The sequence below is a fragment of the Sphingobacterium hungaricum genome (assembly GCF_015210005.1).
GTDB lineage: Bacteria > Bacteroidota > Bacteroidia > Sphingobacteriales > Sphingobacteriaceae > Sphingobacterium > Sphingobacterium hungaricum.
The window spans coordinates 1-57,671 of the sequence record NZ_MU158697.1 but is presented as its reverse complement, the minus strand read 5'-3'; the positions used below and the strand labels follow the sequence as shown (position 1 = coordinate 57,671).

Annotated in this window: 44 protein-coding genes, 1 tRNA gene and 1 rRNA gene (1 of these 46 running past the window's edge); 25 read left to right on the top strand and 21 right to left on the bottom strand. The window is 39.8% G+C overall.

What is annotated here, in order from left to right; genetic code table 11:
* From pth to C4F49_RS00190, 9 genes are all read right to left on the bottom strand, one after another.
* Positions 1 to 380, bottom strand: the 5' portion of a protein-coding gene (pth, locus tag C4F49_RS00230; RefSeq protein ID WP_196933821.1) for an aminoacyl-tRNA hydrolase. The gene continues 181 nt to the left of window position 1, outside the view; only the first 380 of its 561 coding nucleotides appear in the window; the start codon lies at positions 378 to 380; its stop codon lies beyond the left edge, outside the window.
* 236 nt (positions 381 to 616) lie between these two features.
* Positions 617 to 1,363, bottom strand: coding sequence for a phosphate ABC transporter ATP-binding protein PstB (gene pstB / locus C4F49_RS00225; protein ID WP_196933820.1), 747 nt, complete (start codon positions 1,361 to 1,363; stop codon positions 617 to 619).
* Positions 1,353 to 2,210: a phosphate ABC transporter permease PstA gene (pstA, locus tag C4F49_RS00220; RefSeq protein WP_196933819.1), complete on the bottom strand. Its 858-nt coding sequence runs from the start codon at positions 2,208 to 2,210 to the stop codon at positions 1,353 to 1,355. The genes pstB and pstA overlap by 11 nt, the downstream gene beginning before the upstream one ends.
* On the bottom strand, positions 2,200 to 3,090 hold the full coding sequence (pstC, locus tag C4F49_RS00215) for a phosphate ABC transporter permease subunit PstC (protein WP_196933818.1): 891 nt from the start codon (positions 3,088 to 3,090) through the stop codon (positions 2,200 to 2,202). Before pstC ends, pstA begins: the two co-directional genes overlap by 11 nt.
* Before the next feature lie 4 nt (positions 3,091 to 3,094).
* The gene (locus tag C4F49_RS00210; RefSeq protein WP_196933817.1) at positions 3,095 to 3,955 is read right to left on the bottom strand and encodes a PstS family phosphate ABC transporter substrate-binding protein; all 861 of its coding nucleotides are present in this window, start codon (positions 3,953 to 3,955) and stop codon (positions 3,095 to 3,097) included.
* Between the two features lie 193 nt (positions 3,956 to 4,148).
* A complete protein-coding gene (locus tag C4F49_RS00205; RefSeq protein WP_196933816.1) occupies positions 4,149 to 4,745 on the bottom strand; it encodes a 50S ribosomal protein L25/general stress protein Ctc in 597 nt (198 codons plus the stop codon).
* A gap of 126 nt (positions 4,746 to 4,871) precedes the next feature.
* Positions 4,872 to 5,492, bottom strand: coding sequence for an outer membrane beta-barrel protein (locus C4F49_RS00200; protein ID WP_196933815.1), 621 nt, complete (start codon positions 5,490 to 5,492; stop codon positions 4,872 to 4,874).
* Between the two features lie 85 nt (positions 5,493 to 5,577).
* On the bottom strand, positions 5,578 to 6,534 hold the full coding sequence (locus tag C4F49_RS00195; RefSeq protein WP_196933814.1) for a ribose-phosphate pyrophosphokinase: 957 nt from the start codon (positions 6,532 to 6,534) through the stop codon (positions 5,578 to 5,580).
* A 245-nt stretch (positions 6,535 to 6,779) separates the two neighbouring features.
* A tRNA-Gln gene (locus C4F49_RS00190) sits at positions 6,780 to 6,850 on the bottom strand.
* 272 nt (positions 6,851 to 7,122) lie between these two features.
* Between C4F49_RS00190 and C4F49_RS00185 the strand changes: the two genes are divergently transcribed.
* The 13 genes from C4F49_RS00185 to C4F49_RS00125 all read left to right on the top strand — a co-directional run bounded on the left by C4F49_RS00185 (position 7,123) and on the right by C4F49_RS00125 (position 31,536).
* Positions 7,123 to 10,149: a glycosyltransferase family 117 protein gene (locus C4F49_RS00185; RefSeq protein ID WP_196933813.1), complete on the top strand. Its 3,027-nt coding sequence runs from the start codon at positions 7,123 to 7,125 to the stop codon at positions 10,147 to 10,149.
* Between the two features lie 287 nt (positions 10,150 to 10,436).
* Positions 10,437 to 10,988: a bifunctional pyr operon transcriptional regulator/uracil phosphoribosyltransferase PyrR gene (gene pyrR / locus C4F49_RS00180; RefSeq protein WP_196933812.1), complete on the top strand. Its 552-nt coding sequence runs from the start codon at positions 10,437 to 10,439 to the stop codon at positions 10,986 to 10,988.
* 24 nt (positions 10,989 to 11,012) lie between these two features.
* Positions 11,013 to 11,945, top strand: coding sequence for an aspartate carbamoyltransferase catalytic subunit (locus tag C4F49_RS00175; protein WP_196933811.1), 933 nt, complete (start codon positions 11,013 to 11,015; stop codon positions 11,943 to 11,945).
* A gap of 238 nt (positions 11,946 to 12,183) precedes the next feature.
* On the top strand, positions 12,184 to 15,213 hold the full coding sequence (locus C4F49_RS00170) for a tetratricopeptide repeat protein (RefSeq protein WP_196933810.1): 3,030 nt from the start codon (positions 12,184 to 12,186) through the stop codon (positions 15,211 to 15,213).
* A gap of 14 nt (positions 15,214 to 15,227) precedes the next feature.
* Positions 15,228 to 16,964, top strand: a complete 1,737-nt coding sequence (locus C4F49_RS00165; protein WP_196933809.1) for a TonB-dependent receptor — start codon at positions 15,228 to 15,230, stop codon at positions 16,962 to 16,964.
* 43 nt (positions 16,965 to 17,007) lie between these two features.
* Positions 17,008 to 18,057, top strand: a complete 1,050-nt coding sequence (locus C4F49_RS00160; protein ID WP_196933808.1) for a hypothetical protein — start codon at positions 17,008 to 17,010, stop codon at positions 18,055 to 18,057.
* Positions 18,058 to 18,087: 30 nt separating this feature from the next.
* Complete coding sequence (locus C4F49_RS00155) at positions 18,088 to 18,783, top strand: MotA/TolQ/ExbB proton channel family protein (protein ID WP_196933807.1); 696 nt, start codon at positions 18,088 to 18,090, stop codon at positions 18,781 to 18,783.
* A gap of 34 nt (positions 18,784 to 18,817) precedes the next feature.
* A complete protein-coding gene (locus C4F49_RS00150; RefSeq protein WP_196933806.1) occupies positions 18,818 to 19,225 on the top strand; it encodes an ExbD/TolR family protein in 408 nt (135 codons plus the stop codon).
* Between the two features lie 52 nt (positions 19,226 to 19,277).
* Complete coding sequence (locus C4F49_RS00145) at positions 19,278 to 20,099, top strand: energy transducer TonB (protein ID WP_196933805.1); 822 nt, start codon at positions 19,278 to 19,280, stop codon at positions 20,097 to 20,099.
* A gap of 10 nt (positions 20,100 to 20,109) precedes the next feature.
* A complete protein-coding gene (locus C4F49_RS00140; RefSeq protein ID WP_196933804.1) occupies positions 20,110 to 21,408 on the top strand; it encodes a bifunctional folylpolyglutamate synthase/dihydrofolate synthase in 1,299 nt (432 codons plus the stop codon).
* A gap of 143 nt (positions 21,409 to 21,551) precedes the next feature.
* The gene (locus tag C4F49_RS00135) at positions 21,552 to 22,712 is read left to right on the top strand and encodes a Gfo/Idh/MocA family protein (protein ID WP_196933803.1); all 1,161 of its coding nucleotides are present in this window, start codon (positions 21,552 to 21,554) and stop codon (positions 22,710 to 22,712) included.
* A gap of 872 nt (positions 22,713 to 23,584) precedes the next feature.
* Positions 23,585 to 27,454, top strand: a complete 3,870-nt coding sequence (locus C4F49_RS00130) for a TIM-barrel domain-containing protein (RefSeq protein ID WP_196933802.1) — start codon at positions 23,585 to 23,587, stop codon at positions 27,452 to 27,454.
* A gap of 32 nt (positions 27,455 to 27,486) precedes the next feature.
* On the top strand, positions 27,487 to 31,536 hold the full coding sequence (locus C4F49_RS00125) for a glycoside hydrolase family 2 TIM barrel-domain containing protein (protein ID WP_196933801.1): 4,050 nt from the start codon (positions 27,487 to 27,489) through the stop codon (positions 31,534 to 31,536).
* Between the two features lie 524 nt (positions 31,537 to 32,060).
* On the opposite strand, the gene C4F49_RS00120 is transcribed toward C4F49_RS00125, so the two are convergent.
* The 6 genes from C4F49_RS00120 to C4F49_RS00095 form a co-directional block, all read right to left on the bottom strand.
* Positions 32,061 to 32,627 (bottom strand): GNAT family N-acetyltransferase, encoded by a 567-nt coding sequence (locus C4F49_RS00120; RefSeq protein ID WP_196933800.1) that lies wholly within the window; start codon positions 32,625 to 32,627, stop codon positions 32,061 to 32,063.
* A 61-nt stretch (positions 32,628 to 32,688) separates the two neighbouring features.
* The gene (locus C4F49_RS00115; RefSeq protein ID WP_196933799.1) at positions 32,689 to 33,711 is read right to left on the bottom strand and encodes an asparaginase; all 1,023 of its coding nucleotides are present in this window, start codon (positions 33,709 to 33,711) and stop codon (positions 32,689 to 32,691) included.
* 1 nt (position 33,712) lies between these two features.
* Positions 33,713 to 34,504 (bottom strand): TatD family hydrolase, encoded by a 792-nt coding sequence (locus tag C4F49_RS00110; RefSeq protein WP_196933798.1) that lies wholly within the window; start codon positions 34,502 to 34,504, stop codon positions 33,713 to 33,715.
* Between the two features lie 102 nt (positions 34,505 to 34,606).
* A complete protein-coding gene (locus tag C4F49_RS00105) occupies positions 34,607 to 35,614 on the bottom strand; it encodes an FKBP-type peptidyl-prolyl cis-trans isomerase (RefSeq protein ID WP_196933797.1) in 1,008 nt (335 codons plus the stop codon).
* A gap of 20 nt (positions 35,615 to 35,634) precedes the next feature.
* The gene (locus tag C4F49_RS00100; RefSeq protein WP_196933796.1) at positions 35,635 to 36,645 is read right to left on the bottom strand and encodes a DHH family phosphoesterase; all 1,011 of its coding nucleotides are present in this window, start codon (positions 36,643 to 36,645) and stop codon (positions 35,635 to 35,637) included.
* 105 nt (positions 36,646 to 36,750) lie between these two features.
* Positions 36,751 to 39,366, bottom strand: coding sequence for an outer membrane protein assembly factor BamB family protein (locus C4F49_RS00095; protein WP_196933795.1), 2,616 nt, complete (start codon positions 39,364 to 39,366; stop codon positions 36,751 to 36,753).
* A gap of 221 nt (positions 39,367 to 39,587) precedes the next feature.
* Between C4F49_RS00095 and C4F49_RS00090 the strand changes: the two genes are divergently transcribed.
* Positions 39,588 to 39,977, top strand: coding sequence for a DUF423 domain-containing protein (locus tag C4F49_RS00090; protein WP_196933794.1), 390 nt, complete (start codon positions 39,588 to 39,590; stop codon positions 39,975 to 39,977).
* Positions 39,978 to 40,156: 179 nt separating this feature from the next.
* Positions 40,157 to 42,637 carry a replication restart helicase PriA gene (priA, locus tag C4F49_RS00085; RefSeq protein ID WP_196933793.1) on the top strand — a complete coding sequence of 827 codons (2,481 nt, stop codon included), beginning with the start codon at positions 40,157 to 40,159 and terminating at the stop codon, positions 42,635 to 42,637.
* Here priA and C4F49_RS00080 read toward each other — a convergent pair.
* Both C4F49_RS00080 and C4F49_RS00075 read right to left on the bottom strand, forming a co-directional pair.
* The gene (locus C4F49_RS00080) at positions 42,634 to 43,527 is read right to left on the bottom strand and encodes a carboxymuconolactone decarboxylase family protein (RefSeq protein WP_231388153.1); all 894 of its coding nucleotides are present in this window, start codon (positions 43,525 to 43,527) and stop codon (positions 42,634 to 42,636) included. The two genes, priA and C4F49_RS00080, sit on opposite strands and share 4 nt — an antisense overlap.
* A gap of 47 nt (positions 43,528 to 43,574) precedes the next feature.
* Positions 43,575 to 44,417: a DUF4886 domain-containing protein gene (locus tag C4F49_RS00075; protein ID WP_196933792.1), complete on the bottom strand. Its 843-nt coding sequence runs from the start codon at positions 44,415 to 44,417 to the stop codon at positions 43,575 to 43,577.
* Positions 44,418 to 44,535: 118 nt separating this feature from the next.
* Here C4F49_RS00075 and C4F49_RS00070 point away from each other — a divergent pair, with 118 nt between their 5' ends.
* The 3 genes from C4F49_RS00070 to C4F49_RS00060 all read left to right on the top strand — a co-directional run bounded on the left by C4F49_RS00070 (position 44,536) and on the right by C4F49_RS00060 (position 47,510).
* Positions 44,536 to 45,192: a protein-L-isoaspartate(D-aspartate) O-methyltransferase gene (locus C4F49_RS00070; RefSeq protein ID WP_196933791.1), complete on the top strand. Its 657-nt coding sequence runs from the start codon at positions 44,536 to 44,538 to the stop codon at positions 45,190 to 45,192.
* An 82-nt stretch (positions 45,193 to 45,274) separates the two neighbouring features.
* Positions 45,275 to 47,074 (top strand): MutS-related protein, encoded by a 1,800-nt coding sequence (locus C4F49_RS00065; RefSeq protein WP_196933790.1) that lies wholly within the window; start codon positions 45,275 to 45,277, stop codon positions 47,072 to 47,074.
* Between the two features lie 25 nt (positions 47,075 to 47,099).
* Entirely contained in the window at positions 47,100 to 47,510 is a 411-nt protein-coding gene (locus C4F49_RS00060; RefSeq protein ID WP_196933789.1) for an acyl-CoA thioesterase, read from the top strand.
* Between the two features lie 206 nt (positions 47,511 to 47,716).
* Here C4F49_RS00060 and C4F49_RS00055 read toward each other — a convergent pair whose 3' ends face one another.
* The 3 genes from C4F49_RS00055 to C4F49_RS00045 form a co-directional block, all read right to left on the bottom strand.
* Positions 47,717 to 48,781, bottom strand: a complete 1,065-nt coding sequence (locus C4F49_RS00055) for an NADH:flavin oxidoreductase/NADH oxidase (RefSeq protein WP_196933788.1) — start codon at positions 48,779 to 48,781, stop codon at positions 47,717 to 47,719.
* 5 nt (positions 48,782 to 48,786) lie between these two features.
* Complete coding sequence (locus C4F49_RS00050) at positions 48,787 to 49,161, bottom strand: DUF779 domain-containing protein (RefSeq protein ID WP_196933787.1); 375 nt, start codon at positions 49,159 to 49,161, stop codon at positions 48,787 to 48,789.
* Between the two features lie 98 nt (positions 49,162 to 49,259).
* Positions 49,260 to 50,762: an aldehyde dehydrogenase family protein gene (locus C4F49_RS00045; RefSeq protein ID WP_196933786.1), complete on the bottom strand. Its 1,503-nt coding sequence runs from the start codon at positions 50,760 to 50,762 to the stop codon at positions 49,260 to 49,262.
* 172 nt (positions 50,763 to 50,934) lie between these two features.
* On the opposite strand from C4F49_RS00045, the gene C4F49_RS00040 reads away from it, so the two are divergent.
* The gene (locus tag C4F49_RS00040; protein WP_196933785.1) at positions 50,935 to 51,846 is read left to right on the top strand and encodes a helix-turn-helix domain-containing protein; all 912 of its coding nucleotides are present in this window, start codon (positions 50,935 to 50,937) and stop codon (positions 51,844 to 51,846) included.
* Here the strand turns inward: C4F49_RS00040 and smpB are convergent.
* Complete coding sequence (gene smpB, locus C4F49_RS00035) at positions 51,843 to 52,298, bottom strand: SsrA-binding protein SmpB (protein WP_196933784.1); 456 nt, start codon at positions 52,296 to 52,298, stop codon at positions 51,843 to 51,845. The two genes, C4F49_RS00040 and smpB, sit on opposite strands and share 4 nt — an antisense overlap.
* 302 nt (positions 52,299 to 52,600) lie before the next feature.
* Here smpB and spt point away from each other — a divergent pair, with 302 nt between their 5' ends.
* The 6 genes from spt to C4F49_RS00005 form a co-directional block, all read left to right on the top strand.
* Positions 52,601 to 53,806 carry a serine palmitoyltransferase gene (gene spt / locus C4F49_RS00030; RefSeq protein ID WP_196933783.1) on the top strand — a complete coding sequence of 402 codons (1,206 nt, stop codon included), beginning with the start codon at positions 52,601 to 52,603 and terminating at the stop codon, positions 53,804 to 53,806.
* On the top strand, positions 53,807 to 54,928 hold the full coding sequence (locus tag C4F49_RS00025) for a hypothetical protein (protein ID WP_196933782.1): 1,122 nt from the start codon (positions 53,807 to 53,809) through the stop codon (positions 54,926 to 54,928).
* Positions 54,925 to 55,926 carry an NAD-dependent epimerase/dehydratase family protein gene (locus tag C4F49_RS00020; RefSeq protein ID WP_196933781.1) on the top strand — a complete coding sequence of 334 codons (1,002 nt, stop codon included), beginning with the start codon at positions 54,925 to 54,927 and terminating at the stop codon, positions 55,924 to 55,926. The genes C4F49_RS00025 and C4F49_RS00020 overlap by 4 nt, the downstream gene beginning before the upstream one ends.
* Positions 55,927 to 56,604 (top strand): CDP-alcohol phosphatidyltransferase family protein, encoded by a 678-nt coding sequence (locus C4F49_RS00015; protein ID WP_196933780.1) that lies wholly within the window; start codon positions 55,927 to 55,929, stop codon positions 56,602 to 56,604.
* A 3-nt stretch (positions 56,605 to 56,607) separates the two neighbouring features.
* Positions 56,608 to 57,003, top strand: coding sequence for a GtrA family protein (locus tag C4F49_RS00010; RefSeq protein ID WP_196933779.1), 396 nt, complete (start codon positions 56,608 to 56,610; stop codon positions 57,001 to 57,003).
* A 556-nt stretch (positions 57,004 to 57,559) separates the two neighbouring features.
* Positions 57,560 to 57,671: ribosomal RNA gene (locus C4F49_RS00005) — 16S ribosomal RNA — on the top strand; the annotation flags it as partial.

Below are 57,671 nucleotides of genomic sequence, written 5' to 3'. Positions count from 1 at the left end.
GGATAATTTTGTCCGCCACAAAGTGCTTCGATAGAGCGCAAGCCATTATGCCCAGCAGCGCTTCCTTTTGGTTTTATCCGCAATGAGCCAAATGGAATAGCCAAATCATCAACAATAACCAAAACATTTTCAATCGGAACTTTCAATTGTTGCATCCAATAATTGACAGCTTTTCCGCTCAAATTCATATACGTAGTTGGTTTGATCACGAATACATTTTTTCCCCTGAATTTAAACTCAGTATAGAAAGCAAGTTTCAATGTTGACCAGGATGAACCCGCCTGATTCGCCAATTCATCAGCGACCATAAAACCGATGTTATGGCGCGTATCTGCATATTCTTTACCTATATTTCCTAAGCCTACGATTAAATAATTCATTATTGCAAAAGTAGTATTTAGATTTTAGTATTTAGTATCTAGATATTAGTATTTAGAATCTAGGGTTTAGTATCGTTTTGCAGAATAGGGAACTAGACACATCTATTCCTTAACGATCAGCTATTCAATATTTTTATTTGTATGCAACTGCATGCTAAATATTTCGAAATCTAATCCGACAAGATTTGATAGCTAGCCATTTCTAAATACTATATACTAACTACTATATACTAACCCTACCCAAAATGACCGCTAATGTAGTTTTTGGTGATTTCATTTACTGGATTGTTAAAGATATCGTAGGTTTTTCCTTCTTCTTTTACCTCTCCTAAATACATGAAAATGGTTTTATCGGCAACGCGTTGAGCCTGTTGCATGTTGTGCGTGACGATGACAATCGTATATTTTTCTTTTAACTTATGAATAAGTTCTTCGATTTTTAATGTGCTAACTGGATCCAAAGCAGAACAAGGTTCGTCCATTAAGATTACTTCCGGACGTAAAGCAACCGCGCGAGCAATACATAAGCGTTGCTGTTGTCCTCCTGAAAGCCGTGTCGCAGGCATTTTAAGGTCGTTTTTTACCTCATCCCAAAGAAAGGCTTCTTCTAATGCTTTTTGGATATAGGATTGGTTGTAGCTTAAATTGTTAATGCGCAAACCATAAGCAATATTTTCTTGAATACTTTTTGGAAAAGGATTGGCTTTCTGAAAAACCATTCCAATACGCTTGCGGATATCCGTGACCGGAATATCTTTTTGGTACAGATTAAGATCGTCGATTGTCAACGTTCCTTCTATTTTGGCATCTGGCGAAAGGTCGTGCATGCGGTTAAATGAACGCAATAAAGTACTTTTTCCGCAACCCGATGGGCCGATTAATGCAGTGACTTGATTTTTTGGAAATTCTACATCAACGTTTTTCAATACGTGCTTTTCTCCAAACCACACATTTAGATTTTTTGCCGAAAGATTATTGATCATTTTTTCTGTATTTATAACGTATGTAAAAAGCAGTTAAATTCATTAAGAACACAACGATAATCAATACCAAAGCTGTTCCGTAGGCAATCGGCCTTACTTCTTCGATGGATTGGTGCTGTGTTGATAACATGTATAAGTGGTATGGCAAAGCCATAAATTCTTGGTTCATTGCGCCGGAGGCGCTGTTGATATAAAATGCAGCTCCAGTAAATAGGATGGGAGCGGTTTCTCCAGCAGCTCTCGATAAAGTCAATACAACGCCCGTCAATATTCCCGGCAAAGCCGATGGCAACACGACGTCTTTAATCGATTCGAATTTCGTCGCGCCTACAGCCAAAGCGGCTTCGCGCGTACTTGCTGGGATTCTCAATAGCGCTTCTTCTGTAGTCGTAATAATGTAAGGCAGCGAAAGCAAACCCAATGTCAGACCCGCAGATAAAATGGAAGTTCCTAAGCTCATGGCTTGAACAAACAATGCTAAACCAAACAAACCATAAATAATCGACGGAACGCCCGAAAGATTACGAATGGATGCACGGATTGTCCGTGTCAGCCAGTTATTTTGTGCGTACTCATTTAAGTAAATTGCACAGCATATTCCAAAGGGAATTGAAAAAACAGCAGTTAATAACGTAAGAAGGACAGTTCCGATAATCGGAGATAAAACGCCTCCTTTGGTCATTCCCTGAGTCGGTAATTTGCTAATAAATTCCCATGATAAAACCGACCAGCCTTTGGTAATAATATCATAAAGAATAACGAATAAGAAAAAGCAAACCAAGCCTGTGGTTAACAGCAGCGTTCCCCATTCAACAATCGGTGTTAATTTTTTAAACTTAAGCTGCATGGTATTTTCTAAAACGGTTTATAAAATATTCTCCAATCAGATTGGCAATCAAGGTCATGAAGAACAAGACAATGGCAATCGCAAACAGCGCAAAATAATGTGTTGTTTGATATGGAACTTCGCCCATTTCAATGGCGATGGTCGCTGTAATTGTTTTGACTGAATCAAAGAAATCCGATGGAAACAGCGATGCATTGCCAGTTGCCATCAAGACAGTCATGGTTTCACCGATTGCTCTTCCCAATCCAAGCATGACAGCAGCGATAATTCCAGGCGCTGCGGCAGGAATGGTTACTTTTAATAAGGTCTGCCATTTGGATGCGCCTAATGCGTAACTGGCCTCGCGGTAAGTTTTCGGAATCGAATGAATCGCATCTTCCGAAATTGTGATGATTGTTGGCAAAGCCATAATGGCCAATAAAATCGAACCATTCAGGGCATTTAATCCATTCGGTAAATTCGCAAATTCAGCAATTTGAGGACCGACTAATACAATTCCCAAAAATCCAATAACAACAGAAGGAATTGCGGCTAGCATTTCGACTAAAGGCTTCAATATGTTTTTTAATCGTGGACTGGCATATTCAGAAATAAATGCTGCGGTTCCGATTCCTAACGGAATCGCAATCAGCATGGCTCCAAATGAAACCAGCGATGTGCTGATAATCAAAGGTAGGATTCCGTATATCGGCTCGTTTGCGGTCGGGTTCCATTCGCGGTCTGTCAAAAAATCGATAGGGCGTACTTCAGCAAAGAAGGATATTGCATTGTAAAGCAACATGCCAAAAATACCGCCTAACAAAGCCAAGACTAAATAGCCGGTTAGTTTGAACGTATGCTTAGCAACTGTATCGATGAAAATTCGTTTTTTGTACTGCATTTTTTTATTTATCAAGTACGTAATAGCCTGAAGCTTCAATTAATTTTCTGCCTTCAGAAGCCATTTCAAAGTTAATGAAAGGTTCAACTTTTGCCCAGGATTTTTCCGGGACAAATTGAAATAGTGGACGTTGAAAAAAATATTTATTATCGCGGATAGCTTGTTGGTCTAAAGGAGAAATGGATTCAGAGGTGTTATTCTCTTTGATTTTTAAAACTTTGATGCCTTGATTTGCTCCCGCATTTGCAGCAATGTAGCCAGCACCGACGTAACCAATTCCTGATTTATCGATTTTTATACCTTCCAATATCTGTGCATTTCCAGTCATTTCTTTGGCGGATTGGCTGAATGCAATGCCTAGTTTTTTGCGTACAAACGAATAGGTTCCCGAACTGCTTTGACGTCCGTAAATATTAATTGGCAAATTCAGTTCTGTAATTTCATTCCAGGTTTTTTGGTTTCCGTCTAACACTTTAGCCAAAGTCTTTAAATCAATTTCATCTAGTGGATTATCTTTATGAACGACAAAAGCTGTTGCATCTTCCGCAAAAACGATGGTTTTCAATTTGATGTTTTTTCCTTCGAATAAATGAATTTCTTCTTCTGTCAAGGGGCGGGAAGAGTTTGCTATATCGGCTTGACCATTCAGTAAGGACGTAATTCCTAAACCCGAACCGCCGCCCGAAATTGCAATGCTGAAATCGCTGTTTTCTTTTGAGAATTCTTCAGCTAGATTAACAGCTAGATTGACCTCTGTGTCAGAGCCTTTCATCTTTATGGTGTGTGCTTGGTCACTGCACGATAAAAACAATAAACTTAAAGTTAATGAGAAGAATAAAACAGATGTTATAAGCCTTTGATTCATTGTTACAAAAGTAAAGAACGAATGTTAAGGCAATAAGTACCTAATATTAAGTTGTTGTTAATAAACTTAAAATCCAGTTAATGGAGCCGATTTGGAATGTATTTGAAGGGATATTGTTAAATGAATGTTAGGTTAACTTTAACAAAAAAGGCATCGAAAAATCGATGCCTTTGAAAGTTTAACTAAATTAAACTTATTTTTTACCGCCTTTAGAAGCTTTTGCTGCTTCTTGCTCAGCTTGACGTAAAGCACGTGACATAATAACTGAAACGATTGTGTCATCAGCATTATTCAATACTTTAGCATCTTTTAATTCTACTTTACCAACACGGAAAGATTTACCAACCTCCAATGATTCTAAAGGTACTTCAATTTCTTGAGGCAAGTTGTTAGGCAACGCTTTAACACGTAAGCTGCGTAATTTTTGAACTAATTTACCACCTAATTTAACACCTGGAGAAGTTCCAGTTAATTTGATAGGAATGTTGATTGATACTTCTTTTGAATCAGATAGTTCTAAGAAGTCAATGTGTGTAACTAAATCAGTTAATGGGTGGAATTGCGCTTCTTGAACAATAGCTCTTGATTTTTTACCGTCGATAGTTAAATCTAAAAAGATAACTTCTGGAGTGTAAAGAACTGTTTTCAAATCAGCTGCGGATACAGAAAAGTGAGTTTGTTTTTCCCCACCATAAAGAACTGCAGGAACTAATCCTTGGTAACGCAATCCTTTCGCATCTCTTTTCCCTACGTTCTCTCTTAGAGAACCGCTAATAGCAATTGATTTCATTTTTTTATTTTATTAATTTGAGGTGCAAAGATAGTGATTCAATTTCGAAAGTAAAAATAAAATCATGCTTCTGTTTTTAAAGCATTTACCTCTGCCAAATCTGCATCAAGAATTAGTGCAAAACGCTTAAAATTTATAGGCAAAACTTACATTACCGCCTGCATTTTTCAACGTGTAATTTGTATCGTCAGAGCCGAATGGAATTAAAGATTGGGCGTGGTAATACGGGTAAACACGTAGTTCATAATTTTTTATCCCAAATTTAGCCCCGAACGCACCCCAAATTCCAACTCCAGATTGGTTCATCTCCATAACTTCATTATTTGATTCGTTCCGAATGTCATTATTTAACTGAATCGAAACGGTTGGGCCTAATTGCGCAAATAAGTATGTTAGAAATTCATACTCCACCAAGATAGGAACATGAATAAAAGACGATTTGCCGTTGTACTCAAAGCGATTTCCTTCTTCATTAATTCCGCTCACATCCATCGAATTCTGAGAATATCGAACGCCAGTTTCAAATGATAGACCCATGCTGAAATAGCGATTGTAATGTAATCCAAAATTATGCGCGTAGCCCTCAACTCCCGGAACTCCGATAGACTGATTGGTGTAAATCGAAGAGCTTATCCCATAATTTAAAGAAACGCCATTCTTTTTTCCGACAACTTGGGCTTGTGTGTAAAAGAATCCAATTGTCAGTAAAAACGTAAAAATCGATATTTTGCTGTGTGACTTCATCATGTTGCAAAATATTAAAAAAGATGAGCATTTTAAAATAAAAAAGCACCTCTTTTCGGAGGTGCTTTCGCTTGAATTTTGATATATCTTACTCAATTTCAAATAAGTGGGAAATAGACCCGTGCTCATTGACATTTTTTATCGCTCCAGCAAACAGACTTGCCGTTGATAATACTTTGATTTTTGTTGAAGACTTTGCTTTTTCTGGATTCAATTGAATCGTGTCTGTAACAATCATTTCGCTCAGTACGGAGTTTTCGATTGTTTCGTATGCTTTTCCAGAAAGCACAGCATGTGTACAGACCGCGCGAACGGAATTCGCACCATTTTCCATAATCAAAGCCGCAGCTTTAGATAATGTACCCGCTGTATCACAAATGTCATCGATTAATACCACATCTTGTCCGGTAACATCTCCGATAATCGACATCGATTCGATTTCGTTCGCACGTTTACGTCTTTTATCACAGATAATGACTTCTGCATTGAAAAATTTAGCAAACGTTCTTGCTCGATAAGAACCACCCATATCTGGAGAAGCTATCGTTAAGTTCGGAAGATTTAATGATTTGATGTACGGAACGAAAATAATCGAGCCATCTAAATGGTCTACAGGAATGTCAAAAAATCCCTGAATTTGCGCAGCGTGCAAATCCATTGTCATAATGCGTGAAGCTCCAGCGGCAGTAATCAAATTGGCAATCATTTTTGCGCCAATTGCTACACGTGGTTTGTCTTTACGGTCTTGTCTCGCATATCCAAAATAAGGAACAACTGCTGTAATGTAGTGAGCAGATGCTCTTTTCGCTGCGTCAATCATCAACAACAATTCCAACAGATTGTCGGTAGGCTGATTGGTAGATTGAATCAGGAAAATATCGCTTCCACGAACAGATTCGTTGTAAAAGGGCTGGATTTCTCCATCACTAAAAACGGATAATGTTTTGTCGCCAAGTGGCTTTCCATAAGAATCAGCAATTTGTTCTGCTAAATGAACTGTTCCTGAACCGGCAAATAACTTAACCGTATTAAATTGCAAGGGCATGTGTTTGGATTTTGAGTAATATTAGAAATGAACTATTTGTATTGAATGATTATTTAAAATGCTAAACGAATTCTCTTACTTTAAAAACAAATTGTATCGTAATAAATCGAAACGATAGTTGCTTGTTCGATACAAAGTTATATAAATGTTTCAGTTATTTTAAATCTTATTCGAAAAGAGTGAAGGCTTGGCTAAAAGTCTGAAAATGAAAAAAGAGAACTACCGAAGTAATTCTCTTTTTAATGTTGCCCGACCTGGATTCGAACCAAGACAAACAGTACCAAAAACTGTCGTACTACCCTTATACTATCGGGCAAACATGCCTCACGAAAACAAGATGTTTTTCGTTTTGGTGTCGCAAATATAAGGCGGTTTTTTTATTCCTGCAAAAATATTTTTACAATTATCCTTTACTATCGCTGATTTTCAATCAAATATTTTTTATTTCACGGCTTCGCCGAATGCTTTAACTGTTCGGATATGCCAATTATTTTTGTTCTACGCTGTTAAAAATTGATAATAAAATTCGTTTCTAAGCTTCTAATCGTTAATTTCGAAGCGTAATTTTAATTTGAATATCCAAAAAACATGAATTATACGAAAATAAACAATCTTTTAGGTTGGTTATGTGCTATAATAGCCACATTGACTTATGTCTTAACTGCTGAAAAAACAACAAGCTGGTGGGACACAGGAGAATTTATCGCTTCTGCTTACAAGATGCAGATTGTCCATCAGCCTGGAGCTCCATTGTTCTTAATGATACAAAATGTTTTTTCTAACCTAGCTTTCGGAGATACAGCCCGAATTGCGTATTGGATGAATATTGGTTCTGCAGTTTGTAGTGGTTTGACCATTATGTTTTTATTCTGGACAATTACTGCGTTAGCAAAAAAATATTTCAAACACATCAATAAAGGTGCTGATTTTTCTCAAGCGAACTTGATTCAAATTATGGGTGCCGGATTAGTCGGCGCATTAGCTTATGCGTTTACAGATACATTTTGGTTTTCAGCCGTCGAATCGGAAGTTTATGCGATGTCTTCTTTGTGTACAGCAATCGTTTTTTGGGGGATATTAAAATGGGAAGAACGCGCGGATGAGCCTGGTGCCGACCGCTGGTTGATTTTTATCGCTTATGTGATGGGATTGTCGATTGGAGTCCACTTATTGAATTTATTGGTGATTCCTGCAATCGCATTATTGATTTATTTCAAACGTTCGAAACAAGTAACGACAGGCGGTGCATTTAAAGCGCTGTTAATCGGAGTCGTAGTTTTAGGTCTGATTCTTTGGGGCGTTATCCAGTTCTTAATCAAATTTGCAGCTTACTTCGACTTGTTCTTCGTGAATTCGTTGGGCATGGGATTTGGTTCTGGCGCAGCATTTTTCGCGATTTTGGTTATTGGCGGAATTGCTTATGGAATATTTTATTCCATCAAAAAAGCAAAGCCGATTTTGAACATCGCTTTATTAAGTTTGAGTTTTATTATTCTAGGGTATAGTTCATTTTCAATGATTTTGATTCGTGCAAAAGCAGACCCAACATTGAATAACAGTGACCCCGATAATGCATTTACATTTTTAAGTTATTTAAACCGCGAGCAATATGGTGATGAGCCATTGTTCAAAGGACGCTTTTTTGATGCACAGCCGATTGACGTTGAAGATGCTGGCAATGTGTATCGCAAAGACGGCGAAAAATATGTTGTCGCTAAAAAGAAATCTCAATACAAATACGATAAAGAAACTTTATTTCCTCGGATTTACAGTGAAAAGCATGTCGATTATTACCGTGACTTCTTGAACTTAGGGCCAAACGAAAGTCCAACTATGACGGATAACTTGAAGTTTTTCTTTGGGTATCAAATCGGCCAGATGTATGGGCGGTATTTGTTCTGGAATTTTGTTGGACGCCAAAATGACCAACAAGGCCATGGCTCGTTCACCGAAGGAAATTGGATTTCAGGAATAAAATTCATCGACAATATTCGCTTAGGCGGACAGAATGATTTACCTGAATCAGAAAAAACAGACCCTTCGCGCAACACCTATTTCTTCCTTCCATTGATTTTGGGAATATTAGGTGCAGTATGGCATTTTGGAAAAGACCAAAAAGATGCCACAGTCGTAGGATTGCTGTTTTTCTTTACAGGATTAGCAATTGTGCTTTACCTGAATCAGACACCTTTGCAACCTAGGGAACGGGATTACGCCTATGCGGGTTCATTCTATGCGTTCTCAATTTGGGTAGGCTTGGGCGTATTGGCAATCGCTGATTTCTTGAGTAAAAAATTAAACGCCAAAAATGCCGGTATTGCCGCTACGGTTGTCGGATTATTGGCTGGTCCAGTTTTATTAGCGAAAGAAAACTGGAACGACCATGACCGTTCTGAAAAATATTTAGCACGCGACATGGCCATCAATTATTTAGAGTCTTGTGCGCCGAATGCTATTTTATTCACCTATGGTGATAATGATACCTATCCGCTTTGGTATGCGCAGGAAGTTGAAGGAATCCGTACGGACGTTCGTGTAGTCAATTTGAGTTTATTGAGCTCGGATTGGTACATGCGCCAAGCAATGGAAAAAGTCAACAATGCCGATGCATTGCCAATCAATATTGATAAAGATAAAATCAAGGACGGTGTCCGCGATGTAATTTATTACCGCGAGCACGACATCCCAGGCTATGTCGATATTCAAGATTTACTGACCTTGATGCTGTCGGACAATCCTCAAAACAAAGCACAATTGCAAAATGGAGAATTGGTCAATTTATTGCCAACTAAAAAAATGCAATTGAAGATTGATAAGTCGGCTGTGTTAGCGAACAATGTCGTTCCTTCAAAATGGCAAGGTGAAATTGTTGACACCATGCAATGGAATTACAGCCTGAACTACGTTAGCCGTGCTGAATTGTCAATGTTATCAATTTTAGCAAACAACAATTGGAAAAGACCGATTTATTTCACGACAACAACTCCAGAAGAAAACTACATGGGCTTAGACCGTTATTTGGTTTCTGAAGGTTTCGCTTTGCGATTGATGCCAATCAATGTTGGTTTAGCTGACGGAGATGCAAGTGCATTATCGAATGTGGACCAAACATACGATAATATCGTTAACAAATATAAATGGGGAAATATTGGACATGCAAAATACATCGACCCAGATTCGTACCGTTACATCAGCATGTATGTAGGTAATATTTTTGGAGAGACTGCACAAATTCTTTTAGCACAGAACAAGAAAGAAGAAGCGCATAAAGTAGTGAATCACGCTTATGACAATATGCCGAAAAGAGCGTATTTGATGTCCGAAGTAATGAGCTACACAACGCTGATAGATGCGATGTACAAAGTAGGAGAGACGAAAAAGGCGAATGAAATTGTAGAACGCAATTTGAAGTTCTTAAAGGAGAACATGGCGTATTACATGGCAATTGCCGAGACGCAGCCAAATTTAGAATACCGCAACATGCGTTTTGGTTTGGCGTCAATTCAACGATACCAACAGGTGTTGAGTTCAACAAATGAAACGAAATTAAAAGAGGAAGTCAATTCGATTTTTGAAACGTATCGATATTTGTTCGAGCAAGCAGCTCAAGAATAAATACACAAAAAAGCAGCTTAGAAATAAGCTGCTTTTTTGTTGAAAATGGATTTTCATCAGGTTGAATTGCTAAACTATTATTTACGGCGAAAGGACAAAAACCTGTTGAAAATTATTCGTGCTGCCATTAATAGTGTTATATTTGTGTCGAATTGTAAGGATGATATTTTGTGTTAGAAAATAGCGGTTTTAAATTCTCTTCATCGAATTTAGAATACCTAATCCACTCAATCAAATCCTACTTTCAGTATAAAATGTCCATACATATCTGAAAATCTTAATACAGAATGAAGCAGTCGATTTTGTTAGACGGTCCAAAATTTCAAATAACCATTCGAAGGTTGTGTCAGCAATTAATCGAAAACCACGGTGATTTTAGCAATGCAGTGATTATCGGAATTCAGCCTCGCGGCACTTACCTCGCTAACCGTTTGGTCAAAGAAATCAAATCCTTAATCAATGTGGATGTGCAGTCTGGAATTTTAGATATCACTTTTTTCCGAGACGACTTCCGAACCAAAGGTGCTTCGCCCTTATTGGCAAACAGTACCGTTATCGATTTTATTATCGACGGGAAAGATGTCATTTTCGTGGATGATGTGCTTTGGACTGGCCGGACAATCCGCTCGGCGATGGATGCTGTTCAAGCTTTTGGCCGTGCGCAAACCATCGAATTGTTGGTGTTGGTCGACCGAAGGTTCTCACGTCAGATTCCTATTCAGCCAGATTACATCGGCATACAAGTCGATTCCATTGATTCTCAAAAAGTGATTGTCAGCTGGAACGAGATTGATAATAAGGATAGCATCGTTTTGATTAATGAAACTCAGCAAAAATAATTAAATAAATACCTAGCACACCCTATGTCCACTGAACAACTAAGCGCACGCCATTTATTAGGAATTAAGGACTTAAATGAGAATGATATTCAGCTCATTTTGGATACTGCAGCTAATTTTAAGGATGTTCTTAATCGACCAATAAAGAAAGTTCCTTCGCTTCGCGATATTACGATTGCCAATGTATTTTTCGAAAATTCAACCCGAACTCGCTTGTCATTCGAACTGGCTGAAAAAAGGCTTTCGGCAGATATTGTGAATTTTGCAGCTTCTTCTTCATCGGTGAGCAAAGGCGAAACGTTGATTGATACGGTGAACAATATTTTGGCGATGAAAGTGGATATGATTGTGATGCGCCATCCATACTCTGGAGCAGGTGTGTTCTTAAGCAGGCATGTCAATGCACAGATTGTGAATGCTGGAGATGGAGCACATGAGCATCCGACACAAGCGCTTTTGGATTCCTTTTCCATCAAAGAACGCTTGGGTGATGTCGCTGGGAAAAAAATCGCCATTATCGGTGATGTATTGCATTCGCGCGTTGCGCTATCGAATATTCTTTGTCTTCAAAAATTGGGTGCCGAAGTTATGGTCTGCGGACCGACGACCTTAATCCCTAAATATATCTCTTCACTAGGTGTCAAAGTAGAACACAATCTCCGAAAAGCATTGGAATGGTGCGATGTAGCCAATATGTTACGCATACAGCTCGAACGCCAGGACATCGCTTATTTTCCATCCCTTCGGGAATATTCAATGCTCTACGGATTGAATAAAGAAATCTTGGATTCTTTGAATAAAGAGATTGTCATTATGCACCCTGGACCAATCAACCGTGGCGTCGAAATTACTTCCGATGTGGCTGATAGCTCACATTCGATAATACTTGACCAGGTTGAAAATGGTGTGGCGGTCCGTATGGCTGTACTCTATTTATTGGCAGGCAAAAGAGGCTAGACGCTTTCAATCTTTCTTAGTTTTTAATTTTTATGACGCATATTTTTTTCTTATAAAATTGCGTTATAATTACAGTTATTAACAGATGTTAAGAACTTTTGAGTAAATCTTAGTACTTTACTTTTATTTTCGTAAGTTGTAGGAAGTGTACCCTAAAACCTGGTTATTATTTTGATGAATAGACAACCATAATTTATAACGACTTTTTACTAAAAATAGATAGGATTAATTGAACACTATGTATAAAAAAATTTACCAAGTTGGGATTGCATTAAGTTTATTTGCTATGCCTGTTTTTGGTCAGCAGTCTGCTTGGCAAGACATTAATAAAGCATACAAAACGGGTCTGGAATTGTACGAGCGCGGAAAATATAGTTCTGCTGCAAAACAATTTGACCGTGTTGAAAATATCAGAACCAAATCGACCTTGCAGTTAGACGAAACGGAAGAGCTTACTTTATTAAAAGAAAATGTACGCTATTACCAGCTTGTGTGCGCTTTGGAATTGGGAGATTCGGATGCGGAAGGATTATTCCTAAAATACATTAAAGATTATCCGGTAAACCCGAATGCAAAAGCGGCGTATTTCCAAATCGGACGTTCGTATTATGCAAAAAAAGACTATCCAAAAGCCATCGAATGGTTCAATAAAATCGACAGTAAAAACCTAGCAGGTTCTGAAAATATCGAATATCGTTTTAAGTTAGGCTATGCCTTATTTATGACGAATGAATATGCAGCTTCAAAACCTTTATTTGAGCAGCTAAAAGACCAAAAGAGCCAATACCAAGAAGCTTCAATTTATTACTACGCGTACTTGTCGTATTTGGATGCGGAATACAAAACGGCTTTGAATGAATTCGAACGCTTAAATGGTTCGAAAACCTACGAGAATAGCTATCCATATTACATTACGGCTTTGTATTTCTTAGATAAGCGCTATGATGACGTATTGAGCTATGCGATTCCAATTTTGGAGCGTACAAAACAAGAAAATGAAACGGACATGTTCCGTATTGTTGCAGCTACCTATTTCATCAAAGGTGATTTAGCGAAATCAAAACAATACTACGATAAATTCCAGGCACAAGACCAAGGAAAAACTCAAAATAACCAAGACAGTTACCAAATCGGTTACATCGCTTACAAGTTGGGCGATTATGAGAAGGCAATTTCTGAATTGGAAAAACTGGACGAACCAGATGCATATTACCAAAGTGCGATGATTACACTTGGAGATGCATTCTTAAAAACAGGAAACAAGCAAAGCGCGCGCAATGCATTCTTTAGAGCTTCAAAACTGGATTTCGACCCCGAATTGAAAGAAGAAGGTTTGTTCAATTATGCGAAACTTTCTTACGAGCTGGAATTCCATCAAGTTGCTTTGGAATCTACGCAAGAATATTTGAGCACATACCCAGCGTCAGCAAGACAAGAAGAAGCAAAGACATTGTTAGCGGAAGTTCTGTTGAGCACCAAAAACTACCGTTCTGCGGTTGATATTTTGGAAACTATTCCGAATAGAGGCAGAGAAGCGAATGCAGCATACCAAAAAGTAACCTACTACCGCGGATTGGAATACTACAACGAGCGCGCATTTGAAAATGCGATATCCCTATTTATGCGTTCGGAAGCGAATCGTTATGACGAGGAAATTTATGCGTTAGCGATGTATTGGAAATCAGAAGCGATGTATGAAGTACGGAAATACAAAGAATCTGTAGCGAGTTTCAATCGTTTCATGCAATTGCCAGCTGCAAGAAATACAGATGTGTACAATTATGCAAATTATGCTTTGGCTTACGCAGCTTTCAGAGCAGATAATTATACCACATCAGCCAACTACTTCGAACGTTTCTTATCGACAGGAAGTAAAGAAGCCATTGAAATCAATACCCGCAACGATGCAATCGCTCGTTTAGCGGATTCTTACTTTGCCTTGAAAAACTACGGCAGAGCAATGACCTATTACGACCGACTAATTTCTTCGAACGCGCAAAGTCAAGATTATGCGTTGTTCCAGCGAGGAATTATTCAAGGATTGCAAGGCGATAACCAAACAAAGATTGCCACGTTGAATTCGGTAATTCAGAAATACCCGAAATCAAATTATGCAGATGACGTTGCTTTTGAAATTCCGTACACGTATTTCTTAATGAATCAATACGACCAAGCGATTTCAGGACTTCAGAAAATGGTGGAATCTTACCCACGAAGCAGCTACGTGCCAAAAGCATTAGTGACTATCGGTTTGGTTCAATACAATCAAGATAACAACGACGCGGCTTTAGCGACTTTTCAACGTGTAGTTGACCAGTATGCGACAACCGATGAAGCGAAGCAAGCGATGCGTTCCATTGAGAATATCTTTTTGGATAAAGGAGATGCTACAGGTTACATTCGCTACGCGACAAGCACAAACATTGGAGATTTGAGTACATCCGAACAAGATGGACATACATTCTCGATTGCTCGTACATTATTTGACCGTGGAAATTACCAAGGTGCAGTTGAAGCAGTCAATGCCTATTTCGATAAATTCCCGAAAGCGATTCATGAGAAACATGCACGTTTTGTTCGTGCTGAAAGTTTAGCGGCTTTAGGTAAAGACAAAGAAGCATTGCATGATTACAACATCATCATGAATGACTGGACAAGTGCGTACACCGAACAGACTTTGGTGAGTGTTGCTAAATTGCATTTGAGAAATCAAGCTTACAATGAAGCCGTTCAGGTATTGAAGAAATTGGAATTGACTTCGGAATACAAATCCAACTATGGATTTGCAATCAATAATTTATTGATGAGTTATTTCAATATCAAAGATTACACGGAAACATTGAATTATGCGAATTTGGTGAAAGCTTACGAGAAATCTTCTGAAGAAGATATCGCGAGAGCGCATTTATATGCAGCCAAAGCTTATCTAGGGACTAACAAAACTGCAGATGCAACGAAAGAATTGAATTTGGCAGCGTTAAAAAGCAAGACAGAAACAGGAGCGGAAGCACGTTACTTAGTTGCCGAACAGCAATTCAAAGCAAAACAATACGACACAGCCATTAAATCAGCGTTCGATATATCGGATTCTTTCTCTTCTTACGATTACTGGGTTGCGAAAGGATTTATCTTAATGGCCGATGCTTATTCGGGCAAAGGCGATTCTTTCCAAGCGAAGACTACGCTAGAAAGTATCATCGACAATTATGAAAATCAGACGGACGGCATTATCGCTGCCGCAAAAGAACGCTTAGGAAAACTTAAATAATAGAATAGGATAGAATGATGAAGTTGCATAAAACAGTTTTTAAGAATTACGCTATTGTAGCCTTATTGCTTGGTTTGGGTTTCGAAAGCTATGCGCAAGAAAGACCCGACAAACCGGTTACTATAGATTCATTTGATGTCGTGCGTGACTATAAGCCTATTCTAGCCGACGCGGTTAAAATTCGTCGTAGTCCGGATATGACCAACAAACGCAGTTACATGCCGAAGTTTTCATACAACAACATTACGGATAAAAAATTAGATATCAATACGGGTCTGAAAGAGCTGGATGTGATGGAAACGCCATTCACGAAGACTCAAGACATCACGAGTAACTACGCGAAGTTCGGTATCGGTAATTTCAATACCATTCTCGGAGAAGCATATTTCGCAGTAGAAGATTATGAAGACCTTCGCTTTGGTGGTTTTGTAAAACATTTAAATCAAAAAGGTTCTTTAGAAGACCAAAAATTCTCCCGTCAGGAAGTCGGAATTTTCGGTCGCCGTATATTGCCGCAGTTTACTGTGGATGGATTGATTGGCTACAACCGCTACGCAACAAATTTCTACGGTATACCTGTCGATGATTTAGGGACTTCATTAAATCCTTCGCGCGAAGCGCAACGCTTCAACGATATTTATTTCTCAGGAGAATTAACAAGTAAATTTGACCCAGCGAACGAAGATGCACTAAGCTACTCAGCTAAATTGGATGCTTATTCGTATGGTGACAAATTTGATGCGAAAGAAAATTCTGTGGCGATATCGGCCTATTTGAATAAGCGAGTACGTACTTTCAATATTGGTTTGAATGCTGCGGTCGATGTCAACTCGATTTCAGGAACGAATAATGTCCTGAACGATGGCAAACTGAACAACTCAGTGGCGAATATCAATCCGTACATCAGCTTCAAAGGTCAGAATTACGCGATTACGTTAGGAGCAAATATTGTTTCTGAATTTGGAGACAGCACACGCTTCAATATTTTCCCTTCGGCAGAAGTTGACTTTTCTTTAGTTCCAGAATACATCCATTTGTTTGGTGGTGTGAATGGAAATGTGCAGAAAACATCTTATAAAAACTTAGCACAGATAAACCCTTATTTGGGACCTGATTTACATATCCAAAATACCATTGAACGCTTGAGTTTCTTCGGGGGTATTAAAGGGAATGCAGGAGCGACTTTTGGCTACAAAGCCAAAATCATGTTCAAAACATTGGAAGGCGTGCCTTTCTTCGTGAATGATATGGAAGCTCCATTCCGTTTTGATTTGGTCTATGATGGCGACGGCGATAAAGCAACTAAATATTTCGGTTTAGAAGGTGAAATCAATATCCGCCTGTCGGAATTGGTAAACTTAGGTGGTCGCTTGAACTGGGATGAATACAGCTTAGCGACTCAAGAAGAAGCTTGGCATACGCCTAAAATGCGTTTGGCGGCTACAGCTCGTTTCAATATTTCAGAGAAATTATACATCGATGCGGAGGCTTTATTCCACGGTGAAAGTTATGCAAGAGCGTACACGTATACCAATATGGGAACAACGACGCCGGCAGAACCTAGCGCATCGTATACAAAATACACAATCCCCGGTTTCTTTGATTTAAGTGCGGGTGCAGAATACAAGGCAATTAAGAAATTGGGAATCTTCGTGAAAGCGAATAACATGTTCAATACAGAATACCAACGTTATTATTATTATCCGAAATTAGGGTTTAATGTAATTGGTGGCTTAAACTATTCTTTTTAACACAATAAGATTTTTAAATTTGCAGCGAATAGCTTAATAAAGAATGAACTTAGGGAAAGACATTACGAATTTATTAAAAAAACAACCTCAAGTCTATGTAAATGGATTGGGCGTGTTTTCCCGTATTCATTCTTCGGCAACCTTCGATAGCAAACAGCAGGTTTATCTGCCTCCGATTTCGTACATTGAATTTGATGCGGATGCTACGCAAGGTTTTGACTTTGCATTTTATCTGCAGCAAGTCTTGGAGATTCCATATCAGGACGCTTTGTCTTTGCTAGCTAGCAAAGTCGAAGATATTCACACGAAGATTAAAGAAGACGGTAAATACAATTTAGAGTCGCTTGGCCAACTGGTTTTATATGGCAACGACTATGTGTTTAAGGCGCAGGATTTAAGCGGTTTTCAGTTTGATGCAGTTGCTAGCGGTTCTGGACACGTGCCTCCAGTTATTCAGGAAGAAGTCAAAACCGTAGAAGAAATTTTGGAGGAGCAACCGGTAGAAGAGATTCCGCCTGTAGATGAAAATCAGCCACTCACTGCCGAGATTATTCAGGAGACTTATCCTTTCGAAACGGAAGATTTGCCTAAGAAGTCAAATAACTCGTTGTGGTTTTTGGCACTTACCGTGCTTATTTTAGCGCTTGTGCTTGGAACTTGGTATTACCAAAATGTGCTAAAAAAGCCACAGACAGATTTAGGGTCTTCGGATTCGACTAAAATCGACCCGGATACCTTAGCGATTAATAATCCGCCGATAGATTCGTTGGATTTGGTACTGACAGATACCCTTGGAAATGCAGATTCAGTGAAAAATGCAGTTGACTCTGCGAAACTAGATAATACGGTCGATAAGAAACATCACTACCAGATTGTCATAGGGACTTATCCAACCTTGGCTCAGGCCTACGAAGCAGCGGAATCGTTTCACAAGGCTGGATATCCAGCTGTAAAAGTTATCCCTAGCAACATGGCTCGCAATAAAAAGAAAGTCATTTGGGATTCTTATTTGACAAAAGAAGAAGCTGATTCAGCTTTGGTTTATGTCAAGAAGCATTTCGTAGCGGACGCTTGGCGCGATAAAATAAAATAAAACAAACATACATTTAGAAAGCATAACATTATGTCATTACTTCAAGATTCAGTAAATACCTTAAATCAAGTACCACAACAAACTGTTGAACTGGCAAGCACGCAAGAAAACCTAAATCTTATTCAGCTTTTAATGAAAGGTGGATGGATTATGCTTCCGATTATCCTCTTGTTTTTCTTAGGTTTGGTCATTTTTATTGAACGTTACATTACAATCCGCAATGCATCGAAGCGCGAAGGTGGCTTAATGGCACAAGTAAAAACAAATGTACTTTCAGGTCGTTTAGACGCTGCGATTGCCGTATGTAAATCGAGCAATTCAGCATTATCCCGCATGTTGCAAAAAGGGCTTTCACGCGTTGGCCGTCCGATTAAAGACATCGAAGGGGCAATCGAAAATCAAGGTAAACTAGAAGTTTCGAAGTTAGAAAAGAACATCAGCATCTTAGGAATCATCGCCGGTATTGCTCCGATGCTTGGTTTCGTAGGTACAATTTTTGGGGTAATTCAGATTTTCCGCGATGTGGAGATGGCTGGCGGTATCGATATCGGTTCGGTTTCCGGTGGTCTTTATGTCAAAATGATTGCGTCTGCTTCAGGTTTAACGATTGGTATCTTGGCGTATATCGGCTACCATATTTTGAACATGATGGTGGAGCGTTTAATCCTTCGCATGGAAACGGATGCAGTAGAATTTATCGATTTATTAGATGAGCCAGGAGCTTAAGTCCTGCAATTTCTAACCCTTAAATTCAATTCTTATGAATATTAGAAATAGAAGAAATAAACCCACAGCCGAAGTGCACACAGCTGCGCTGAATGACATCATGTTTTTCCTGATGTTGTTCTTCTTGTTGGCTTCTGCCGTGGCAAATCCACAAGTAGTTAAATTATTATTGCCACGTTCGAGCGCTGGCGAACAGTCCGTTGCTAAAAAGACGATGACCGTTTCCATTACTTCCGACCTGCAATACCATGTCGATAAACAAACAGTTCCTTTGGATGCTTTGGAAGCAACTATCCAATCCCAAATGGTGACTGGCGAGGAATTGACGATTATGTTGTATGCAGACAGTTCGGTGCCGATTCAAAATGTGATTTCGGTTATGGATGTAGCCAACAAAAACGGAGTCAAACTAGTTCTGGCGACAGAGCCTAAAAAGGATTAAGCTTTTTAAACTTATTCTTTTAACTTAAGTCAAAGTGTTTTAATTTTACAGTATGCATTATCACATTCAAGAAGAAAATAATTTACCAAAGGCTCTGCTCATTTCCACAGCGGTGATGGGTCTATTTGTCCTAATTGGATTCTTTATAGTCTTTGGTGGCGATTTGCCTAAGTACGGAATGGGTGGTATTATCGTTAATTATGGTACTTCTCCGGAAGGCATGGGCGATGACTACATGAGTGTAGACGAGCCTTCGATGGACGAAAATGCCAACAATGTACGCCCTGATAAAATTGACCCAAATACAACACCGATTCCAACGCCTTCTCAACAGGTTGCGGACAAAACGGTAGTTACACAAGATATAGAAGATGCACCTGCGGTCGCAAAAGCGGAGAAGCCGGTTAAGACGGTAGCCGAACAAGCAACAGTAGAGAAGAAAAATTCAACGCCTGCAGTTAATCCGAACGCCTTATACAAAGGAAAGAAAAATAACGCGACAGGAACTGGTGATGGAACGGGTTCAACTGCCGGAAACCAAGGTTCTGCCTTAGGCGACCCATTGGCTAGCAATTATGGCGAGGGTGGTTCAGGCGATGGCAACATGATGTTGTCAATTGCTAACCGACGTTTTGAAGTTCGCCCTAAAATCGATGATAATGGACAGCAAGCTGGCCGTGTTGCCGTTGAATTTAGAGTCAACAAAGCAGGTGTCATTACCTATGCGCGTGCTGGTGTCAAAGGGACAACTATTTCTGACCGTTCGTTGATGGAAAAATGTGAACGTGCGGTAATGGGTGCACGTTTGAACCAATTACCGAATGCACCGGACTCACAGACTGGTGTTATCATGTTCAACTTCCGACTAAAATAAAAGCAATTTTATGAATACATATGCAGAGGCAATTGAGTTTTTATATGCTCAATTGCCTATGTTTACTCGCGATGGAGCGTCGGCTTTTCACAAAGACCTTGACCGCACACTGGCCATCTGCGAATCCTTGGGCAATCCACAGCATCAATTTAAATCCATCCATGTAGGCGGAACCAACGGAAAAGGTTCCAGTTCGCATATGCTGGCCGCCGCTTTGGCTACCGCAGGTTATAAAACTGGATTGTATACCTCGCCACACCTCGTTGACTTTCGCGAACGCATTCGCATCAATGGCGAAATGATTACCGAACGTGCCGTCATTGACTTTGTCAATACAAACAAAAATCTTTTCGAAACCATTAAGCCTTCTTTCTTTGAGGCGACGGTAGGCATGGCTTTCCAATATTTCGCTGCGCAAAAAGTCGACATCGCAATCATTGAAGTTGGATTGGGCGGACGATTGGATAGCACCAATGTTATTCAGCCCGAAGTGGCCTTGATTACCAATGTCAGCATGGACCACATGAATCTGCTTGGCGACACCTTGCAAGAGATTGCTGGCGAGAAGGCTGGAATCATCAAAGCAAATACACCTATTATTATTTCCGAACATAATTCCTTAATCGATTCGATATTTATCGCGAAGGCGAATGAAGTTCATGCGCCGATTGCATTTGCTTCGGACAGCTTCCATGTGAGAAGAGAAAGTCGGACTAAGGCAGGAAATGAAATTGATGTGGAGAACAGCACAACTCAAATCACATACGAGCTTCTGCTTGATTTGCAAGGTTCTTACCAGAGCAAAAATGTACTTGGAGTCCTGGCTGTGCTGGATGAATTAAATCGTCAGGGAAATTATCACATTTCCAATCTGGACATCAAATCCGCATTGAGTCAGGTTCAACTATTAACCGGTTTTCAGGGACGTTGGCAGACCATTTCTCAAGACCCATTGCTTATTTGCGACACCGGTCACAATGAGGATGGAATCAAAGAAGTGATTAAAAATCTGCAGACCATTCCATATTCAAGGCTTCATTTTGTGATTGGCGCCATGAAGGACAAAGACTTGAGCCATATTCTTCCTTTGTTGCCGAATGATGCCATATATTATTTCTCCGCACCCGACATGCCCCGAGCGATGCCGGCTACGGAGCTGAAAGATATTGCGCTGACTTACGGTTTGCAAGGCAATGCCTATGCATCGGTTATGGATGCAGTCGAAGCGGCAAAATCTGCCTATCAGCCAAGCGAATTAATCTTTGTGGGCGGAAGTAATTTCGTCGTTGCTGAATTGTTATCGGCTTAATTCCTTCGCTGCAGTTCATCATTGTCATGGGACATTAGCCTTCTTATCGTTCATTGCCGCTTCGCGGAATGAATTCTTAGCGCGCTAACTATTGGATTTTAAGAATTAATCCCTATCTTAAAACATCCAAATAAATAATGACTATGAAGCCAATCCTTTGCAGCCTGCTCTTCTTTTTTAGTATCACGGCAGCTTTCGCCGAAGTTCCATTAAAACTTGCTATCGCTGGCTTAAGCCATGGCCATGTCGACTGGATTTTTAATCGAAAGGACAAAAAGGATGTCGAGCTCATCGGAATTTTTGAAACCAATCCCGAACTTATCGAGCGCTATGCAAAGCGCTACAACCTCGACAAAGCCATGTTCTATACCAATTTGGAAGACATGCTGGATAAGCTGAAACCCGAAGCAGTGGCTGCTTTTGGCGCAATCAGCGAGCACATCGCGCTGGTACGCGCTGCCGCGCCTCGCAAAATACATGTCATGGTCGAAAAACCATTGGCAACCACGCTAGCCGATGCCAAAGAAATAGGAGCACTGGCAGAAAAACACCAAATACATGTGCTGACCAATTTTGAAACGTCATGGTATCAAAGCAATCAAGAGCTGAAAAGCTTGGCAGAGCAAGGGAAGCTTGGCGAAATTCGAAAAGTGATGGTCAATGATGGGCATCAAGGGCCAAAAGAAATCGGTGTCAGCAAGGAATTTCTCGACATCCTGACCGACCCGAAAAAGAATGGAGCAGGTGCGCTTGTTGATTTTGGATGTTACGGCGCTAATTTAATGACCTGGCTAATGGACGGCGAAAGACCTGTTTCCGTAACTGCTGTTATCCATCAGAACAAACCCGAAATCTACACGAATGTAGATGATGAAGCTTCCATTATTCTGCAATATCCAAAGGCGCAATGCATTATCCAAGGGTCGTGGAACTGGACTTTTTCCAGAAAGGATATGGAAGTTTTCGGCACAAAGGGTTACGCCATTGCCGTCAACCCAACAACGGTTCGTCAGCGTTTGGAAGAACGCCAACCCGAAGAAACCATTACGCTTGATAAACGTCCATCACCATTTAATGACCCATTCTCGTTCTTGGCTGCAGTTGTCAATGGCTCTTTAGTTTTAGAAAAAAATGATTTATACGGACTAGCCATCAACACCATTGCCGTAGAAATTCTCGAAGCAGCCATGCAATCCGCCAAACAACAGAAAACGATTTTCTTATCGACAGCTGTTGCGGTCGATACGGACGATGACGGCGGCAGTAGATATGCGAGTAATTTGAAATTAAAAAGTAAAAATTAAAAAGGTAAAAACCCTTTCAGGCTGTTAAAAATTTCGCTAGCCTCGCTAGCGCACGGGTTCCGCGTGTGCAGGAATAAGCAAATTAATACATCGAAAGGCTGTACTTGTGCCACGGTAACTATGTCCCGATGGGTCGGAAGGGTGTACTTGTGCCACGGTCGCTATGTTCCGAAGGGTTGGATGGGTGTGCTTGTGCCACGGTCAGGGTGTTCCGATGGGTCGGATGAGTGTGCTTGTGCCACGGTGACTGTGTTCCGATGGGTACAATCGAAAAAAAAGCATGTTTTTTCTACGCTATTCAGGATGTTCCGAAGGGTCATCCTGAATTTCTGATAAAAGCGGATTTGCAATCCGCACTAGAATTACGGGATTGCAAATCCCTTTTTATTTAAAGTTCGACATCTCCCTTCGGATGCTATCGAACAGCGACGCTATTCAGGATGTTCCGAAGGGACATCCTGAATTTCTGATTAATGCGGATTTGCAATCCGCCCTAGAATTACGGGATTGCAAATCCCTTTTTATTTAAAGTTCGACATCTCCCTTCGGATGCTATCGAACAGCGACGCTATTCAGGATGTTCCGAAGGGTCATCCTGAATTCCTGATAAAAGCGGATTTGTAATGCGCGCTGATATTACGGGATTGCAAATCTCCCTTCGGAGGCTATCGAACAGTTCTCACATCTCATATCTCCGATCTATTCTACGCAATCGATTGTACTTGTAAAATACAAGTGACATAGCATTTTATCCCCAAATTAATGTCCAAATGATTTCTTTTCTAGCCTTAGATTTGTATTTTTAGCCGACAAACAACAAATCACCTTTTTTAAAGCAGATTAATCAGTACGCTCAATACATTAATCTTTGCATGAAAAAAAATCTCTTTAGCCGATTGCTAATTTCGAAGACAATTCGTATTGCTTTATTGGCCTTATTTTGCGGCGGTACGCTAACAAGTTCTGCAGCTATTCGTACAGCTAGGGCTGCACAGGAACAGAACGATCCTATTAAAATCAGCAGCGTCAAGCAAATCAATCCTTCGACGATTGAAATTCTGTACTCGAATAACACGCGCCTATGGCTCGACTTCTATTCCGATCAGATCGTTCGCCTTTTTCAGGACAACCAAGGTGGAATTATACGTGATCCGAAAGCAAATCCAGAAGCAAAAATCTTGGTGGAAAATCCACGTTCCGCTTCGCTCGATCTCGCTTATGCTGAAAATGCGACAGCGCTTATCATACAGACTGCTAGCATTACGCTATCCATCGATAAAGCAAGCAATTTAATTTCCGCCAAAGATAAAAAGACAAATCAGGAAGCATTCGCATTTGCGAAACCCATACAATTTGACAAAGATCGCGTGACCTTGACGTTCAAAGAACAGCCCGATGAATTCTTTTATGGCGGAGGCGTACAGAATGGACGTTTTTCTCATAAAGGAAAAGCCATTTCGATCGAAAACCAAAATAGCTGGACCGACGGTGGGGTGGCTTCGCCAACGCCGTTCTACTGGTCGACCAAGGGTTATGGTCTGTTATGGCATACCTTTAAAAAAGGCCGTTATGACTTCGCGTCCAAGCAGAATAATTTGGTCGAAGCTTACCATGAAACCGATTACCTAGACGTATTTCTTTTCTTTGATCAAGGTGCTGTTCCTCTATTGCAAAAGTTCTATCAACTGACCGGAAACCCCGTGCTGATTCCCAAATTCGGATTTTATCAAGGACATCTAAATGCATATAACCGGGATTATTGGAAAGAAGATGAAAAAGGAATTCTATTCGAAGATGGGAAGCGATACAACGAATCGCAAAAGGATAACGGAGGAACCAAAGAATCTTTAAATGGTGAACTTGAAAATTATCAGTTTTCTGCGAGAGCGGTTATCGATCGGTATATAGCTCAGGATATGCCTCTTGGCTGGATTTCGCCAAATGATGGATACGGTGCAGGATATGGTCAAACCGAAACGCTCGACGGAAATATACAGAACCTAAAAACATTTGGCGATTATGCACGCCAAAAAGGCGTGCAGATCGGTCTTTGGACACAATCAGACTTGCATCCGAAACCAGAAATTTCTGCTTTATTGCAACGCGACATTGTCAAAGAAGTGCGCGACGCAGGTGTTCGGGTTTTGAAAACCGATGTGGCTTGGGTAGGTCCTGGCTATTCTTTCGGTTTAAATGGCGTAACTGATGCAGGACAAATCATGTCTTACTATGGCAATAATGCTCGGCCGTTTATTATTTCCTTAGATGGTTGGGCAGGAACACAGCGCTATGCGACCATCTGGTCGGGCGACCAAACAGGTGGTATTTGGGAATATATTCGTTTTCATATCCCGACGTATATCGGTTCGGGCTTATCTGGACAGCCGAATATCTCGTCCGATATGGACGGTATTTTTGGCGGTAAAAATGCAACAATCAATACCCGTGATTTTCAATGGAAAACTTTTACGCCCATGGAATTGAACATGGACGGTTGGGGTTCGAATGAAAAATATCCACATGCATTGGGAGAGCCGTATACATCCATTAACCGGACTTACCTGAAACTCAAATCGATTCTAATGCCTTATACGTACAGCATTGCGCACGAGTCTGTAACGGGTTTGCCAATGATTCGCGCGATGTTTCTGGAAAATGCGAACGCTTATACCTTAGGAAAATCCACGCAATACCAGTTTATGTACGGTTCTGCATTTCTTGTGGCGCCGATTTATCAGAATACAAAAGCTGACGAGCAGGGCAATGACCAAAGGGATAATATTTACCTGCCAGAAGGGCAATGGTATGATTATTTTGCTGCGCAATCCTATGAAGGAAATCGGGTCATCAATAACTTCGATGCACCAATCTGGAAACTTCCGGTATTTGTCAAAGCAGGCTCCATTATTCCAATAACAAACCCAAACAACAATGTGAGCGAAATTGATTCGACAAGACGTAGCTATGAATTTTATCCTGCCGGAATAAGCGTGTTTACCGAATACGACGATGATGGTGTAACTGAAGCATACAAAGCAGGTGAAGGCACGACGACACGCATCGAATCCGATGCGAATGGAAACGGCTTGGCTAAACTGACCATCTATCCGACTGAAGGGAACTTTAAAGGTTTCCACAAAAGGAAAGCGACATCCTTTATTGTCAATGTCTCGCAAAGGCCGAAGAAACTCACAGCGAAGATTGGCAATAAATCAATCCGCCTGACTGAAGCTAAGAGTAAAGAAGAATTTCAGGTAGGCCAGAATGTGTTTTATTATGAGGCTTCGCCGACAATAAACCGTTTCGCAACTGAGGGTTCGGAATTTGCGAAAACAGTACTTACCAAAAATCCACAGCTTCTTGTCCAACTCACAGAAACGGATGTCACGGTAAATGGGATTGAACTCACGATAGCTGGATTTCAGCTTCAGCTGGCAAATCAGCTGACCAACAAAACGGGTGCGTTGACTTCGCCTCCCAATGCTAGGGTGTCTGAAGAAAACCGTGAGGCCTATACCTTGCAACCATCTTGGGATGCTGTCGCGAATGCGGATTATTACGAAATTGAATTTAATGATCTGTTGTATAGTACAATCAAGCAAGATCATTTTCTTTTTGATAACTTGAAAGAAGAAACGGACTACACATTTAAAATTCGGTCGGTCAATAAAGAAGGCGTTTCCGATTGGGTATCCTTCTCCGCAACGACCAAGTCGAATCCTTTGGAATTTGCTATTCATGGCATCAGCGCACAGCTCAGTGTCGAAGACCAAGGGGGGGCTGGCGTGGCGCAGTTATTTGACTTCGACGAAGGGAACATGTGGCATACCAAATGGGGAACCAAAGCTGTTCCATTTGACATGGTTATCGATTTACATTCCATCAATCAGTTGGACAAATTCCATTACTTACCACGTTCGGGACGAGGAAATGGAATAATCCTAGCCGGAAAGGTTTACACAAGTTTGAATAAGACCGACTGGAAAGAAATTACTGCATTCAAGTGGAGCAATACGGATTCGACTAAAATTATCAATTTTGTTGATCAACCTACAGCTCGCTACATCAAACTGGAAGTTAGCGAAGCGGTAGGCGGTTTTGGGTCCGGAAGAGAGCTCTATGTGTTTAAAGTTCCGGGAACCGAAAGCTTTATTCCTGGAGATATTAACAGCGATGGACTGATCGATCGCAATGATTTGACTTCATACACGAATTATACCGGACTTCGTTTAGGTGATAGCGATTTCGAGGGTTACGTAAGTGTTGGCGACATCAACAAAAATAACCTAATCGATGCGTATGATATTTCTGTGGTTGCTACGCAATTAAATGGAGGCGTCAAGGCGAATGCATCATCCAATCCAGAAGGAACGATTTCGCTAACCCCAGACAAAGCAACTTACAAGCCCGATGAATTAGTCACGATTCTTGTCAGCGGAACTGATTTGAAAAATATCAATGCCCTGAGTTTTGCATTGCCTTACAATCCGGCAGATTATGATTTCATCTCTACGGAATTGATAGGAATGAAAGCGATGGATAACCTGACGAACGACCGCTTGCATACCAATGGGGTCAAAGCATTGTATCCGACCTTTGTGAATATAGGCAATGAGCAAACCCTATCGGGAACAGCAGATCTGTTTCGCATTACATTGAAAGCGCAGCGCTCAGTCAAATTCGACCTGAAAGCCATTGATGGAATTTTGGTTGACAAAAACTTACATACAATTACATGGTAAAAGCGACATGGGTCGTTCTTTAATAAAAACAGATGATTAGATCAGTCATAACATATTTTACATACGCATTATTGCTAACAACACCAGTACAGCTTTGCGGACAAATTATTCCGGTTACGGAAAAAATAGAAGGATTCGCGTATGGCAAATCAAGTGCGCCGACCGGAAAAGAATGGGAGTCGCCTGAACAGCTATCGCTGAATAAGGAGTTGCCACATGCTTATCACTTTTCGTTTGCGAATCCAGAGCAAGCGCGAAAGGTACTCCCTGAAAACTCCGATTATTGGAAATCGCTAAACGGGACATGGAAATTCAGTTGGGTGAAGACACCTGAAGAACGACCAAAGGATTTCTATAAAACAGATTATAACGTTTCTGGATGGGACGAAGTTCCGGTTCCAATGAGCTGGAATATTTATGGTATTCAGAAAGATGGTTCATTAAAATATGGTGTGCCGATTTACGTAAACCAACCTGTCATTTTTCAGCATCAAGTGAAAGTGGATGATTGGCGTGGCGGTGTGATGCGTACGCCTCCTCAGCAGTGGACAACGTTTATCTATCGAAATGAAGTAGGATCCTATAAACGGAATTTCTCCGTTCCTAAGAATTGGGAAGGCAAAGAAGTTTACATCAATTTCGATGGTGTTGATTCCTTTTTCTACCTATGGATCAATAGCCAATATGTTGGCTTCTCTAAGAACTCCCGCAATCTCGCTGCGTTTAATATCACGCCGTATTTGAATGCTAAAGGAGAGAATACCGTTTCCGTAGAAGTTTATCGAAATTCCGATGCGTCCTTTATCGAAGCGCAGGATATGTTTCGCCTTCCGGGAATATTTCGTACAGTTTCATTGACGGCAAAGCCGAAGGTGCAGATCCGCAACTTGGTCGCTGTTCCTGATTTGGATGCAAATTATGGCAATGCAACATTAAAAGTAACGGCTGAATTGTTAAACAGTTCTGATAAACTAGCGAAAGGTTACAAATTGCGCTATAGCCTTTATGCAAATAAACTGTATAGCGATGAGAACACGAAAGTTGCAGAAATCAATCTGACTAATTCTGTGAACCCAATCGATCAACAGAAAACTGGCGTATCGGAGGTCAATCTGAAAGTGGATCATCCGAATAAATGGTCTGCTGAACAGCCGTATCGCTATACGTTGATTACCGAATTGTTGGATGCGCGTGGCAAAGTCATTGATGTGGTTTCGACCTATACCGGTTTCCGAAAGGTAGAAGTGAAAGATACCAAAGCTTCGGATGATGAATTCGGCCTTGCTGGAAGGTATTTTTATGTCAATGGAAAAACCGTAAAACTAAAAGGCGTCAACCGCCACGAAACGAATCCGGAAAAAGGTAAAGTCGTGTCGCATGAGCAGATGGAAAAAGAAATTATCCTGATGAAACAAGCGAACATCAACCATGTCCGCAATTCCCATTATCCCGATGATCCCTATTGGTATTACTTGTGTGATAAGTATGGAATTTATTTGGAAGATGAAGCAAACATTGAAAGCCATGAATATTATTATGGCGATGCCTCATTATCTCATCCTATCGAATGGAAAAATGCGCACGTGGCTCGGAATTTAGAAATTGTGCATGCAACGATCAACCATCCATCGATTATTATTTGGTCGCTTGGAAATGAAGCCGGTCCCGGAAATAATTTTGTCGCTGCTTATGACGCGATCAAGAAGGTAGATGTTTCAAGACCGGTGCAGTATGAGCGCAACAACAGCATTGTGGATATTGGATCAAATCAATACCCATCCATTGACTGGGTCAGAGAAGCGGTGAAAGGAAAATATAGACTGAAATACCCATTCCATATTTCGGAGTATGCCCATTCCATGGGAAATGCTGCCGGAAATCTGATTGATTATTGGGATGCGATCGAGTCGACTAACTTTTTTATGGGCGGTGCAATCTGGGACTGGATCGATCAGTCCATGTATAGCTACAACAAAGAAACGGGAGAGCGGTATCTAGCTTATGGTGGTGACTTCGGCGACAAGCCAAATGACGGCACCTTTGTGATGAATGGGTTGATCTTTGCTGATTTGACCCCAAAACCTCATTACTACGAAGTTCGTAAGGTCTATCAAAATGTTGGGGTGAAACTGGTCGACAGCATTGCCGGACGTGTAGAGATCTTCAATAAGAATTATTTTACCTCGCTCGACGATTACGATATCGTTTGGTCCTTGTGGAAAGATGGACAGGAGATCCAGAGAGGAACAAACTTTAAGAATAGGATACCATCCATTGCGCCTCGCGCAAAACAATTGGTCGAAATTCCATATGAATTCCAGCAACTCGACCCACAGTCCGAATATTTTGTGAAAGTGCAGTTTATCTGGAAAAACGATCAGCTTTGGGCTAAGAAAGGCGATGTGCAGATGGAAGAACAAATGCGGATTAAAGAATCTACCTCGATTCCTTCAATTGCAGAAGTTGCTCAAGGCAATGAGCTGTCTGTCAAAGAAGAGGGAAACTTTCAGCTGATTTCTGGAAAGGATTTCGCCGTGAAATTTGATAATCTTTCAGGAACAATCTACAACCTTTCCTACCAAAACAAAACGGTAATCCGTGATGGTGAGGGGCCGAAGTTGGACGCCTTGCGCGCACCTTTGGACAACGACAATTGGGCTTATCAGCAATGGTTTGAGAAGGGTTTGCATAATTTGAAACATCGTGCATTGTCCTCGACAAGCTATCACCGCGAAGATGGCGCCTACGTAATTGCTTATACGATGGAATCCCAAGCGCCAAATGGCGGGACTATACGCGGAGGAAGTTCGGGTACCTATACCATTCAAGAAAATGCCGATCATTCGTTTGGAGAGGAAGATTTCAAATTCATGAGCAACTACATTTGGACAATCTATAAAGACGGTTCGATTGAATTAGAAAGTAGCATTACTTCAAACAACAGCAGTGTGGTATTGCCTCACATCGGTTTTGCAATGCAATTGCCCGAAAGTTTTAAAAATTACAGCTATTATGGACGAGGCCCAATGAATAACTATGCCGACCGTAAGACGGGGCAGTTTATTCAACGGTATTCGAGTACGGTTAGCGACCAGTTTGTACAATGGCCAAAACCTCAATCTACAGGAAACAGAGAGGAAGTGCGCTACGCTTCATTGATCGATGACGCAGGTGACGGGGTAGTTTTTGTTGCGAAAGATAAATTTTCAACTTCTGCATTGCCTTGGTCTGAACTGGAAATGACTTTAGCACCGCATATCTATCAATTGCCAAAGAGTACTGGAACCCATCTTTATTTATTGGCGGATGTGACGGGTTTGGGAGGAAATAGCTGTGGGCAAGGCCCGCCATTGGAACAAGATCGTGTAAAAGCAGATCCGCATACGTTTGGATTTATTATTCGTCCTGTGCGTAAATCGAATGATAAAGAACAAGCTAAAGTGAAGGTCGCCGGAGAAATGCCGATTACGATCAGCCGAGATAAAAATGGATTGGTTTCGATCGCTACCGAAGATGCGAACGCCAAATTGCAGTACCAGATTGGAAATGGGAAAGTGCAAAACTATTTCACTCCATTCAACCTACGTGAAGGTGGAATGGTGCAAGCTTGGTATCCAGAAAATGAAAAACTAATCGCTCAGGTTTCTTTCCCAAAAATTGAAAGCATACCGATGGAAATTCTATCGGCATCCAGCCAAGAAAGGGGAGAGGGAAATGCCGAGCACTTAATTGATGGCGATCCATCCACAATCTGGCATACGATGTATTCAGTCACGGTGGCGCAGTATCCACATTGGGTAGATTTTGATGCAGGAACAACTAAGAAAATTAAAGGATTTACTTACCTCCCTCGTCAAGATGGTTCGAATGGTCATATCAAAACGTATAAAATCCAATTGAGTTCCGATGGAAAAAACTGGAGCGAAGCTGTTGCAGGAGGTGAATTTGATAAAGGAAAAGGCTTAAAAACTATTTCTTTGTCGAAACCGATCGAAGCTAGGTATATTCGCTTCACTGCGCTTAGCTCTCAGAACGGACAGGATTTTGCATCGGGGGCAGAGTTTGTAGTTTTAGCGGAGTAGTGGTGTTTAAGTAAAAATTAAAAATTAAAAAGTAAAAAACAGGTCAGGCTGTTATCATTTGCTATTCAGGATGTTCCGTAGGGTCATCCTGAATTTCTGATACAAGCGGATTTGCAATCCGCTCTAAACTAATAATGGGGATTGCAAATCCCTATTTAATCTTAGTTCGACAACTCCCTTCGGAGGCTATAGAACAGCGATTAGTTTCAATTCAAAATTCAAAATTAAAAAGTAAAAAAACAGGTCAGACTGTTATCATTCGCTATTTCGCTATTCAGGATGTTCCGTAGGGTCATCCTGAATTCCTGATACAAGCGGATTTGTAATCCGCCCTAAACTAATGATAGGGATTGCAAATCCCTATTTACTCTTAGTTCGACATCTTCCTTCGGAGCCTATCGAACAGCGATTAGTTTCAAATTCAAAATTCAAAAGCCTTTCTAGCTGTTAGTAATTTCGCTAGCGCGCGCGTTCCGCGTGTGCACTATATAGCACCCCTGCATTTTTTACTTTTGAATTTTTACTTAAATAGCGTGTATCTCATCGCGCCTTGCTTGTTCCCAATCTTCTTTCAGCATCGCGTATAAGACTAAGTCGTTGAAAGTTCCATTTACGATTTCAGCATTTCTCATAATGCCTTCTTGCTGGAAACCCATGCGCTCAGCAACAGAACGGCTGCGCTGATTTTGAACAGCAGCTTTTAATTCTAAACGTTCCAAACCGACTTTCTCAAAAGCATAGTCGATCAATTTTTTACAGCAGGCGCTGATAATGCCTTTTCCTTCGACGGATTTCTTCAGCCAGTAGCCGATTGCCCCGTTTCTATTATGCCGATTGATGTAATGCAATCCTATTCTTCCGACAATTTTCTCTTGATAAACAATGACAAAAGAAATGTCTGTTCCAGCCCAATAATTATAATCGCATTGATCGATGTAAGCAGCTAAAGGCTCAAGACTAGTCATTCCTTCTACCCATGAAAGGTATTGGATTAGATGATCCCGATTTTCCTGGATGGTCATAAATAACTCCTCCAGCTGACTTTTATCTGTCAGTGCTAAATGCAAATCCGAAGCGATAACTATATTCATATACATAATCATTTAAAGAGTAAGAAAACAGCCTTATTCCTTGATCTCTGTTCCTTAAACCCTAATCATTCACCGTCAGTTCACCTCGGATATTCTGTGCGATCCAATACGCCACTTCTTGTTGGTCTTCAAATTCTCCTTGCAGATAAATAAGCTTGGTGACAGCCGCTTCGAATGTCATGTCGTAGCCGTTTAATACGCCGATCGCTTTCAAGCCCTGACTTGTTTCGTAGCGCCCTAATTCCACTGAACCTACTTTGCATTGTGAAATATTCAAAATGTTCTTACCCGACTGAATGGCTTTTTCCAATAATTCTAAAAACCAAGCATCCGTCATTGTGTTTCCCGAACCGAAAGTTTCCATAACGATGCTGCGGACATCTGAATTCAAAACAGCTTCAATCGTTGTTTTGTTGATGCCTGGGAATAATTTCAAAACGCCTACACGGTTATCTAGTTGGGTATGCAAGATAAATTCTTTGTCGCTGTTGTCTAGCAGCGCATCATCAATGTATTTTAAATGTATTCCAGCTTCCACAAGCACTGGATAATTTGGAGATCGAAAAGCTTCGAATTTAGCCGAGTTGTACTTAAAGGACCGGTTGCCTCTGAATAATTTATTGTCAAATAAAATGCAGACTTCCTGAATAATGGATTTTCCGTCACGTTTCGCAGAGGCAATTTCCAAAGCCGTCATCAAGTTTTCTCGAGCATCTGTACGGATTTCACCGATAGGCAATTGAGATCCTGAAAAGACAACAGGTTTCTGCAATCCTTCTAGCATAAAGCTTAGGATAGAGGCAGAATAGGCCATGGTATCTGAGCCATGCAAGATGACAAAGCCATCGTAATTCTCGTAATTGTCTTTAATAATTACAGCCATTTCTTTCCAGATATCCATATTCATATTGGATGAATCGATAATCGGAACAAATGAGTGGACCGTCAACTTGTAATTCAAACGGCTAAGATCTGGAAGATTGCGGGCAATCAATTCGAAATCAAATGGAATAAACGAACCCGTATTTGGATCCTGAACCATCCCTATGGTTCCACCTGTATAGATGATAAAAATATTATTCATGTTATATTCCGAATACTTGTTTTGAATTTGCTGTGGTAATCTGTGCTAGCTCGGCGATCGATAACTCATGCAGATCAGCAACTTTTTCAGCGACGTAATGCAAATAGCTGCTTTTATTTTCTTTTCCCCTGAAAGGAACTGGCGCAAGGTAAGGTGCATCGGTTTCTAAAACCAGGTGTTGCAAGTCGATTTCTTTGACGACTAAATCAAGCCCTGCTTTTTTAAATGTAACCACGCCTCCAATACCCAATTTGAAGCCTAACGCAATGGCGCGTTGCGCCTGTGCTAATGTTCCGGTAAAGCAGTGGAAAATACCAAATAAGCGTTCGTCTTTAAGCTCATCTAAAAGTTCGAACAACTCGTCGAATGCTTCCCGGCAATGAATATCAATTGCCAGGCCCAATTCTTTTGCCCATCTGCACTGAATGCGAAATGCATCTTTTTGGATTTCCAAGGTTGATTTGTCCCAATACAAATCTAGCCCTATTTCACCGATTGCATAGATTTTGTGCTCCGCAATGGCTTTCTCGATAATCGCAAGTTCTTCTTTGTAATTCTCTTTCACATTGCAAGGATGCAGACCCAGCATTGGGAAACAGTTGTCAGGAAATTGCTTGACCGTTTCGAGTACCAAAGGAATAGATGCGGCATCTACGTTCGGTAAAAAGAGACGGTCAATGTTTTTATCTAGACATAAGTTTATCTGATTGGCCAGCTCATCCGTTTGAGCATGGTAATACAGATGCGTATGGGTATCTGTTAATTGGTAAGATCCTGGTATTTCTTGCGACATAAGGTTCAAAAATAATATTTTGCTTCCACATAAAAGTATAGAAACACAAAACGCGCTTCATTTTTCAATGAAACGCGTTTTAGTAATTTATAAAATCTTAAATTATCTTACAGTTGGAGTAGGATTAACTACTGGAGGTGCTTGATTAACCGGAGCAGCTGTAGAATCTACTTTTGGAGCAGGGATTACGTCTACTAATTCGATTTCAAATACCAATGGTGCGTATGGAGGAATTGTTCCACGACCATCTCCACGATCACCATATCCAATTGATGAAGGAACGATAAATGTAGCTTTTGTTCCTTTGTTCAATAATTGAATACCTTCAGTCCAAGCTTGGATCACAGGATCTCTACCGATGCTGATGCGCAATGGCTCGTAAGGTCTCATTGCATTGAAAATGTTGTGTTTTTTAGCTTCTTCTGGGTTGTTTGTGTCAAACACTTTACCTGTAGCCGCTAATGAACCTATGTAATTTACAACTACGGTATCACCAACATTTGGTTTAGCACCTTTACCTTCTTCTTTGATCACGTACTGTAATCCAGAAGCAGTTTTCTTAGGCTCTAATTTATTATTTTTAACGTAGTTTGCTAATTTAGCATCTTCTGATTTCTTCAAGTTTTCTAATTCTGCTTCGAAGTATTTGTTTACTTGGTCATAGAATAAAGAATCAGTTAAGTTTCCTTTTTTGAAGACTTTTCTAACTTTTACATTGAAAGTAACGTATTTGTCTGCAAATTCAGGTTTTGGCTGACCGTTTTTAGCCGCCATAGTATCTAAGTTCAAACGGAAAATAGCGCTATCGCCTTCACCTAAAAACTTAAACATTGAGTTGTAATCGCCAGGGTACAATCCAGGAATTGTGTCTGGAGCGATCTGAACGATTTGAGGTAATCCTAAATCATACGTGCTCTGTAATAATGAATCTTTACGGTCTGAAGTAACGATCAAATCAACTGCCATTAAATCTCCAGCAACAGCTTTCTCGCCGCCTTCATCTTTTACTATTTTGTACTCTAGGCCACCATCGCCCTTTTTAAATTGTTGACAAGCTGTGGTAAATAGCAATCCTGCAGCCGCCGTTAATAATAGAATTGACTTCTTCATTTTATTTTTATCGCTTTTTTTTATTTTGTTAAAATTTCTTTGTACTCTGGTAAAATGGCTTTAAATCGGTTAACTGTTGTCAATAAGTCATCCGTTGAACTTCCGCCACTAGCATTTAAATGACCTCCACCGTTAAAATGTTTCTTACAGATCTCATTACATGGAATATCTCCAATCGAACGCAAAGATAACTTAATTAATTCAGTTCTGTCAATAAATAATCCTGCCAATCGAACTCCTTTGATCGAGAGCGCATAATTGACTAAACCTTCTGTGTCTCCAGTCGTTATGTCAAATTTAGCAAGATCTTCTTTGGATATCGCAAACAATGCTGTATTGTACTCTGGAATCACTTCCAAACAGTTTAATAAGCAATAGCCTAAAAACTTTAAACGTGATTCTGTTGAACTATTGTATATCTGCTCGTGAATTTCCCAATTTTTTGCGCCAGCATCAATTAGATTTGCTATAATATGATGCACAGCCGATGTGGTAGAACGAAAGCGGAACGATCCTGTATCCGTCATAATTCCTGAATACAGATTGGTTGCAATTTCTGGCGTAATTCCATTTTTATCCCCAACAACATCCACAATAAATGTGTAAACCAGTTGAGCAGTCGCCGCTGCGGATGAATCCCAATAACATAAATCCGCAAAATCTTCAGGATCCAAATGATGGTCGATCATCCATTTTTGGCCTTTCGCTTCGCGAATAACGGGTTCTAAAATATTTGTTCTTGAAAGTGCGCTGTAATCTAAGCAGAATAGGATGTCTGCCTCGTCGATAAGTTCCTGCGCTTCTTCTTGTTGATCTGGATAAATGATTACATCTTCACGTCCCGGCAACCAGTCTAAAAACGTAGGGAAATCGGAAGATAAGATGATGTTTACCTGATGCTTATTTGCTTTCAACCAATGATACAGACCTAAAGATGATCCCAATGCGTCGCCATCCGGCTTGTGATGCGTAGTGATCACAATCTTTTTTGGTTCATCTAATAAGTATAAATTCTTCTCTCCTTTAAGCATAGTTAAATTGTGAATGCAAACCTACCATAAAATCTTTTTTAAAAAAAACTTTTTGAGAAGATTCTTCGGTTCGCTTGCTTGCCGATAAATGCATTGACTCACCGGCTAATGCGGGTAGGCATAGAGGGTATGGTCCCTACGGCTGCATAGCAGATAATTTCCTGAATTGTAGTTTATTTTGCCATAATAAAACAAAGGCAAAGCCTCGACAGGAAAACCTTCTTCGACAGCGCCGCTCTCCGTAAACAAGTAAATCAAATTCGTAGATCGCGAAGCGATTCCTAGTTTATAGAGTCCGCCATCAGCTTTAAAAAATTGTGGCTTGTTATCGATTTCTTTGGTAAAGCTATACGTGTATGACAGGCGTATCGAATCAGCGAGTTCGTAAACACGAAGCTGTGCTTGGTCCAGTATAATCATCTCTGGGTTCGAAGAAGATTGGATATTGACAAAGTCAGCATAATGTTTAGAGCTCCATTTTTCCAATTGCTTGACTACTGTTGGTTTTGCGGTATTGAATTGATAAATCCGGCTACTGGTATCTGTGGCATAAATGCTGTAAGAGTCTGTAGATGCATTTGCGATTCCGATAGGATTTCGAAATACCACATTGCCCTCGGCATCAAATTCTTTTTGTTTTCTTCCTTGTTGATCAAAAACATAGACTCGGCCGTATGTTGTGCCTACGACGAGTTGTCCATTAACCTGTTTCACATCTCCGATAATTTCCCCATCAACTGTTTCTTCTGTCCAGTTCTCCACCGCCTGTCCATCCAGATGATAAGCTAAGATTTGATTTTTTACAGGAATAAATAGGATTTCCTCACCCGCTATTTGTCCAAGCGTGACCGAAGAACTTGGCTCCTTGCCAATATCTTTTGAAAATCCGGAATGCATTTTTCCATCGGGGTCAAAACGATAAAGCCGATTGCGGTCAGTTACCAAAACCAGACTGCGGTCTGAAAGCTGGATAACGTCGCCAACAATGCGTCCCGAAAATACCGACGACCAGATTTTAGTTCCGCTTGGGCTGATGGCATGTACCGTATGGTCTTGCTCCTGTACTAGAATAAATTGGCTCGTGTCCGAATGTTCAAAAACGTAAGGTTGTGTGATTAGTCGGTTATTAAAAGTGTATTTCCATGCAGGATTGCTTCCTAAAGTGTTTTTGCTTTTATAGACCGCATATACGCGGCTAAGAAATGCTCCATTGTTTCCGGATAATTGAGCAGACCAAGCATAAAAATCTTGATAACCGTAATTCTCTTTATCGCGAAAGTTTTTAGAAAAGGCTGAAGTTAACTGATTGCTAATGGTACTGGAAGCATTTTTCGCATGAGCGAAATAGGTCACATTCGCTTCGTTGCCAACTAAGCGTTCAAAGTTTTTAAAGCCTAATGTTCCAATCAGTAAATCTTTGCTTTTCCAATTTTGGATATAATCCCTAAGCGTCGATAATTCGTTGGAAACAATCACAACATCATCTGTTTTATAAAGATAAGGCCTTGTAAAAGGTTTCAATGCATCACCATAATAAGCATACAAGAGATTAGATTCCCTAAATCGATAAATGGAATCGCCAAGCGATTCAGTTCCTTGATTGACAAACTGTTCCCAGACTGAATTGTTTTCTACAGAGACATAACCGAGATAAGAGCGATTAGTCAATTCTACCAATGCAAATTCTTTACCGAGCGCCTTTTGAAGGTCTTGGGCTGTTTTGGAAACCTGCTTTCCATCAGTTGCATTTAAGAGCGTGGATTCTTTTCGGTAAGTAAATAATTTTCCTAGTTCGTCTTGAAATAGATTTTTACTCGCCAGCGAATATTCCATGTAAAATGCCGTATTGCTTGGAAAATACGTGTACAATCGCTGTGCGGTTTTTGCCTGCGAACTAAAAAGTGCGATGTAGTTCCCTTCTTTATGAGTCAATTGGGATTCACCCGAAAGCATCAGCGCATCTTGCTTGAAATTAATATTCCAAGCCGATTCGCCATCCAAGCCTGCAAATTGTTTCAAAAAGTCACCCGGATTATTTTGTTTGAATATATCCGTCAAGGTGTCCAATTGCTGATGTGGAAAATAAACGCTTAAAGGAGCATTCCTTCTGTTGTTAGCCACAAAAAAATCGATTTGTTGGCTCGCTAACTTTGGAATATTCTTGTCAATGATTTGCGTAATCAATTCTTTAGATGGCGAGACGAAAAAAACTTGCTTCAAAAATGCCAAATGAACAACCGAATCTTTACTTCCATATTGTATTGTATAAATGGATTCGCCCAAGGTATCTTGTGTGCTGAGTTTGAAGTCGCCATTCAATGTTTTTAGTAACTCCGGAAAATCTGCTTTAGAAATATCCTCTATCGTGGGAATGGTAAACAAGGTTTCAATTTCTTTGGCTATTGGATGAAACGAAACATACATTTCAGCTCCATGCACATAATTGTTGATGGCTTTATTGCGAAGCAAATGATTTTTCAAATAATCATATTGTTCTGATTGCTTGAAACCGATTAAAGCATCAAACACTTCAAAATCTTTGAAAATATTATCCGTGGTTTCATCATTTTGCGTAGCAACAATCAAAAGCGTTGTTTCAGGCAAATAGGTCAGCGGTTTACTAACTGTTTTTTGCTCGCCATTGATACTCGAAAAGTAATAAATAGAAGCTCCTACAACAGCAATAGTCAACAAAATAGTAACGATTATCGTGTTTCTCATGTTAGTACAAACGTACTTAATTAATAACTAATTTAATTCATGTGGTATTCATTTTTAACAAAAAATGCCAATTAAGATGCCTCTTTCTACGCTTGGATGAATGTACTTAGCTATTCCCAATGTCTAAAAACAGACAGATTCGGAAAAAAATGACAGGTATTTAAGCTATATTTTTTACATTTATCCACAATTATTAATTGATTTAATTTTTTTGCATATACATGAATAAACAAATCATACTTACTGCATCGCTTTTTGGGCTTTTAGCAGTTATTCTCGGTGCTTTCGGAGCGCATGGTTTGGAGGGGGAAGTAAGCGAATACCAAATAGACACATGGAAGACTGCTAATCAATACCATTTTTATCACACGCTGGCCATTCTGTTTTTATCTACATTCTCTAGAGCAAAAAGTCAATCCATTCGCGTTTCTTTTATCGCATTCGTTATCGGAATCTTCTTATTCTCGGGTTCTTTGTATTTATTGAGCGTCCGTGACTTAATTGGATGGACAAATAGTTCGTTTTTAGGCCCAATCACACCGATAGGAGGTTTGTTTTTTATTGTTGGATGGATTGGATTGTTTGTCGCTGCAATGAAGCACAAGGCATAATAAGTAAAAATTAAAAAAGAAAAATTCAAAAGAGTGGAAAGATTTCAGCGGAATTAAATTTTGCTGAGAAAACTTTAGGTATTTGATAATAAGCATTAATTCTCAAATCTCACATCTCAAATCTCACATCTAAAAATATTGTACACGTATTATCTTGATGTTTTGTTATTTTTGTTGAAATGGCAAACGAGGAATTATTTGATGACCATCATAGTACTTTATTTATTGAAGTGATTTTGCCTTTGGCAATAGCGAAAACCTATACCTATCGTGTTCCTCAAGATTTAAACAGCCGCATTCAAGTCGGAGTTCGAGTGATTGTGCAATTCGGACGGAATAAAATATATTCCGCCATTGTTCGAAGCATCCAAAAAGAAGCCCCGCAAAAATATGAAGCCAAGTATATTTTAGATGTAGTGGATGACCAGCCGATTGTGCTTCCGAAACAGCTGGAACTTTGGGATTGGATGGCATCCTATTACATGTGCTATTTAGGCGAAATTATGCAGGCTGCGTTGCCGGCAGCACTGAAAATGGCTTCGGAAACGAAAATTGTTGCTTCCAATAATCCAGAATTAGACCGCTCTACACTTTCAGATAAGGCTTTTTTGGTGCTTGATGCGCTCGATATTGCACCTGAACTAAAAGTCAGTGATGTGATGAAGATTCTTGGTCAAAAATCTGTTTTTCCATTGTTGAAATCGCTTTTTGACAAAGGGTTTATTCTGATTTCTGAAGAAATAAAGCAGCGCTATAAAGCTAAAACAAAAGCATATTTAACCTTAAATCCGGAATTTTCTGATGCCGAAGGTTTTAAAGAATTGTTGGATTCATTAAATAAGGCAGAGAAACAACAAGATGCTGTCTTGGCATTTTTTCAGTTGCAAAAAGTAAAGAAAGATATTTCCCGTAAGGAAGTGATGGAGCTCGCAGGAGTCGCAGCTGGTACCTTGAAGGCGTTGATTGATAAAGAAATATTTGTCGTCAATGAAAAGGTCGTAAGCCGGTTTGCAGGATATGACGTGGATATTCAAAAAGAATACAGCTTTAGTCCGGCACAGCAAACCGCTTTGGAAGAAGTTCATCGTGGCTTTGCGGAAAAAGATGTGCTGTTATTGCATGGAGTGACTGCTTCAGGGAAAACGCAGATTTATATTCGGTTGATTGAGGAAATGTTAGCTTCAGGAAAATCGGCTTTGTTTCTGCTTCCTGAAATTGCATTAACTACGCAAATTACCGAACGCCTTAAATTATATTTTGGCAATAAATTGGGGGTTTACCATTCCAAATTTAACGACAATGAACGTGCCGAGGTATGGCACAAAGTCATGAGCAAAGAGTTTCAAGTCGTGGTCGGTGCCCGCTCATCTATATTTCTGCCTTTCCAAGATTTGGGACTGATTATCGTTGATGAGGAACATGAAACATCGTACAAACAGCAAGACCCAGCGCCTCGCTACCATGCGCGCGACACGGCCATTTATTTAGCTTCTAAGTTCGGTTCAAAAATACTTTTGGGTTCGGCAACGCCTTCGATTGAAAGTTACTACAATGCGAAAGCCGAAAAATATGCTTTAGTTGAATTGAAAGAGCGTTATGGCGATGCTGAAGTACCAAGCATTCAGATTCTGAACATGACCGAAGAAGGTAGGAAAGATGATATGTTCACGTATTTCACAGGAACGCTCCTGCGAAGTATGGAAGAGAGCATTGCTAAAAAAGAACAGATTATTCTATTCCAAAACAGGAGAGGTCATACGCCATTTTTGCAATGCAAAACCTGTGGCTGGGTAGCGAAATGCGTGAATTGCGATGTGAGTTTAACTTACCACAAAGCGACACATCATTTGCATTGCCATTATTGCGGACATACAGAACCGCCCGTTTCGGTGTGCCCAGCTTGCGGAATGCCGCATATTGATAGCAAAGGGTTTGGAACCGAAAGGGTCGAAGAGGAATTGCAGCTATTATTGCCCAAGGCGCGCATTGCCCGGCTGGATTTGGATTCCACAAAAGGAAAGTACGGTTTCGATAAAATATTGACCGCATTTGATGAGCAAGAATACGATATTTTAATCGGTACACAAATGATTGCAAAAGGACTGGATTTTGGACGCGTAAATTTAATAGGGATTTTGAATGCAGATTCCATGATTAATTATCCGGATTTCAGGGCGTACGAACGTGCATTCACTTTGTTTTCTCAAGTTGCTGGCCGCGCTGGCAGACGGCAGTCGGAAAGTAAAGTGATTATTCAAACCTACACACCAAACCATCGGGTTTTGCAACAGGTCGTTAATCACGATTACGAGGGCATGTTCAATCAAGAAATTATCGAACGGAAGAATTATCATTATCCGCCATTTTATAAGCTGATTCAAATCTCATTAAAACATAGCAGCCAACAAACCGCTCAGGATGCTGCGCAACGTTTGGCGCAACTTCTCCGCACACAACTAGCGCATCGCGTAATTGGTCCGGAACCGCCATTGATCAGTCGGGTTCGGAATCAATACATTCAGAATATTACCTTAAAAATCGACCGTGTTGGAATCTCTGTATCGAAAGTCAAAGAATTTTTGACTAAATCAATCGTGCTATTTCAGGTGGATAAAAATAACAATGGCGTTCGTGTTTTATTGGATGTAGATCCGTATTAATCTTTTGCTTTTAAGCGTTCATTAACGGCTTCTTTCAATGCATTTGTACCATTAATTGCAGCAGGAAAGCCTGCGTAAACCGTCATCAATAACATGATTTCTCGGATATTCTCAATGGAAAGTCCAATATTTAATCCAGCATTGATATGGAATTTCAACTGCGGACTTGCATTTCCCAAGGCCGTCAAAGCTGCGATGGTCGCTATCTGCCGATGTTTCTTATCCAGATTATCCCTCGAAAAGATATCGCCATAACCAAATTCCAAGGTCAATTTTACCAAGTCGGGAGCGAATTCTTGATAAGCATCTTGTAATCGCTGTACTTGTGAACTGTCTAATTTTGATAATTCTTTTTCGCCTTGTTCAAGTCTGCTGTCGGACTGCAGATTTGAGGGCTCTTTTCCAATCTCATCATTCAATCCATGTTCTTTTCGCTCTGACAGTACTTCTTTAAACGCGTTCATGGAGTTCAGGCTATTGGGGAAACCCGAATAAACGACCATCTGCAAAATCACTTCTTTTATTTCGTTGATTGTGCTTCCTGTATTTAAAGCGCCGTGTAAATGTACTTTCAATTGAGGCTGTGCATTGCCCATTGCCGTTAATGCGGCTACGACTGCGATTTCTTTCGATTTTAAATGGAGCCCATCTCGGCTATACACATCGCCAAATGCGTACTCGATAATAAACCTTCCTAAATCGGGCGAAATGTCTTTCAGGGATTGAATTACCTTTTCGCCGGCTTCGCCGTCAATTTCTTTTAATTTTTCCCAACCTCTGTTGTATCGTTCTGTTTGCATGGCAGCGGTTTCTTTGTTGCTTTCTTGGACCAAGCAGATTTGGGTTGTGAAGACAAAAAATAAAATACTATGTCTACCTATGTTGATCATGGCCTATCCGATCAATTTTTCTTAGAACGCTATTTCAATTTAAATTATTATAGCCTAACCTTCGATATTTTGTAAGGTTTCTTGACGGCTTTATGCGCCGCCTCTTTTGCGATTTTAGCTTGCAATTCAGTGACCTGTTCAGGTCTGTACGAGTTTTTTCTGACATCCAGCCCAAATAATTTTTCGTACCAAGTACAAGCGACCGTAAATCGTCCATAATTTAATTCCAAATGGTAGCCATCGCGTGTGAAATGGTCAGCAATGCTGCTAGTGCGCGCATTTTGGATCGCTGTTCCTGACGGAATGATCATCGCAAATAAGCCTGACTTATCAAGTTCTTTCGTTGTGCTCGCGATGCTTTTGTACATGGTCATCTGATTGCTATCGTAATTTTTAAATCCATCGTGTTTTGAATCCTGCTGATAAGCCCATGTTTGATGAAAAATAAGTTTTATGTTTTCGCTGGTTTGCTGCTGTACATAGCCGATGAGCAGTGGGAGGCTTTCCATAATTAAATCATATTTTCCCGATAAGGGACTTGCTTGCTGTAGGCTGACGTAATCCCAATCTTCATCATGCAGTGCTTTCTCAAGGCTTACTTTTTCTACGGTAACCTTTTTGCCATCTAGGCCAATCTTCCGATAGCTGTAAGCATCTTTATTTTCGATGGAATTCTGCACATGCAAATCCAAAGGCGCGCCTCCGATATATAAATTTCCGATAATGATCTGCTTATCCGCCGCTAAGGCCAATTCATGCAGGTACTGTTCGATCGCATCTTCAGAAAAACTATTGCCAATAGCCAAAACTTTTAGCGTTTCATTGATCTGAGCGAGGCAAACACTTATTTGAACAAACAGGATGATGATAAAGAGCGAGAGTTTTTTCATGTTGGATATTGTTGAGGATTCTAAGTTACTCAATTTCCAAAACTTTATCTCACTCAGGTAGAATATATTGTAGTTAAATTGCCTAAATATGGCTTAACAATGCTATTTTTGGATAACAATGGCATACAAATTCGATGACAACTACCGCGAGAAAGGGGCTCGAAAACAACTCGTAAAACTCTTAGAAAATAGAGGTATTGAAGACAAAAATGTATTAAAGGCAATAGGAAAAGTTCCTAGACATTTTTTCTTCGACGAAACTTTTTGGAACCAAGCTTATCGGGATATTGCATTTCCGATAGGAGATGGACAGACCATTTCTCAGCCCTACACGGTTGCTTATCAATCTGAACTGCTGCACGTAAAAAAAGGCGACAAAATTCTAGAAATCGGCACAGGTTCTGGCTATCAAACCTGCATTTTGTTGGAGCTTGGCGCGACAGTCTACACCATCGAACGCCAAGAAAATCTATACAACCGGACGATTCAGGTATTGCCTTACATGGGCTACAGACCTCAGTTTTTTTGCGGGGATGGTTCCAAAGGAATTCCTGAGCATGCGCCTTATGATAAAATAATTGTCACAGCAGGAGCACCTTTTGTTCCAGAGGTTATGTTGCAACAGTTGAAATTAGGCGGTTTATTAGTCATTCCGGTAGGGGATGAGCAATCCCAGAAAATGATCACCATTCTTCGCGTTGGTGAAAATGATTTTGAACGGATTGAATTGGATACGTTTCGTTTCGTACCTTTGGTCGGCGATAAAGCCTGGTAAGTTTTCACTTAGGTGGGATATTTCCTATTTTTATGGCTGACAAAATCGCGCTTGGCTTTTCCAAGTTTTTTATTTTACATAAATGATTGAATTCTACAAAAAAAACGGTGAGCTTGCTCAAGCAGAAATCAACAAAATAGATAAATCCATCACACAAAATAGTTTAGCACGACTGGCGGTTATCGTCTTTGGTGCAGGTTTTTTGTTCTACACCTTTCAACTCAATAACGTTTCTTTAGTGCTCATCAGCACAGTTGTGCTAGTTCTTTTGTTTTTCTTTTTAGTCAATCGCCAGAGCAGATTGGAGAAACTGAAGCTAGAAAGAATGGCTTTTTTGCGTGTAAATGAAAATGAAATTACGTTAAAGCAAGATCGGAAAACCATTTACAATAAAGGCGAAACGCATGAAGATGGTCATCATCCGTATACATCCGATTTGGATATTTTTGGTTCCTATTCTTTGTATACGCTGGTCAATCGCTGTGCGACAGTTTTAGGCAATACCATCCTGTCAAATTGGTTTTTGAAATCGAGTGCAAGAGATGAAATTTTAGAGCGTCAGCAAGCAGTTGCCGAGTTGGCCGAAAATGTAGAATGGAGTCAAGACTTTCAGTCGAAACTATTATTTAATTTGGAGCAAAAGATTGAGATTAAGTCTTTCCTAACACGCTACTTTAAAGATTCGGCATTTAATTTTGGTTCAACATTGTTGAACTATTATGTATTGGCTTCGCCATTTATTTTTATAGCTGGAGTTTTAGTTTCTGTTTTTATTTATCCGGTTTGGGGTTACATGGCTATTCTAGCGTTGTTGCATTTGTTCGCAGCGATGTCTCAGGCGGGACGAATTGGCGTGTTTTCGAGTAAAATCGACAAGGTTGGCGAGCTCCTGAAATCCTATGCTGACGCAATTGCATTGGTAGAGAGCAGAACTTGGAATGCCAAAAGAAATAAAGAACTGCAGCAAAAAATCTTGCTAAAAGACAAGAAGATTTCGTCTTCGATCGATCAATTGTCTTCCTTGATCAATAAACTTGATGCCCGAAACAATATGTTTATGGCAACGATTTTAAACATTATTTTTCTATGGGATTTTAAGCAAGTCATGGCGATCATCGCCTGGAAAAAAGAAAATGAAGACATTGTGTTGCGTGCTTTCGACGTCATCGCCGAAATAGAAGCATTAAATAGTTTAGCGATTCTCAAAAGAAATCATCCAGATTGGGGTACGCCTACAATTTTGGCAAATCCTTTGGAAGATAAGCTTTCTTGCGATGAAATTAATCATCCGCTGATCCATTCTGATGTGGCGGTGGCCAATGACTATACGAACCAAGATCATCGCATTGCATTGATCACCGGTTCAAACATGGCTGGTAAAAGTACGTTTTTACGAACTGTGGGCATTAATGCGGTGTTGGCGTATGCAGGAGCTGTTGTTTGTGCAAAGCAATTTTCAACACCGATTTACTCCTTGATCAGTTATATGCGAATCAAGGATTCGCTGAATGAAAGCACATCAACGTTTAAAGCGGAATTGGATAGAATGAAATACATTCTCCAAACTGTAGAAGCCGATAAAACAAGTTTTTTCATCATCGATGAAATGCTTAGAGGAACGAATTCAGTTGATAAATATTTAGGCTCGAAGGCCATTATTAAAAAATTGCTTTCGTTAGAAGGTAAAGGTATGGTTGCCACGCATGATTTGCAATTGGCTTCCCTAGCCGATGAATACGATCAAATACATAATTTTCATTTTGACATTCAGGTCAAAGATGGAGAAATGATATTTGATTACAAATTAAAGGAGGGTGCTTGTACGATTTTTAACGCGTCAATGCTGTTAAAGGGTATAGGCATTGATGTAGATAAATTATAATTTTATTAAATTGAATATTTCTGATATGACGGTAGCAGAGCGTATTGAACAGTCCATTACGCGCCATTTTATGACTGTTTTTCCATTCACGACAAATCATCACGATACCTTGTTTGGTGGAAAAGCAATGGCTTTAATGGATGAAACGGCATTTATGTGTGCAACTCGATTTTGCCGCAAAACATTGGTCACGGTCTCTTCAGACCGAATTGATTTCAAAAAGGCAATTCCATCTGGGAGCATGATTGAAGCAATTGCGGAAGTCATTCATGTCGGGCGCACGAGCATCAAAGTTCGTGTAGATATCTTTTTGGAAGACATGTATGTTGATGGTCGCGAGCTGGCGATTTCAGGCGTCTTCTCATTCGTCGCGATCGGCGAAGATAAAAAGCCAACACCGGTTTTAGAAAATTTAGGTGTTGAAGAATTTTCTTAATTAAAATGCCTCTACTTTTTGGAGGCATTTTACTTGAAACTAAATCTCATATCTCAAATCTACTCATCCTAAATCTCAAAAAGGTTGGGCGCCTACGGAGCACAAATTTCAAAGGGATATTCTTTCTACAAACATTTTGCTCCTACGGAGCAATAATAAGTTATGCAATTTTCTCAAATCTCAAATCTCCCGTCTCATATCTAGAACTACCCCTTCGCCCTCGCATACTGCGGCGCCCAGTCTAACTCAGCTCCCAATTCTTTGGCTGCTTCATAAACAAAATGCGGACTTTGCAAGAATTTTCTAGCGACTAAGATCAGGTCAGCTTGATTTTCTTCTAAAATTGTTTCGGCTTGCTGTGCTTCTGTGATTAAGCCAACTGCCGCCGTAATCATTCCTGTCTGATTTTTTATTGCGTCAGCAAAAGGAACTTGATATCCTGGCTCCACCGTAATTTTTTGATGATGTACAGCCCCGCCGGAAGAAACATCAATCACTTCCACACCTTTAGTTTTTAAAACTGATGTTAACGCAATGGATTGTTCTAAATCCCAGCCATTTTCCGCCCAGTCTGTTGCCGATATTCGAACCCAAAGGGATTTGTTTGCAGTGATAGGTTTAATCGCTTCCACGATTTCCAACAGAAAGCGGATTCGATTCTCAAAACTTCCTCCGTAATTATCTGTTCTTTTATTCACCAAAGGTGAAAGGAATTGATGGATCAGATAGCCATGAGCAGCATGGATTTCAACAATTTCATAGCCCGCTTTTACCGCTCGTTCGGCCGCAGATTTAAATTGGGAAACGAGTTCTTGAGTTTCTTCAACCGTTAATTCCTTCGGGATAAAATCTCGTTCGCTGAAAGGAATAGCAGAAGGAGCCACGGTTTGCCAGCCGAATTCATGTTCAGGAGCAAATTGTCCGCGTCCTTCCCAAGGACGGTTGTCGCTTGCTTTTCGGCCAGCATGCGCCAATTGAATCCCTGGAATTGAACCTTGCGATTTGATAAAATCAGTGATTTTTTGGTAGGCTTTTCCCTGTTCGTCCGACCAAATCCCCAAATCCCAATAAGAAATCCGGCCTTCAGGCGCGACTGCAGTAGCTTCCTGAATTACTGCGCCTGCTTTGCCTGCGGCGAATTGACCTAAATGTACCAAATGCCAGTCCGTAGGAAATCCTTGATCCGCCGAGTATTGGCACATCGGCGATACGACTAATCTGTTTTTTAAAGAAATTGTTGCTAAAGCCAAAGGCTCAAATAATTTTGTCATGTATGTTATGCGTTGCGTTCTACGGGTTCTAAATCTTTTAACTCTTCTTCATTAAATAAACGATAGTGCACTTTAAATGTCTTTCCCAAAGGTGTTTCCAACGAAAACCCTCCCGGTCCAAATCCGTCCAGTACATCTAGCATAAAATGCGAATATTGCCAATACTCGAATAAATCTCGGTCTATCCAAAATTCGTATCCTTTTATATGTCCGATCAGAACGTCATTCATCCGAGGATAAAATCCGCCTTTCTCAAAACATTGAGGCTGCGTTCCTTCACAGCATCCTCCAGCCTGGTAAAACATCAGCGGTCCGTGTTTTTCTTCCAGCTCATCGATAAGAGCCAAAGCTTTCTCTGTTGCATCTAGTCTTGATACCATTTCTTGTCCTCCTTAAATTTAACAAAACCCAGCATAAAGCTAGGTTTTGTTGTTTGATTATTAAAACTTCTAGATATAAATCCACTACGGGATTGATTTTAGAAAAATCCTAATTTTTCTTTGCTGTACGAAATGAGCATGTTTTTAGTTTGTCTGTAATAACCCAGCATCATTTTATGGTTTTCGCGGCCAATTCCAGATTGTTTGTATCCTCCAAACGGCGCTCCGGCTGGATAGCTGTGGTATTGATTTACCCAAACGCGACCAGCTTGAATTGCTCTTGGAATTTGGTACAGCTGATGCGCATCTCTCGTCCAGACGCCTGCGCCTAATCCGTAGATCGTATCATTCGCAATTTCTATCGCTTCTTTCTCATCTTTAAACGTAGTCACCGCCAATACAGGGCCAAAGATTTCTTCTTGGAAAATGCGCATTTTATTGTTGCCTTTGAACAAGGTTGGTTTGATGTAATATCCCTCTTCCAAACCTTCTCCAAGAATATTTTCATCACCACCGGTCAATACTTCTGCACCTTCTTCCTTACCCAGCTTGATGTACGACATGATTTTGTCTTTTTGGATTTTTGAAGCTTGCGCACCCATCATGACGGTTGGATCTAATGGATTGCCGACTTTAATCTGATTGACGCGTTCGATGACACGAGCAATAAATTTGTCGTAAATATCTTCTTGAATCAATAACCGAGAAGGAGCAGTACAGATTTCACCTTGATTCAGCGCAAATAAAACAGCGCCTTCAATGGCTTTGTCCAAATATGCATCATCCTGATCCATTACGGAGCTGAAGAAAATGTTCGGCGATTTACCTCCTAATTCCAATGTTACCGGAATAATGTTTTCTGTTGCATACTGCATCACCAATCTACCTGTAGCCGTCGAACCTGTAAAGGCTGCTTTCGAGATTTTTGGATTGGTGACCAATGTACGTCCTAGTTCTGATCCAAATCCATTCACAATATTCACAACACCTGGAGGCAACAAATCACCGATCAGTTCCATTAAAACCAATATTGAAACGGGTGTGCTTTCTGCTGGTTTTAAGACAACTGTACAGCCTGCGGCTAATGCAGGAGCCAATTTCCAAACAGCCATTAGAATTGGGAAATTCCAAGGAATAATTTGAGCAACCACACCAATAGGCTCGTGAACAATCAGCGAAACCGTGTTGCTGTCCAATTCGCTCAGCGAACCTTCTTCCGCACGGATCACGCCTGCGAAATAACGGAAATGATCCACAACCAAGGGAATGTCCGCATTTAAGGTTTCCCTTACTGCTTTACCATTGTCAATCGTTTCTACTGCCGCAATATGATCTAAGTTCTGTTCGATGCGGTCTGCAATTTTATTCAGAATAATGCTGCGTTCTGTTGCAGATGTCAATTTCCAAGTTTCAAAAGCTTTGGCCGCGGTATCCACTGCCAAGGCAATATCTTCTTTTGAAGAATGCGCAACTTTGGTAAATGGTTTTCCATCCAATGGAGAAATGTTGTCAAAATAATTTCCGTTGATCGGAGCAACAAATTCTCCTCCGATGTAATTGTCATAGCGTTCTTTGAACGCAGGTCTTTGAATTATACTCATATCACTAATTTTTATATTTTACGTAATGGTTATCTTCAAATTTACTTGGAAAAGAATTTTTTAAGTAGCATTATGGTTTCAAGTAATAGCATTATCGTGACAATCACATTTTTTAAATTGTAAGTAGAATTAGTATATTTGATAGACTCTCCAATTATAAATAGTACAGGCTATGGGTAATTTGCATCTTTTAGAATCTCTTCCGTTTTCAAAGAAAAATGAAATCAATACATTGGTTGAAAACAGACGTGCGTTTACATTAAATCAATTTGAATTGAATGTTTTCGAAACCTATGAGAAAAGTTTGGAGGTTCCTTTGAAATTCGATGATTTGGTAATCGTCAATATGCTGAAAGGAAAGAAGGTGATGCATCTTAAAGACGTTTCGGCTTTTGATTACTCGCCAGGTGAGACTTTGGTGTTGCCAGCCTATTCAAAAATGATCATTGATTTCCCTGAAGCAACATCGATCAATCCCACCCAATGTACAGCCTTGTCCATCAGCCAGCAAAAAATCAACGATGTCATTAATTATGTCAATGAATTTTACCCAAAACATCATGGGACAGCTTCTTGGGAATTCCAATTGGATAAATTTCACTTCTACAACAGTCTGGAATTAACGGAAATAACGAATAAATTATTTCAGATTAGCCTTAGCCAAAATATGCACAAAGAAGCATTGGCAGACTTAACGTTAAAAGAGCTGATGATTAAAGTTATGCAGACTCAGGGATTGTTAGTCTTGCAAGAAAACACGTTGACAAACCGTTCGCTATTCGATTATCTAAAAGATTTTATTCGGAATAACATCAGCGATAAATTGACCGTTGAGGTGTTGGCTAAAAAAGTGAATATGAGTAAGGCAGGCTTATTTAGGATATTTAAAAATGAATTCGGGATCAGTCCGATGGAATTCATTATTGCTGAACGGATTAACCTAGCTAAATTTATGTTGAGCCAGCGGAAAAGTGTTAAAGAAACTTGTTTTACCGCAGGTTTTACAGATGTAAATTATTTTATTCGGCTATTTAAAAAGAGAGAAGGGGTGACGCCCGGCGTGTATGCCGGACAATACTTTTAGTGTTTCATCGCGCGGTCTAACTCTCTTTTGGATTCTCTTTCCTTGATTGTGTCACGCTTATCGAAATCTTTTTTACCTTGAGCTAAAGCAATTTCTACTTTAGCGAAACCACGCTCATTGATAAAAATACGCAATGGGATCATCGTAAATCCTTTTTCTTCGCCTTTTTCTTTCAGCTTTTTTAATTCGCGTTTGGTCAGCAAAAGTTTTCTGTCGCGCTTGGATTCATGGTTATAAAAAGAACCAAATGAATATTCAGCGATGTGCATGTTGCGGATATAAAGTCCATCTTCAAAAAACGCACAGAAACTATCGTTGATATTGGCTTTTCCGCTTCTAATCGATTTTATTTCAGTGCCTAATAAAGATAATCCAGCCACATATTTATCCAAAATATGGTATTCAAATGATGCTTTTTTATTTTTTATATTGACTCTTGCTTCTATAGCCATACGTTGTTTTTATTCTTATTTATAAGCTACAAATGTAGCAAAATACTACTAATACCTATTGAATAGCAATTCTTTATTAACAAGTTATTAATATTGAATTAATTTTATGATATTTATATGTTAATCAAATCTAAAACAAAAAGAGAAGTTTTGTAAGTTTGCGCAATTTCCATAAATAAAGTTTAAAAACGTTAGTACATATTTACTTAATTTATACTTAACTTTGGAAACAAAAAAACTGACATTTTATTAAAAATGTTCAAAAAGTAAAAACGAATCATTTATTAAGATATACCGCCAGAATGAGCAAGGGAAAATTAAATGAAAAAACATCAAAGTTTTTGCTTGAGTTAGATGAACTTAAAGCGAAAAATTTATATGCTTATTTTAGACCTATCCAATCAAAACAGGATACTGAAGTAGTTATTGATGGCAAACGTGTGCTTATGTTTGGCTCAAACTCATATTTAGGATTGACAATTGACCAACGTATTATCGAAGCTTCGCAGCAGGCTTTGGCAAAATACGGGACGGGTTGTGCAGGTTCACGTTTCTTAAACGGGACTTTAGATATCCACGTTGAGCTTGAAGAAAAATTGGCGGCGTTTGTAGGTAAGGAATCGGCGATATTGTTCAGTACGGGTTTCCAGTCCAATCTTGGGCCTTTATCTTGCATTACTGGAAGAAACGATTATATCTTATTGGATGAACGGAATCATGCTTCCATTATCGATGGAAGTAGATTGTCATTTTCCAAAGTTATTAAATATGCACACAACGATATTCAGGATTTAAGAGACAAGTTGTCCAGGATTCCTGAAGATAGTTTTAAGCTGATTGCTACCGATGGTATCTTTAGCATGGAAGGCGATATTGTCGACCTGCCAGAATTGATTAAAGTGGCGAATGAGTTTGATGCGGCTGTTATGGTTGATGATGCACACAGTTTAGGTGTGATCGGAGAGCGTGGAGCTGGTACTGCAAGTCATTTTGGAGTGACCGATCAAACGGATATGATTATGGGGACATTCAGCAAGTCCTTAGCTTCTTTAGGAGGTTTCGTCGCTGCGGATAAATCGACGATCGAATATTTAAAACATAAAGCACGCTCTTTAATGTTCAGTGCGAGCATGACGCCAGCTTCAGTAGCATCAACGTTAAAAGCGCTGGAAATTATCGAGAACGAACCCGAACATATTGAAAAGCTTTGGGCGAATACAAATTATGCGAAACAGCTGTTGCTGGAAAATGGATTTGACTTAGGAAATACACAAAGTCCTATTCTTCCTGTATTTATTCGCAACAACGAAAAGACTTATATCATCACCAAAATGCTTCAAGACGACGGCGTTTTTGTTAACCCAGTTGTAGCTCCTGCAGTTCCAGCTGAGGAATCATTGATCCGTTTATCGCTTATGGCCACACATACATTTGACCAAATCGATGAAGCTGTGGATAAAATGGCAAAAGCATTTAAAAGTTTAGAAGTAGAATCATTCATTAGCTAAATGATTACGATCATTCCAGTTGAATCAAAAAAGCAGCGTAAGGCTTTTATTGATTTTCCACATGATTTATATGCGGAAGACCCGAATTATGTGCCAGAATTATTTTTAGCGCAAGAAGATTTATTAACTCCGGGTAAACATCCATTTTACTTGCATTCTTCTGCTCAATTGTTTTTGGCTTACAGCGATGCGAAAATTGTTGGCCGGATTGCCGCGATTTGGAATGTGAACAATAATTCATTCAATCATGTTCAAGAAGGTCATTTTGGTTTTTTTGATTGCATCAATGACCAGGAAGTCGCCGATAAATTGTTTGAAGCTGCAGAAAATTGGGTAAAGCAGAAAGGTGCAACAACCGTTGTTGGACCGATTAATCTGACGACAAATGATACCGTTGGACTTTTAGTCGAAGGTTTTGACCGTCCTCCAATGGCCATGATGCCATACAATAAAGCATATTATATTGATTTGATTTTAAATTACAGCTTTAGTCAAAAAGTTGATTTGAGAGCTTATCAAATTTCTTCAGATGATGCCAATAAGCGTTCTGTTCTATTATTGGATAAATTGGAAGAGCGCCTCGGACGTTCAGGTATTCGGCTTCGCCAAATAAATTTAAAAGATTTTAAAAACGAAGTTGCGAAAATCAAAACCATCTACAACAAAGCCTGGGATAAAAATCTAGCCTTTGTCCCAATGACAGATGAGGAATTCAATTATGTGGCGAAAGATTTAAAACAGATCGTAAATCCTAAATATGCAATTATTGCAGAAAAAGGGGACGAAATTGTCGGTTTTGCTTTAGGTGTTCCAAACATCAATGAGATCTTGATAAAAATAAAACGAGGAAGATTATTGCCTTTCGGTATTTTCAAATTGCTTTTCGGTCTTAAAAAAGTGAAGTCACTTCGCGTGATGATGCTTGGTGTTTTAGAGAATTATCGCAAAATGGGTATCGAAGCATGTCTGTATGGGCGCATTATTAAAAATGGAACGATAGATAATGTTCAGGAAGCTGAATGTTCATGGATGTTGGAGCATAATTATTTAATGAATCATGCCATCGAACAAATTAATGCCAAACTTTATAAAAGATACCGTCTTTACGAAAAGACGCTATGACAAAAAAGATTTTAATAACTGGAGCTAGTGGTTTCGTGGGTTCGCATTTAGTTGAAGCTGCCAAAAGCCAGCTTTTTGAAGTGCATGCTGCTGTTAGGCAGTCAAGCCTGAAAGACGAAATAGCTCCATTTGTTGATAAATTTGTTTATCCAGATTGGAACAATTCCCAAGATTTAGATGAGTTGCTGCGCAATGAGAAGTATGACTTTGTTATTCATGCAGCAGCTTTGACCAAATCAAAATCGGAACAAGAGATGTATACCGTGAATGTAGATTTCACTAAAAACCTCTTAGCCTCTGTTTCTAAATTAACGGAAAAACCCCAACGAATCGTTTTTGTCAGCAGCCTTGCTGCGATAGGCCCAATTCCTTTTCAAGAAAATCAGTTTATTTTAAATGATAGTCCATATCATCCCGTAACGGTTTACGGGAGAAGTAAACGCGATGCGGAACTGATGATCAAGGAGAACTTCGCTGATTTGCCTATTACGATTATCCGTCCGACTGCAGTTTATGGACCTCGCGAGAAAGACCTATTTATTTTGTTTGATACCATGAATAAAGGTTTCGAACCTTATATAGGACGCAAACCCCAAGCACTAAGTTTTATTTACGTAAAGGATTTGGTTGACGTTTTATTGCTCTCACTTCGAGGACGGGAAACGGAAATTGTAGCTTACAACATTACCGATGGCCACGTATATACAAAATATGCGATGGCTGACATATTTAAAAGTGTTTTCAAAAAGAGATTATTCAGAGTGCATATTCCTTATGGAATTGTTGAGTATTTTTCAATTCTCTTGCAGAAACTGTATAGTAAATCTTCTAAAACTCCAGTGATTTATCCTGAGCGGTTAAATGAATTGACCGCGGAAAATTGGGGCTGTGATATAGAAGAAGTAAAAAATAAATTAAATTTTGAACCAAAATATGACCTTGAGAGTGGTTTGAAAGAAACCCTTGAATGGTATAAAGTGAATAAATGGTTATCATAAATGGAAGCAAATAAATCGCTATTCTCAGATAGAAAACGCACGAATATATTAAGTTCGCCTGAGCAGAAATTAATTATCTATTTGGTTCCGCGTGTTCCTTCATGGATCAGTTCAGATGGATTGACTGCAATCGGAACGTTCGGCTCGGTATTGATATTGATTAGTTTTATTCTGGCTAAGTATGTTGCCATTCCTTATTTGCTCTTAGGGATTCTGGGATTTATTATCAATTGGGTAGGAGATTCCATGGATGGCCGGATTGCCTATTACCGCAATAAATCTCGTAAATGGTATGGCTTTTCTTTAGATATCATTATGGATTGGGTTAGTACGGTCATGATCGGATTGGGTTATGTAATCTATGCTGACGGCAAATGGGAATTGACAGGTTTTCTTCTTGTCGCTTGCTATGGCTGGAGCATGATCATTTCTCAGCTTCGATATAAGATATCCGATAAATATACCATCGATGCAGGCCTGGTCGGTCCGACCGAAATACGAGTGATTATCTGCTTAGTCTTATTGCTTGAAGTTTTATTTCCTGGCACAATGGATTATTTAGTAATTGTCATTACATGTATTCTATTTTTTATCAATATTGGGGATACAAAAAAACTGTTGGATTTAGGTGATGAGCGCGATCGATTAGAGAAAGAAAATAAGTCGGTTAATAATTAGTAAATGAACTGGGTTAAGATTAAGCAATTTTTTAAAGCGCAACTTTCGGCGTTTATCGGAGGCATGGTTGATTATGGAGTCATGCTTTTGTGCAAAGAAGTTTTTGGTTTTTCCGTTACGAATGCGATACGTGTCAGCGGAACAGTCGGTGCTGTTGTTAATTTTTCCATCAATCGATTTTGGACTTTTAAAGATAGTAAGAACTCGACCCCAATAGGAAACCAGCTTTGGAAATTTGTAATTGTTGTCATTGGCAGTATTTTTTTAAAATCACATGGCACTCCAATCTTATCAGAAATTACCGGAATCGATTATAAAATTACCCGACTAATGATTGAGCTTATTGTTTCTTTAGGGTTCAATTATCCGCTTCAAAAGTATTGGGTATTTAAAAAATAAAGTTTTTTATACTATTCTTAAAAAATTATCGTTTTATAATACAGCTCTTTACATAAGAGTCGAAATTATTTCTCAGATTCTATTTGGAAGTTAGCGTTTAAAAGTTCTACTTTTGCACCACTCCGCAAGGGAGGGACAGCATTGAAAAGCAAGGAAATCGGGGATATAGTTAGAAGCTAGCGATAGCGGAAAGCGAGCCCAGAACGTTCCAGACAAAATAAATCAAAAAAAAGTTTTGGAGGTTCGGAAAAGATTTCTACCTTTGCAGTCCCAACGGAAACGAAGGGGACAAGATCTGAAGGGATCTTGGGAATAAAAACGAAAAGATCAAGCTGGCAGCAGCGAGGTTATATAAGCAGAAGCGCGAAGCGGATGCGATAGAAGTTCTTTAAGAAAATGATCATGTAAACGCAGCGAGTAGCTTTAAGAGAGCGAAAGTTCGCAAGGAAGATTTTTTCTTCCAAAAAACAAACTTAAGCTAAGCAAATCGGATTAGAAATACACAAAGACAATTCTAATTATTTTATAGATAGTTAGGTGTCGAACACTACATTTTACAATGGAGAGTTTGATCCTGGCTCAGGATGAACGCTAGCGGCAGGCCTAATACATGCAAGTCGGACGGGATTCAGGGAGCAGCTTGCTGCAAACTGATGAGAGTGGCGCAC

Bases quoted from the DNA above. Each gene is read 5' to 3' on its own strand.
- pstB (WP_196933820.1), bottom strand. From the start codon at position 1,363: ATGATCAATAATCTTTCGGCAAAAAATCTAAATGTGTGGTTTGGAGAA.
- pstA (WP_196933819.1), bottom strand. From the start codon at position 2,210: ATGCAGCTTAAGTTTAAAAAATTAACACCGATTGTTGAATGGGGAACG.
- pstC (WP_196933818.1), bottom strand. From the start codon at position 3,090: ATGCAGTACAAAAAACGAATTTTCATCGATACAGTTGCTAAGCATACG.
- C4F49_RS00210 (WP_196933817.1), bottom strand. From the start codon at position 3,955: ATGAATCAAAGGCTTATAACATCTGTTTTATTCTTCTCATTAACTTTA.
- C4F49_RS00205 (WP_196933816.1), bottom strand. From the start codon at position 4,745: ATGAAATCAATTGCTATTAGCGGTTCTCTAAGAGAGAACGTAGGGAAA.
- C4F49_RS00200 (WP_196933815.1), bottom strand. From the start codon at position 5,492: ATGATGAAGTCACACAGCAAAATATCGATTTTTACGTTTTTACTGACA.
- C4F49_RS00195 (WP_196933814.1), bottom strand. From the start codon at position 6,534: ATGCCCTTGCAATTTAATACGGTTAAGTTATTTGCCGGTTCAGGAACA.
- C4F49_RS00185 (WP_196933813.1), top strand. From the start codon at position 7,123: ATGAATTATACGAAAATAAACAATCTTTTAGGTTGGTTATGTGCTATA.
- pyrR (WP_196933812.1), top strand. From the start codon at position 10,437: ATGAAGCAGTCGATTTTGTTAGACGGTCCAAAATTTCAAATAACCATT.
- C4F49_RS00175 (WP_196933811.1), top strand. From the start codon at position 11,013: ATGTCCACTGAACAACTAAGCGCACGCCATTTATTAGGAATTAAGGAC.
- C4F49_RS00170 (WP_196933810.1), top strand. From the start codon at position 12,184: ATGTATAAAAAAATTTACCAAGTTGGGATTGCATTAAGTTTATTTGCT.
- C4F49_RS00165 (WP_196933809.1), top strand. From the start codon at position 15,228: ATGATGAAGTTGCATAAAACAGTTTTTAAGAATTACGCTATTGTAGCC.
- C4F49_RS00160 (WP_196933808.1), top strand. From the start codon at position 17,008: ATGAACTTAGGGAAAGACATTACGAATTTATTAAAAAAACAACCTCAA.
- C4F49_RS00155 (WP_196933807.1), top strand. From the start codon at position 18,088: ATGTCATTACTTCAAGATTCAGTAAATACCTTAAATCAAGTACCACAA.
- C4F49_RS00150 (WP_196933806.1), top strand. From the start codon at position 18,818: ATGAATATTAGAAATAGAAGAAATAAACCCACAGCCGAAGTGCACACA.
- C4F49_RS00145 (WP_196933805.1), top strand. From the start codon at position 19,278: ATGCATTATCACATTCAAGAAGAAAATAATTTACCAAAGGCTCTGCTC.
- C4F49_RS00140 (WP_196933804.1), top strand. From the start codon at position 20,110: ATGAATACATATGCAGAGGCAATTGAGTTTTTATATGCTCAATTGCCT.
- C4F49_RS00135 (WP_196933803.1), top strand. From the start codon at position 21,552: ATGAAGCCAATCCTTTGCAGCCTGCTCTTCTTTTTTAGTATCACGGCA.
- C4F49_RS00130 (WP_196933802.1), top strand. From the start codon at position 23,585: ATGAAAAAAAATCTCTTTAGCCGATTGCTAATTTCGAAGACAATTCGT.
- C4F49_RS00125 (WP_196933801.1), top strand. From the start codon at position 27,487: ATGATTAGATCAGTCATAACATATTTTACATACGCATTATTGCTAACA.
- C4F49_RS00120 (WP_196933800.1), bottom strand. From the start codon at position 32,627: ATGAATATAGTTATCGCTTCGGATTTGCATTTAGCACTGACAGATAAA.
- C4F49_RS00115 (WP_196933799.1), bottom strand. From the start codon at position 33,711: ATGAATAATATTTTTATCATCTATACAGGTGGAACCATAGGGATGGTT.
- C4F49_RS00110 (WP_196933798.1), bottom strand. From the start codon at position 34,504: ATGTCGCAAGAAATACCAGGATCTTACCAATTAACAGATACCCATACG.
- C4F49_RS00105 (WP_196933797.1), bottom strand. From the start codon at position 35,614: ATGAAGAAGTCAATTCTATTATTAACGGCGGCTGCAGGATTGCTATTT.
- C4F49_RS00100 (WP_196933796.1), bottom strand. From the start codon at position 36,645: ATGCTTAAAGGAGAGAAGAATTTATACTTATTAGATGAACCAAAAAAG.
- C4F49_RS00095 (WP_196933795.1), bottom strand. From the start codon at position 39,366: ATGAGAAACACGATAATCGTTACTATTTTGTTGACTATTGCTGTTGTA.
- C4F49_RS00090 (WP_196933794.1), top strand. From the start codon at position 39,588: ATGAATAAACAAATCATACTTACTGCATCGCTTTTTGGGCTTTTAGCA.
- priA (WP_196933793.1), top strand. From the start codon at position 40,157: ATGGCAAACGAGGAATTATTTGATGACCATCATAGTACTTTATTTATT.
- C4F49_RS00080 (WP_231388153.1), bottom strand. From the start codon at position 43,527: ATGATCAACATAGGTAGACATAGTATTTTATTTTTTGTCTTCACAACC.
- C4F49_RS00075 (WP_196933792.1), bottom strand. From the start codon at position 44,417: ATGAAAAAACTCTCGCTCTTTATCATCATCCTGTTTGTTCAAATAAGT.
- C4F49_RS00070 (WP_196933791.1), top strand. From the start codon at position 44,536: ATGGCATACAAATTCGATGACAACTACCGCGAGAAAGGGGCTCGAAAA.
- C4F49_RS00065 (WP_196933790.1), top strand. From the start codon at position 45,275: ATGATTGAATTCTACAAAAAAAACGGTGAGCTTGCTCAAGCAGAAATC.
- C4F49_RS00060 (WP_196933789.1), top strand. From the start codon at position 47,100: ATGACGGTAGCAGAGCGTATTGAACAGTCCATTACGCGCCATTTTATG.
- C4F49_RS00055 (WP_196933788.1), bottom strand. From the start codon at position 48,781: ATGACAAAATTATTTGAGCCTTTGGCTTTAGCAACAATTTCTTTAAAA.
- C4F49_RS00050 (WP_196933787.1), bottom strand. From the start codon at position 49,161: ATGGTATCAAGACTAGATGCAACAGAGAAAGCTTTGGCTCTTATCGAT.
- C4F49_RS00045 (WP_196933786.1), bottom strand. From the start codon at position 50,762: ATGAGTATAATTCAAAGACCTGCGTTCAAAGAACGCTATGACAATTAC.
- C4F49_RS00040 (WP_196933785.1), top strand. From the start codon at position 50,935: ATGGGTAATTTGCATCTTTTAGAATCTCTTCCGTTTTCAAAGAAAAAT.
- smpB (WP_196933784.1), bottom strand. From the start codon at position 52,298: ATGGCTATAGAAGCAAGAGTCAATATAAAAAATAAAAAAGCATCATTT.
- spt (WP_196933783.1), top strand. From the start codon at position 52,601: ATGAGCAAGGGAAAATTAAATGAAAAAACATCAAAGTTTTTGCTTGAG.
- C4F49_RS00025 (WP_196933782.1), top strand. From the start codon at position 53,807: ATGATTACGATCATTCCAGTTGAATCAAAAAAGCAGCGTAAGGCTTTT.
- C4F49_RS00020 (WP_196933781.1), top strand. From the start codon at position 54,925: ATGACAAAAAAGATTTTAATAACTGGAGCTAGTGGTTTCGTGGGTTCG.
- C4F49_RS00015 (WP_196933780.1), top strand. From the start codon at position 55,927: ATGGAAGCAAATAAATCGCTATTCTCAGATAGAAAACGCACGAATATA.
- C4F49_RS00010 (WP_196933779.1), top strand. From the start codon at position 56,608: ATGAACTGGGTTAAGATTAAGCAATTTTTTAAAGCGCAACTTTCGGCG.